Below are 57,671 nucleotides of genomic sequence, written 5' to 3' on the forward strand. Positions count from 1 at the left end.
GGCGCTGTCTTGTTTTTTGTGTCTTAACTACTGATTCACAATTAATTAAACCCAAAACTCGCGTTAATAGGCCAGCAGCTCTTGCATGGCTAAGGCTACCTTGCTGGCATTTGGCAGCACCATTCGCTCCAGCTCTACATTCAGCGGAAGCGCAGGTAAGTTAGCGGCGCCAAGTGTAAACACAGGTGCATCCAGCTGCTGGAAACAGGTTTTCGATATGCGGCCTGCCAGCGATTCTGCAAAGGAATTTAAAAGTGGCTCCTCTGTCAGCACCAGGGCTTTACCATGTCGTTTCACCGATGCCACTACAGCGTCAAAATCGATTGGATTAAGCGTTCGAAGGTCCAGAATCTCAACACAGCCTTTGAATTGTTCTGAAGCGGTTTTTGCCCAGTAAACGCCCATACCATAAGTTATTACAGTTAAGCTGTTTCCGGCCTGTAGCTGCTCCTCTTTGGCCTGCTGCACCACATGAGCTACTCCTAAAGGCAATATGTAATCTTCTGCAGGTTCTGTGGTACGGGCATCTTCGGTTCCTGGCACTTTTGACCAGTAAAGGCCTTTGTGCTCCAGCATCACCACCGGGTTAGGATCCAGAAAAGCAGCTTTCATCAGCCCCTTCATGTCTGCGGCATTAGATGGGTAAACCACCTTTATACCCCGGATGTTCAGCAACGTAGATTCGATACTGCCCGAATGGTAAGGACCACCGCCACCGTAAGCACCAATCGGCACCCGGATCAGGGACTGCACCGGAAATTTGCCGTTTGTTAAGTAGCAGCTTTTTGAGAGTTCTACTACCAGCTGGTTCATGCCAGCCCAGATATAATCGGCAAACTGAATCTCCACGATGGCTTTTACACCCACAGCCGACATGCCTGCCGTAGAACCTATAATGTAGGCTTCCTGAATAGGTGTGTTGAACACACGGGCATCGCCGTATTTTTTTGCAAGCAAAGCAGCCTCCCTGAATACGCCTCCTAACTCACCGCCTACATCCTGTCCGTAGAAAATAGCTTCGGGGTATGTTCTTAAAATATCATCTACGGCATGAAGCGCAGCATCAACCATAGTTATTTTTTCAGCTTTGGCCGGGCTTCTGTTGCCTCTTTCGTCTACAACAGGTGTTGGAGCAAAAATATGGTGGTCGAAGGTATTTGTATCGGGCTGAGATGCCTGCAGGGCTCTGCCAAAATCCTGCTGCACCAGCGCAATGGCCTGCCTCTCCAGTTCTTCTACTTCGGCTACTGTTACGTCAGCATCTAAAAGTAACTGCCGGAGCTTTGGCAGCGGATCGCGAACAGCCTCTTCCTGCAGGCTGTTGCCGCGGTACCACTCCTTCCGGACCCCGGAGGTGTGGTGGTTAAGCAACGGGCAGCGGGCATGAACCAATATCGGTTTCCGGAGCTGGCGGGCATATTCAAACGCCACGCGCATACCTTCATACGATTCGGCAAAATCAGAGCCATCTACCCGGAGGCGCTCCATTCCTTTAAAACCGGCTGCATATTCGTAGGCATCCATCGCCCGCATTTCCTTGCCTTTAGCCGAAATGCCCCACTCATTATCCTGCACCAGGTACACGATGGGCAGCTGCTTGAGCACAGCCATTTGCCAGGCTTCCGATACTTCTCCTTCTGTTACGGCGCCATCGCCAATAGAACACAGCACCACCGGCTTCTCCTCGCCTTGCAGCAGCCCCTGCGATTCGAGGTAGGCCAACCCGTGTGCCATTCCTGTGGCCGGAATGGCCTGCATGCCCGTGGCAGAACTTTGATGCGGGATGGTAGGGAAACCTTCCTGTTTCAGCGCCGGATGTCCGTAATAGGTGCGGCCACCAGCAAAAGGATCGTCGCCTTTTGCCATCAGCTGCAGCATCAACTCATAGGGTTTTATGCCAAGGCCCAGCATCAACGATTCGTCGCGGTAATAGGGTGCTACAAAGTCTATCGGTTTCAGCTGAAATGCGGTGGCAAGCTGAATGGCTTCGTGTCCGCGGGAGGTGCTATGCACATATTTACTGCAAATTGCTCTTTCTTCTTCGTAGGTCTCGCCCATTGTTTTGGCAGTAACCATCAGGCGGTACGCTTTCTTTAGTAGTGCCAGCTCTATCTTCAGGGCCTCCATCGTTTCTCGTTGCATATGCAGACTGGTCTCTTCAGTAACAAATTTTTTGGATATCAGGGAAATCAATTTATTTCTACGCGCTAAAAGGTCTTACTTAAAATTCGCTTGCGGCAAATGAATTTCAACTAAAGTTTAGTAGCAGCAGCATAAAAATCTTCCTGTTAAATTAAATCGGGTTCGGCAGTACTGGCATTAATCCTTAATTTTGCCTGTTCTATGTATAATCTCAACCATTAAACCGAAAAAAGGTTGACACCAAAGTCTACATTTAAATTCTATACCTCAGAATACCCAGCATAGTGACTTACTATTCTTGAGTATCTGTTCCAGCAGTTTAATTAAGTAATTATAACTACGGAATTTTAAGAATAGCCTTGGTTTTACCCAAAAATAATACTTTATACCTATGTTCAGAGAAGAAGTTGAAGCATTTTTCAGGCAATTTCAAAATGAGTTGTGCCAGGCTTTAGAAACCTGCGATGGCGGCGCTGCCTTTCAGGCAGATGTGTGGAAGCATGCCGAGGGTGGCGGCGGTGAATCGCGGGTAATTCAGCAGGGGCATGTGCTGGAGAAAGGCGGCGTTAACTTTTCGGCAGTGCAGGGGCAGCTGTCGCCAGCCTTCCTGAAGATGCTCGAAATGCCCGATCCTGCTTTTTTTGCCACAGGCGTTTCGGTGGTGCTGCACCCGCACAGCCCTATGGTACCTATTACACACATGAACGTGCGCTATTTCGAGGCTGGTAACGGTAAAGCCTGGTTTGGCGGAGGCATCGACCTGACTCCCATTTACCTCAACCTGCAACAGGCGCAGGACTTCCATAGAGCCATGAAAGCCGTTTGTGATAAGCACCATCCCTCCTATTACACCGACTTCAAAAAGTGGGCCGACGACTACTTTTATAATGTGCACCGGCAGGAGACGCGTGGTGTTGGCGGCATATTTTTCGACAGGTTAATGGCCACTGACGAAATAACTATTGAAGAGCGTTTTGCTTTTGTGAAAGATGTGGCACGCGCCTTTGCGCCATTCTACACCTCCATTATGAACCAGAACCGTAACCTGCCTTATAACGAGCAACAGAAACAGTGGCAGCTTATCAGAAGAGGCCGGTATGTGGAGTTTAACCTGGTGTATGACCGTGGCACAAAATTCGGGCTGGCAACCGGAGGCCGCATCGAATCGATTCTGATGAGCCTTCCGAAATACGCATCCTGGGAATATAACCACCAACCGGCAGCAGGCAGCCCGGAAGCAGCAATACAGGCTTACCTGAAAAAAGATATCGACTGGATACACGTTTTGTAGTTACATGGAGGAGTTAGAGAAGTTTGACCAGGAGCTATTTATTTCGCTCAACAGCCAGCACAACCCTTTCTGGGATGCCATCATGATATTTGTATCGAACAAGTATGTCTGGATTCCTTTTTACGTCCTGCTGGTCGCTTACATTATTTACCGGTACCGCAAACAGAGCATCCCGATGCTGGCCTTATGCGTGGTAGCTATTGGCCTGGCCGATTTCATAGCATCAGGTATTCTGAAGCCGTTTTTCGCGCGCCTGCGGCCCTGTTACGAACCGGAGCTGGAGGGGCTGGTGAACATTGTGCAAGGCTGTGGCGGACAGTTTGGGTTTATGTCGTCGCATGCCTCCACAGGTTTTGCCCTGGCCGTTTTCTTCAACCTAATCCTCTCCGACAGGTACTTTATTTTTAAGATCGTGCTGGTAGTGTGGGCTGTGGTAGTGTCGTACAGCCGTGTATACCTGGGCGTACATTACCCCGGCGACATTATTGGCGGTGCTTTGTTAGGTTCTATCCTGGCTTTTGCCTGCTCCGTCGGGTACCGCTACATTTTGTTTTATTACCCGTCGCTGCGCCAGGGGCAGCTTCAGCAGCACTAGTGTTAGCTGCTCCTGAGACTTTAGTCCGTGCAAAGCCTAGGAGCAGCCTTTGTTACTAAATTATTCTAACTAAAACAGCCTTCCAAAGGAAAATCAGGCTTTTAGGGTCAAGGGTTTAAGGTGTTACTGCCCCAGCAGCCTTTTCACGTATTTGCCAATAATATCGAATTCCAGGTTCACGGTGTCGCCTGGTTTTACGTGCTGCAGGTTGGTGTGCTCGTAAGTATAGGGAATAATAGCCACAGAAAAACGGTCGAGCTGCGAGTTCACCACTGTCAGGCTGATGCCGTTTACACAGATGGAGCCTTTCTCTACAGTTACATTGCCGGAAGCGGTGTCGTAGCGGAAGGTGAAAAGCCAGCTGCCATTTTCGTCGGTAACCGATTCGCACACGCCGGTCTGGTCTACATGCCCCTGCACCACATGCCCATCGAAGCGGCCATTTGCCTGCATGCAACGCTCCAGGTTCACGATGTCACCTTCCTGGAGCGAGTTCAGGTTTGTCTTTTTCAGTGTCTCATCGATGGCGGTAACTGTGTAATTGTGGTCTGTTATACCTACAACCGTCATGCAAATGCCGTTGTGGGCTACGCTCTGGTCTATCTGCAGCTCGGCGGTAAAGGGGCAGGAAATGGTAAAGTGCTTGTTTGTGTTTTCGGCACGAATGGCTTCTACTTTTCCTGTTGCTTCAATTATTCCTGTAAACATAATGTGTCTTTTTTGAATGACTAAAAGTAAGAAATTGAGGCGAATAAAAGGCTTCTTCGGGTTAAGCAGCAGCAACTGATTTACAATTAGTTTATTTTTATTCAAGATGGTTCTTTATTTTCGCAGAAATCGGGTAGTGGCATTGCGGTACTATAAACCCTACCAGCTATTGTTTTAACAGAAGCTTAAACCTACCCAGAATACGTATAAGTAACGGAACACAAGTAGTGTATTGTACAGGCAAGTATTTAAATAATAGGTGTTTGCGTTTATGTTAATGGCGGCGGTTTAGACCTAGACGAACTTTTGACAAACAACCTTGAAGTGGGTAAATGAACTAGTGCTTCGCCAAATTAAAAATTAGAAATTTAAAATTATGATGGCGCGAGCGTCCTCGCTCGTGACGATTATTCCGGGGCCTCTGGCCGCATTGAACATGCAACGCAGAGACCTCGATTTTCTAAGAACTAACTTGGAGGAGCACTAGTACAGAGGTAAGCTAAATCAGCAAAATAAAGAAAACTGCTGATTTAGCTTAATGAACCCAATTTTTAATTTGGCAGACCACAAGCAGGAGAACATAAGGAAAGATGGAAGTAGATTTATACAGACACAAAGGCATGCGCCGGGCACTTGTAAAGGTGCTGCGGGCAAAAGGAATCAGGAGCGAGCAGGTGCTGGCTGCCATAGAGGCTGTTCCGCGGCATTTCTTTTTCGAAAAAGCTTTTCTGGAGCAAGCCTACGAAGACAAAGCCTTTCCGATCGGCGAAGGACAAACCATTTCGCAACCTTACACAGTAGCGTTCCAGACGGAGCTGCTAAACCTCAGGCCAACCGACAAAGTACTCGAAATAGGTACCGGCTCCGGCTACCAGTGCTGGGTGCTGCTGCAGCTTACGCCCCATGTTTATACCATCGAGTTTAACCGTGTGCTCTACGAAAAAGCCCGCAGGTTTTTCAGAATGTACCAACTAAACCCGCACACGTTCCATGGCGATGGTTCTGAAGGGCTGCCACGCCACGCTCCGTATGACAAAATAATTGTAACGGCAGGTGCACCCGGTGTTCCCAGAAGCCTGGTGCGGCAATTAGCAATTGGTGGCATACTGGTTATTCCGGTAGGCGACGAGAAACTGCAGAAGATGCTCCGCATTACCCGCACCGGCGAAAACGACTTTACAAAAGAAGAATTCTCTGATTTCAAGTTCGTGCCGCTCTTAGGTAAATCTGGCTGGGAAACTACTGATTAATACTACCTGGAAATAAAAAGTAGGTCAATTTTTAAAAAAATGCTTACGTCAGGATGAGGATCTGGTGCTTGTACAGGTACAGGCCCCTTGACTCTAATTAGGTAAAATCTCTTCTGAAGGCTATTTCTATTAGAAAAATTGGTTAACCAAGTCTAACACAACACCTATCTAAAAATCAGCCTGTTTGAATATCTCATTATTCAAGTAAAAACTGATCAACAAAGTAGAAAAGTGTATTCATTCAACTTCTGGATCTACAAAATTCGAAGTGAGAACCAAATTTTCAGCAGCTACAATATCAGCTATGCCAAATGTTATGGCTAGTTTTAAGCCTTGCCATTGCTTCTTTCCCAAGTTAAAAATTTATAGAACTGAAAATCAGGATACTTGCAGGGAGCTGGCTGTTTTAAGAACTACCATTTGTACCTATTATGCTTCAGGAGTCAGAATTCTGGCTACAGGTACTTTTTAAGGTCTGGCAACAGGAGCTTCTAAGGGATATTCTTCAGAATTTAGTTAATAATGGGCACAAGACCCTGTTATTTCATACCCAGTCGTTAATTTAAGTTTTATGGTTTGCGGTTTGAAGACTATATTTGTATAAATACGAAAATAGTATGCGTAAACAGAAAAAAGTTAAAGACTCGTACGTGATCATGACGGAGTTGGTGCTTCCCAACGACACCAACACCCTGAATAACCTGATGGGCGGCCGCATGATGCATTGGATGGATATTGTGTCAGCTATCTCCGCTCAAAAATTCTCTAACAGGATTGTGGTAACAGCATCGGTAGATAATGTTTCTTTTTCCGAAACAATTCGGTTAGGAAACGTTGTGACACTGGAGGCAAAGGTAACACGTGCCTTTAACTCATCTATGGAAGTTCATATCGAGGTTTACGCAGAAGACATTCCGAGTGGCAAAAAGTTTCTGTCGAACCAGGCGTTCTTCACGTTTGTGGCTGTAGACCAACTAGGTAACCCTATTGATGTGCCGGAGGCTATTCCGGAGTCGGAAGAGGAACTGAAGCATTTTGATGGAGCTCTCCGTCGCCGACAGTTGCGCCTTGTGCTTGCCGGCCGTATGAAACCTAGCGATGCCGTTGAATTAAAATCAATTTTCGATATTAAAGAAGATTAAGTTTATGGCACTTGCCGCAGAAGATATAAATTCGGTTTTTCTGAAGCATTTCTTCTCCGAAACCATGTATGTGGTGCCGGGGGAGCAACTGTTTCGGCAAACTGAAGAACCTGCTGCAGAGCCTGTGCCACCCGTTGTTCTTACAACTGCTTCCCCTAGTAGCACAACCTCTACCCCTGCAGTAGTTTCTGCCCCTTCAGAAAAAGCCGCTGCCCCTAAAAAGTTCGATGTAATTGGAGAAAACCGTAAAGGTGTGGCTGTATTGGTTACCTTGCCAGATGCTACTTTTCAGACTTTACCGCAATTGGGCTTTTTGAACAAGATACTGGCTGCCATTGGCCTAGGCCCTCATGATGTGGCCTTTGTAAACAACATTTCAGGTACCACCGCTCTTTTCGAGGATCTGACACAGGTACTAGATGTAAATCACATCATCAGTTTTGCCAGTCGCCTCGACACTGCCTTGCCTCACGCCAAGTTTACGCTTTATAACCCGGTGGTCGTAGATCAGGTGCCGATAATTTTCTCGCAGTCGCTGGCAGTGCTCGACAAAGATCCTGAACAAAAAAAACTCCTCTGGAACGCGCTTCGGCAGGTATTCCTTTAATCCTTTTCCTCTTATTCTACCCTTGGCATAAATTTGCTTATTTTTTCTCCGGAGGCCATTTTCATTAGAATAATTCGTTCTTGCTGTAGCTTTTTAGAGGGTTTAGGAAGATAATTAGGGTTTGGTGTGAAATCTGTTCCGTCAGCTTCTGTTATGTGCTGATGCCTTTCGCCTATGAAACTATTGCAGTATGGTAGAGTGACTAGAACTGAATCAGAAATGTTGAATAAGAATTATTACTAAATGGTACAAATAGCCATTTGGTCTCTATAACCTAATCATAAAAAAAGCCCTTACCTGATTGGCAAGGGCTCCTTAATAGGTTCTCTTTCTTCTAATTTAAAAGACTAGCTAATTTCGCTTCCAGTTCCGCGCCTCTCAGGCCTTTGGCAATAATCTTTCCTTCTTTATCAATCAAGATGGTTTGCGGAATAGAGTTTACTTTGTATAATTGAGCAGCACTACTCTCCCAACCTTTCAGGTCGGAAACATGTGGCCAGGTAAGTTTATCTTTTTCGATGGCAGCTAACCATTTGTCGCGCGACTGGTCGAGCGATACACCGAAAATCTCGAAGCCTTTATCTTTGTAGGCATTGTACATGCGCACCACGTTCGGGTTTTCCTGGCGGCAAGGGCCGCACCACGATGCCCAGAAATCGATCAGCACATATTTTCCTCTTAAAGTCGACAGTGCTAAAGAACCACCTTCTGGCGTAGGTAAGGCAAAATCGGGCGCCATTGCACCAACTGCAGTACTACGGAGCCCTTCCAGCTGCTTGTTGAGCATGGCAGTGTATTTAGAATCAGGCAGTTGCTGCGAGTACAGGGTTACCATACTGTCGGCAAAGGCAAATTCCTCGATTGGGTTCACGAAGCTGAGAATACCGAAAACGGAGGCCAGCGATCCCGGATTCTGAGCTATAAAATCGCGAAGTTTTTTGCGGTAGCCCAGGTATTCTTCGCGCACTGCCGTTACGGCAGCTTCATCGCCTGCTGCCATGGCATCGTTAAAGCGCGGTGATAGCGCTTCCTCTTTCTGCTTCAGTTCCTCATTCAACTGGAACCACTGCTGCAACAGCTTCGAATCTTCAGATCCATCTACTTTCGCTGTGGTCGCCATGTTGGTAGCGTCTGCTTCAACCTCAATGTCTTTGTTCTCCAGCACCAGCATCAGGCCGTTCTGCTGATCCATTCCTACTCTGTAAAAAGTCGGTTCCGAAACGGAGCCTTCGAACCGGAAAGTACCATCCTGAGCAATGGCAGATGTATCGCGGGCAACGAACTGCGTTTCGCCAAGCTCGAACAGGTACACATTTCCTTCGGTGGCATTCTGCAGTTTACCTTTTATAACGTAGGCGTTGCCACCGTTGGATGCAGGCTTATTTCCCTGGCAGGCGCCAAACAAGGCAACTGCCGAAGCAAACACTAAAAGTTTTCTGATTCTCATTCTTTCTTAGTTAAGCATTTAAGCCGTCACGCAGCAATTTGTTTGCCACTTTCGGATCGGCTTTACCTTTGGTTTTTTTCATGATCTCCCCCATGAACATGCCCACCAACGATTGTTTTCCGGCTTTGTACTCCGCTACTTTCTTAGGGTTTTCGGCCAGCACCTCTGCCACCACTTGTTGGAGCGAACTGCTATCCGATTCCTGCAGCAGATTCTGTTCTTCCGCCACCTGGTGCGGTGTTTTACCTGGGTTCTCAAGCAGGTAAGGGTAAATCTTCTTAGAAGCAACCGAATGGCTCACTTTGTTACTGTCTATGAGGGCAATAAGGTCGGCAATAGTTTGCGGCTGCAACGGGAAATCGTTCATGTGCAGCTGCAGCTCGTTCAGGTAAGATTTTACCGGACCCATTACCCAGTTAGAAGCAGCTTTATAATTAGCAGTATGTTTGCACAGTTCCTCAAAGTAAAGCGCTACCTCTTTAGTGTCTGTTAGCACGCTGGCATCGTACTCGGGCAGGCCAAATTCATTTACGAAACGGTTATACAGCACCTGTGGCAGACTTGGCATTGTCTCCTTTATCCGGTTCAGCCATTCCTTCTCGATGATGAGCGGTGGCAGGTCCGGCTCCGGGAAGTAACGGTAGTCGTTCATGGTTTCTTTTGTACGCTGGCTGGAGGTAGTGCCGGTATTCGCATCAAAGCCGCGGGTTTCACCTACTACGGTTCCGCCAGCTTCTATTATCTCTATCTGGCGCTCCACCTCGTGCTCAATGGCACGTTGCACGTTCCGGAAGGAGTTCATATTCTTCACTTCCACCTTCATCCCGAACTTGTCAGCGCCTTTCAGCATCACCGATACGTTGGCATCGCAACGGAAGGAGCCTTCTTCCATGTTCCCGTCGCATATTTCGAGGTAACGTACCAGCCGACGCACCTCCTGCAGGTAATTGTAAGCCTCTGTAGAATCGCGCATGTCCGGTTCCGACACAATTTCGATGAGCGGCACACCGGCACGGTTATAATCCACCAGCGTTTCGACTTCGCCAGGTAAGTGCATCGATTTACCGGCATCTTCTTCCATGTGAATACGGGTAATACCAATGCGACTGTCGTTGCCTTCTGCATTCTTTACAACCAGGTGCCCACCTGTACAAATCGGAGTTTTATCCTGTGTCAGCTGGTAGCCTTTTGGGAGATCCGGGTAAAAATAGTTTTTGCGGGCGTACACATTATAGCGTGTAATTTCGCAGTTCGTGGCAAGGCCCATTTTAACGGCCATTTCTACTACCCTTTTGTTGATGCGGGGCAGTGTGCCCGGGTGCGCCAGGGTAATAACACTCAGGTTGGTGTTTGGCATCATACCAAACTCTGCCGAGTCGGAAGAATAGGCTTTACTCTCCGTCAGCAACTGTGCGTGAACTTCTAAACCGATTACTACTTGGTACTTTTCTCTTATGGTTGCATCCATCTGTTTAAGGTACAGATTAGTTGTTTAATGATTTCTTCAGTAATTCTAAGGCTTTGGCAGGTATGGCTTGTAAGCCGGAAGCGTCTTTACCGCCTGCTGTGGCATAAAACGGCTGGCCACCTCCGCCACCTTTAATCTCTTTTGCCAACTCACGCACTAACTGGCTGGCGTTAAGATTTTTATCGGCCACTAGGTTATCTGATAGCATAACGGCAATCTGTGGTTTTCCGTCTATTTCAGCGGCCAGCACCAGCACCAGATTATCTACCACCTGCCGCAGGTCGAATGCTAGCTTCTTCAGGTAATCTGCGTTGCTTACCTCTACCTGCTCGGCCACAAAGTTAACCCCGGCAAGTTCTTGTGTCTGGCTTGCCAATGTATCTTTCAGGCTGCTGAGTTGCTTCAGCTCGAACTGCTCCAGTTGCTTTTGCAGGGCTTTGTTCTCTTCCTGCAACTTCAGCACTGCTCCCGACACGTTGCTTTGGGTACTTAGCACCTCGCGTACTGCCTGCAGCTCGTTTACCTGCTGCTGCACAAATTCTTCGGCAGCAGTGGCTGTAACGGCTTCGATGCGGCGCACACCTGCCGCTACAGAACTTTCAGAAACAATTTTGAAGTAACCTATATGGCCAGTGTTCAACACATGAATACCACCGCAAAGCTCAACAGAATGTTCTCTGTCGAAGGCGATGACACGCACGAACTCGCCGTATTTTTCACCAAACAAGGCCATGGCACCCATATTCCTTGCTGCTGCAATGGGCACATTACGTTGCTCTTCCAACGGAATGCTCTGGCGTACGCGTTCGTTCACAATCTGCTCAATTTCACGCAGCTGTGCCTCTTCCACCTTGGCGAAATGCGAAAAGTCGAAACGCAGCACTTTATCGTTTACAAGCGAGCCTCGCTGCTGCACATGGTCGCCCAAAACTTTTCTTAAAGCAGCATGCAGTAAGTGTGTCGCGGAGTGGTTTTTACGGATCAGATTCCGGCGTTCTGCATTCACTTCGCTTCTGAAAGCGGCATCTACTTGCTGCGGCAGTTTAGCGGTGATGTGCAGGATCAGGTCGTTTTCTTTTTTGGTATCCAGCACCTCCACCTGTTCTGTATCTGAAATAAGATAACCGGTATCGCCTACCTGGCCACCACTCTCAGCATAGAAAGGGGTTTTATCTAAAACAAGATGATACTCTGTTTTACTTTTTGTCTTTACCTGTCGGTATCTAATAATTTGGGCGTCAGCTGATTCGCAATCGTATCCAATAAACTCGGTGCTTACGTCAGGCTGCAAAATAACCCAATCGGTTTGCTCGGAGGCGGAGGCATTGCGGGAGCGGTTTTTCTGCTGCTCCATTTCAACTTCAAAACCGGCCTCGTCTACTTTCAAGCCTTTTTCACGGGCAATCAGGGCAGTCAGGTCCAGCGGAAAGCCAAAGGTATCGTACAGTTCAAAGGCAGTTTTGCCATCTATAGTGCTGTTGCTGTTCCTGAATTTATCTTCCAGGCCATCCAGTCTTTTCAGGCCGTTCTCAAGCGTGCGCAGGAAAGCGTTTTCCTCTTCCTCGATCACGCGCTGCACGAAGCTCAACTGCTGCTTCAGCTCTGGGAACACATGCGCCAGTTGCTCAGCCAGCACTTCTGTAAGGCGAAACAGGAAAGGCTTTTTAAAGTTCAGGAAGGTGAAACCGTAACGCACCGCCCGGCGCAGAATACGCCGGATAACGTAACCGGCCTTGTTGTTAGAAGGCAACTGCCCGTCAGCAATGGCAAAGGCAATAGCCCGGATGTGGTCAGAGATTACGCGTATGGCAATGTCGGTTTTCTCTTCAGCACCATAAGTTACACCTGCCTCTTTTGCTACAAACTGGATGAGCGGCTGAAAAACATCGGTATCGTAATTAGAGCGCTTGCCCTGTATGGCCATGCACAAACGCTCGAAGCCCATGCCGGTATCTACGTGTTGTGCAGGCAGTTTCACCAGCGAGCCATCGGCCAGTCGGTTAAACTCCATGAACACGTTGTTCCAGATTTCCACCACCTGCGGATGATCGTTATTCACTAAATCACGGCCAGGTACCTGTGCTATTTCTTCTTCGGTGCGCAGGTCTATGTGTATTTCGGAGCAGGGACCGCAGGGGCCGGTATCGCCCATCTCCCAGAAGTTGTCTTTTTTAGAACCAAACAAGATACGGTCTTCGGAGATCATGGATTTCCAGATAGCGTAAGCTTCTTCGTCTTTGCCCAGGTTTTCTTTTTCGTCGCCTTCAAAAACAGAAACGTAGAGCCTGTCTTTGGGCAGCTGGTACACCTCCGTTAGTAGCTCCCAGGCCCACTCGAGTGCCTCTTTCTTAAAGTAATCGCCAAACGACCAGTTGCCCAGCATCTCGAACATGGTGTGGTGGTAGGTGTCGTAGCCTACTTCCTCCAGGTCATTGTGCTTACCGCTTACCCGCAGGCACTTCTGCGTGTCGGCTGCGCGCTTGTAGGGCGCTGGTTTGTTGCCCAGAAAGTAATCTTTAAACTGGTTCATGCCCGCGTTGGTAAACATCAACGTAGGGTCGTCTTTTACCACAATCGGGGCCGACGGCACCACCTGGTGCTGTTTGGAAACAAAGAAATCCAGGAACTTTTGTCTTATCTCAGCTGAGTTCATGTATGAGTATTAAGCCTTTAGCTACTAAATGCTATACTTGTTGTTTAAGAAAATAAATTATCTGATTTTTGCCTTACAGAAATCCTTTTTCAGGCGGACCGCTGCGGCTTAACTTACTGGCAAAAGTAATGGTTTTTACCTGTAATCTTAGCATCAGGCCGAAAATAGTGATTTTCTGTTTTTTGAAAAGAACCCGGAATATGCCTTATAAAGAAAGAGAAATAGAGAAACAGTATTACACGATAGGTGAAGTAGCCGCCATGTTCGATGTAGCCCCCTCGCTCATCCGGTTTTGGGAGACCGAGTTCGACCAGCTTAAACCAAAGAAGAGCAAAAAAGGCAACCGCCAGTTTACGCCCAAAGACATTGAAGAACTTAGAACGGTGTACCACCTGGTAAAAGAGCGCGGTTATACCATTCAGGGGGCGAAAGAAGTGCTGAAAAATAAGTCGGTTCAGACAAAAGATAAGATTGAGATCATCCAGTCGTTGGAAAAAGTACGTAGTTTTCTGGTAGGCTTAAAAGAACAGCTCAACTCGAAACCAACAGAATAAGTTGCCTATGGCTGATGCGCATCTGTATGAAGTAGCCCTGACGTTGCTCCCCGGCATTGGCGGACAGCTTACGCGCCTGCTCGTAAGTTATTGTGGTTCGCCCAAGGCAGTTTTGGAGGCCCCGCCCGGCAAACTGCAGAAAATTCCGGGTATTGGTCCTAAGTCGTTGCGTGCAGTGACAGACGGTGCCCGGCAGGCCCTGCTGGAAGCTGAAAAGATTATCAGGCAGGCGGAGGAACTGCAGGTGAAACTGCTCTTTTACACGTCAGAAGATTATCCCGACCGCTTAAAGCAGGTAGCCGATGCGCCGACCTTACTTTATTTTAAGGGCAAAGCCGACCTGAACCAGCAGCACATCGTGAGCATGGTAGGCACACGCAAACCGACCGCCTATGGTCAGGCAGTTACAGAGCGCATTGTGGAAGAGCTAAAGCAGCACCATGTGATGGTTGTAAGCGGGCTGGCCTACGGTATCGATATTGTTTCGCACCGGGCAGCGCTGCAGCACGGTTTACCCACTGTTGGCGTTATTGCCTCCGGGCAAGATATTATATACCCTTCGGCGCACAGCCGCTACGCCGATAAGATGATGGAGCGGGGCGGTATTCTGACAGAGAGCCCTTTCGGAACCAAGCCCGATGCACACCGTTTCCCAGCCCGCAACAGGATTATTGCCGGCATGTCTGACTGTACCATTGTAGTAGAGGCAGCCATGAAAAGTGGCACCCTAATTACCGCCGACATCGCCCATAGCTACGATAGAGAAGTAATGGCGGTGCCGGGCAACATTACGTCGTCTGTTTCGGAAGGCACAAATTATCTTCTGAAAACAAACAAAGCAGCGGTTTATACCTCGGTGCAGGACCTGGTAGAACTCCTGAATTGGGACCTGGCCCACAAACAGAGTCAGAAGCAGCAAAATCTGACTTTGTTTAACCAGGATGAATTTTCAGCAGACGAACTGAAGATTCTGAAGGTGCTGCAGCAAAGCCAGGAAGAGCAAATGGATAATTTAAGCTGGAAGGCGCAGGTGCCTGTAAGTCAGTTGGCTTCGTTGCTGCTGAGCCTCGAATTTAAAGGTGTAGTGAAAGCTCTCCCTGGCAAAAGGTTTTCGCTGCTGGCCTAGCATCATCAAAAATAAAGTGCCTCTGGTGGCTATCTTGTCTTACCTGCTGCCGTAGTAAGAGATATAGAGGTATTTTAGACTGATATTCAACACCCTTGACCATTTGATGCCAAATTAGCTTCTGGAGGTCATTTTTATTTAAATAATTGGTTAGAAGCAACATTAAGTTTCTGCTACCAGTGCCCCTGCAGAAATTGTTGTTTCCGGTTTTTTCGCTACATTTCTCGTCTGCCATCCATCACAAAATAAAACTGAAAATTTGTACCTACTATTTAACAACCAACTCATTCCTGAAGATGAAATGCTCTTTTACCGCCACAACAGAGCATTACAATACAATGATGGTTTTTTTGAAACCATTATGGTTATACAAGGGGCAATCAGGTTTTGGCCCTACCACCAGGATCGTATTCGGGCAGCAGCCGCTGCACTGCACCTCGATTTACCGCCGGAGCTGCTGCACAGCGATTTCCCGGAGCGGCTGCTCCACCTCGCTTCTCAAAATAATGCGTTGCATTTTGCCCGGTTAAAGTTAAAGATCTGGCGCTCCGGTGCAGGCCTTTATACCCCCGAAACAAATAAAGCCGATTGGGTAGCCACCGCCAATCCTGCTTCTGCACCGGCCTCCTCGCCTCTCTCAGTCGGCATCTGCACCCACGTAAGCACCTGTAACAGCCCCTTCTCCTTTTTTAAAGGTCCGAATGCCTTGCTGTATGTAATGGCTGGTATTGAGAAAAAAGAACAGGAAAAAGACGACATGCTTCTGCTCGATGGACAAGGATTTGTAGCAGAACTGATTTCATCTAGTATTTTCTGGAAGAATGGCACCACAGTTTTTACACCGGCTCTGGAAACTGGATGTATAAAAGGTATTATGCGTACCCATGTGCTGCACTGGGCACAGCAGCAAGGTTTACGAGTGGAGGAAGTAAAAAGGGAGCCGGAAGTACTACAGGAGGCAGAGCTTGTTTTTTCAGGTAATGTAACAGGACTAAGACTAATAGATAAAATTAATGATAAGCCACTTGAAACAAACGAACTTTGGCTGCAACAACTAAAGGAAAGCTTAACCTGAAGTTGGTTGAAAAAATGAAGGTAAAGAGGTATGTTCAACAGCTGCCCTTGGCACTTTTTTGTTTGAAATGCTTTGGAAGGCTGTTTCTATTAGAATAATTTGGGAGTACTATTATAAAGAGCTTCTGTAGAGATTAATCACAGCAACATCACCAGCAGTGCCGCACCTTCTTAAAACCACCAGGGAACCTTTGGCCGCTGCTTACGCCTGTTATAATTGCAGGTGTTTTGGTATATTAGCAACCTGTTAACGCCTGTAAGGATACCGCTGTTATGATCTCTTTCTGCTTGTCTGTTATTGCCTTGGTGTTAGGCTATCTTCTTTATTCCAGGTTTCTGGAGAAGATCGTAGGCATTGATCCTGCACGCCAAACGCCGGCACTTACCATGGCAGATGGTGTTGACTATGTGCCGTTGCCGCTATGGAAAATATTTCTGATCCAGTTTCTGAACATCGCCGGCCTTGGCCCTATATTCGGAGCAGTGGCAGGCGCTATGTGGGGACCAGCCGCCTTTCTCTGGATTGTGCTTGGCTCCGTGTTCGCCGGTGGCGTACACGACTATTTTTCGGGCATGCTCAGCCTGAAACATAAGGGCGAAAATATAACTGAGATATCTGGTCGTTACCTCGGGCAACCCATGAAACAGTTTATGCGCGGCTTTACCCTGGTGCTGATGGTGATAGTAGGTGCTGTTTTTATTATGGGCCCTGCCAAAATAATAGACGACATGACCAATGGCTTTGCCGGCATTACGCTTTGGGTCTGGGTTATCTTTATCTACTACATTCTCTCTACCATCCTTCCCATCGATAAACTTATCGGTAAAATTTATCCGTTATTTGGCGTCGCTCTGCTGTTTATGGCAGTGGGTATTATGGTAGTGATGTTTGCCGATGGCTTTGCGATACCGGAGCTGACGCTGACCAACCTCACCAACCAGCATGCCAACCCAGAGAAGTTCCCGCTTTTCCCGATGTTGTTCATTACCATTGCCTGTGGCGCTATCTCGGGTTTCCATGCATCGCAATCGCCTATGATGGCGCGCTGCATGACAAACGAAAAACAAGGCCGAACCATTTTTTACGGAGCCATGGTAACCGAAGGCGTATTGGCCCTGATATGGGCCGCCATAGGCATGAGCTTTTACGGTGGCGTTAGCGACCTGAACGAGGTCATGATGGCACAAAAAGGCAATGCAGCCTTTGTTGTAAACGAGATTTCGCATTCGCTGCTGGGTAAGGTAGGTGGCGTTCTGGCATTGTTGGGTGTGGTTGCCGCGCCTATTACCTCCGGCGATACAGCCTTCCGGAGCGCCAGACTTATAGCCGCCGATTTCCTGAAACTGAAGCAGGGCGCTATAAAAAACAGGTTACTCATTAGTGCTCCGCTTTTTGCTATCGGCTTTGCCATTACGCTTGTAGACTTCGGTGTGGTTTGGCGCTACTTCGCCTGGACAAACCAAACACTGGCCACCCTCGTTCTCTGGACCATTACCGCCTACCTGATTCAGGAAAAGAAAATGTTTTGGGTTACGTTTCTGCCAGCCGTATTTATGACTGCCGTCATAACTTCTTACATATTAGTAGCTTCAGAAGGTTTTGGACTTTCGATAGCCATTGCCAACGGTGTTGGTATAGGCGCGGCTTTATTTATGTTCATCGCTGTGCTGTTACACGTTTACTTTAACAAAGGGAAAAAGACGCTGGAAATGGTGAAGTAAAGCTCCTGAAGTGGAAGAAAAGAAGTTACTCCTATTATTGTTTGTAAAATTGAATTTAAGTGCTTTACAGTTTAATGGCTTAAATTTCACTAAAGGCCGTAATGCACTTCAAAGTTTAAAATAAAACAGGTTTGAAAATTGTACAGTTATGCATAAGCGAGAGCTTAGGAGGTTTAGAGCAGGTTTTTGAAAAATACACCCGTTTATTCCATCAGCAGTCAAAACATGAGTCGCTGGGGGTGGTGTTGCAGCATAGCGCTTTGCACCAACGTTTACAGCAGGATGGCGTTCCGTTTTATACCTTGCCTTCCCATTCTGCTCTTGAAGTTCTGCCAAATGCCCTCCGGCTGGCGCGCCTCCTGGAGGAATGCGAAGCAGACATTCTGCACATGCATCTTAAAAAGGACCTTACAACCGCCGTGCTTGCGAAGATGTTTTGCCGGAGGAAACTGAAGCTTCTTTATACGCGCCACATGCACATTGCCAATTCGAAAAAAGATCCCTGGCACCGCTTCTTCTATCAGAAAATTGATTTATACATCACTATAACGGAGCAAATGCGGCAGGAAGCGTTACGCTTTATTCCTTTGCCTGCCAATGCTATTAAACGACTTTATACCGGGGTAAAGGCACCGGAGCAGTTTCATCAAGATCTTTGCAGAGAGTTTTTTCAGCATGAACCTTCCGGAGAAAAGTTCAGAGTAGGGATATTTGCCCGTATAGATCCGCATAAAGGACAGCATTTGGTACTACAGGCTGCAGCTAAGTTAAAGAAGAAGTACCCACAACTGCATTATTATATGGTTGGCTTAGCAACCGATGAAAGCTACCACCAGTCGCTGCATAAAATAACAGAGCAGGAAGGTTTAACCGATGTAGTACATTTCCCTGGTTTCCATAAATACCCTACTGCTATTATGCCCTGTTTCGATGTGGTGTTGCTGGCGAGCGCTCACGAGACTTTTGGACTTGTGTTGCCGGAAGCAATGCGGGCAGGTGTTGCCGTTATAGGGGCCGATGCAGGAGGCGTGCAGGAAATTATCGACCATAACGATACCGGCTTGCTTTTCAGGCCCGGCGATGCCGACGATATGGCTGAGAAAATAGAGACTGTTTACCTACAGCAGGACCTGCGGCAAAAGCTGGCCAAACAAGGAAAAGAAAAAGCGGATCGGCTTTTTAGCGAAGAAGCGCATTTTGCGGAACTTGAAGAACTTTATCATCAGGTGGTGTCGTAGCAGGAACAGCGGCAGAGTTACTTTTTGTTTCCTGCTCAGTTTGGCGCTATCAGTTATTCAGCCACTGCAGCTACGCGGTACACATCAAAACTGGCGACTGTTTCCTTTGAAAAAGTCCAGGGATTTTTTTGTTCGTAGGAAGTATACAGGCTGGCATGGGGAGCATTTGAGAAAAAGGTAAGGGCGTGGCTGTTGACTGTGATGGTTCTCTGCTTAACCAGCCTGATTTGTTCTGCCACATCTTGTTGTGCAATATGCTGAGGTATAACCATGTAATCCCCTACTTTGGGCTCCGATTCTTTTTCGTTATAGGGTATCATGCCAGCCTTTCGGCTATACCACTGCCACCCCCAGTTGCCTACTGTAAACACACGAACCTGCCGGGGCAGGCTTTCTTTTATGGCGAAAGCTTGTTTGCGAAAGGCATCTGCAAATACCCAATCGGATATTCCCAGCAGCATGCTCACGGTAAATGCACAAAGCAAGGCAAGCTTTTTAGTTAAGTCGGGTAAATAATATAAGGCCTTACCAGATAGCAGCAGAATGGGTGGCAGGCAAAGCAGCACGTGGCGCGTTGCCATAAAAGGAGCAAATAAAATCAGAAATCCTGCCATGCCAAGCAGCCATAATAGCATAATAGTTGTATCAGAGGCTAGCTTGAAGTTCTGAAGGTAGCACCGGAAGGTTTCTTTGCACACGATAATAATGCCTATAATACCATTAGCAACAGCTACTAGAAGGAGCAGCCAGTTTGCCAGCTTTACCGGTAAAAGACCGAAGTAAGTGGCTAATGCAAGCAGGAAGAACCCGGCAATAGCAACAACAGTAAGGAAGTTAGGATTAAGTTTTGGTGTATTTGTAAGGAATGGCACCAGTACAACAAAATATGGAACCAGGGCACCTAAACAAATGGTAAACAACGCAGCCATCCGCAGTATTAAATAGAAACTAAGGGTATTTGCAGGTCTGTTTAAAATATGAACAGCACCAAACTCTGCTACATTTATTACTGACCAGCCCACCAGCACTCCTATCGGAATCAGTACCGGCAGGAGCATCGCATACTGCCTCCGGAGCAGTGGCACCACCAGTAGCAAAACCAACAATGGGAGTGTCGTGTATTTTATCAGGAGCGCGATACTCAGAAACACCCCGGCCAGGCTATAACTCACCCAATGCGGCCGTTGCTCTGAAGTGAGCAGCATGTACATACACAGCAACTGCAAACTTAGCAATGGTATGTCTACCATCAGGTTCTGGTTTACCAGAAAAGCAGGATTCAATACAAAAAAGCAGGTTAACAACAGAGCCTGCTTCTCATGTAGTACTACTGCTATTCTATAGAAAAAGAAAATACAGAGGAAGGTGAAGATTGATTGGAAAAGGTGCAATGGAACCTCTGAGTAACCGAATAGCTCACCTACACACGCAACTGCATAAAAATACAATGGCGGCTGGTTAAACTGCGACATCTGCTCCGACGCACCTCCCCAATTGATGTAGCCCGACATGGGTTGTAAGGGATGTTGTGCTATCCATTGAGCTGCCTCCAGATGAAAGGTGTCATCTATATGAAAGGCCTTGTTGAGATTGAGTCCGGTAGCCAGTAGCCACAGCAGGCACAAAACTGCACGGTCAGATACGGCACCTGCACCCAGGGAATTAGAACTCATGGACAAGAGCAATGGATAATTAAAATTAGCAGCATCTTGAACAGAACCTGCTTTAGTCTCAGTTTAAAAAGGGTTCATATAGGTTAGCTACACTGCCACCGGGGCTTTTATGGCGGGGTAAGGGTCATAATTCTCCAGTTTGAAATCATGGTAAGTGAAGCCGAAAATATCTGTTACTTCTGGATTCAGCTTAATAATTGGTAAGGCGTGTGGTTCGCGGGTTAGTTGCAGTTTGGCCTGCTCCAGGTGGTTGAGGTACAGGTGTGTATCGCCTCCGGTCCAGATAAACTCACCGGGCTCCAGACCTGTTACCTGCGCCATCATCAGCACCAGCAACGCATACGAGGCGATGTTGAAAGGCACACCCAGAAAAACATCGGCAGAACGCTGATACAACTGGCACGAAAGTTTGCCATTAGCCACATAAAACTGGTAAAAGGCGTGGCAAGGCGGTAGCTTCATGTTTTCAATTTCGGCAACATTCCAGGCGCTCACTATTATGCGGCGCGAGTCGGGGTTGTGCTTTAGCTGATGCACCACCTGAGATATCTGATCTATGTGTCTGCCATCGGGGGTTGGCCAGCTTCGCCATTGCGACCCATACACCGGTCCCAAGTCACCGTTTTCATCAGCCCATTCATCCCAGATGGTGACGTTATTTTCCTTCAGGTACTGTATGTTAGTATCGCCTTTCAGAAACCACAGCAGCTCGTGCACAATAGAGCGGAGATGCGCTTTTTTGGTGGTGACGAGTGGAAATCCTTCAGCCAGATCGAAGCGCATCTGGTACCCGAATACACTTAAAGTTCCGGTTCCGGTTCTGTCTTCTTTCTTCACACCTTTATCAAGGATGTGCTGCATCAGGTCCAAATACTGTTTCATGGGTCGGGTGGTTGCTTCGTTTGTTTACGGGATTAAAGATAAGGCTTCTTGAGGAATGAGGAAGCATAGGTACTCTAAATTTATAATTATTAGAAGTAAGGCGCTGTCACCCTTGGCACTTAAAGTTCCAAAATTCTTCTGAAGGCCAAAATCATTAGAAAAATTCAAGGTAATAATTAAAAAATTTTGAAGCTGTCAACCTGCCTGCACGCTCGGTTTAATCTGCCACTTTACCTTGACCTCCAGAGGCGAAGATCCATGTTCTTCCGTTTCTACCTTCAGGATTTCAATCTGCTCAAAGTTGATATCTAGGCCCAGCCCCGTGGTTGCCTCGGCGTAAAGGGTGGGCAGAATACTGATGTCCCTGGCTTTGGTGTTTTCAAACTTGTCAGGGTAATCTTCCAGCAAAATAATGGTGGTATATAACTTGCTCATCGTCGTTAAGCTTGGTCCTACTTGTTTAACTGAAGATGAGCCTGTGCAGTTTTAGGTTTTGCGAAAATAACCGCTGTAGGACTTAAAAATTAGAAGCTGGTCACTCGAATTTTTCTAATGTTTTTGCCCTTCAGAAGTTTTTTTAGCTGTTTCGATTCAAGGGTGGAGGATTGAATGATCCCTAAAGGAGCAATTAGAAGCGGGCGATAAAGCGCAAATTTACCCTTCTGCCTGGCAAATAATTGGGTACAGCGTACGTCAGGTTGTTTACATCGCTCACATAGCTATACGACACTCTGTTGCGGGCATCGATCAGGTTCAGGAATTCAAGCCCGATCCATAAACTCTCCAACGACACCTGATTTCTGGCCGTTAGTTCATCGCCCAGCATAATCAGTTTAGAAAAGCCGATATCTACCCTCTTGTAGGATCTCCCTTTGAAAAAGTTTCGGTAAGCAAGGTCACGCGGCGGGCCAAACGGAAGGCCACTGGCATAGAGCAGGTTCAGGTTCATCCGGATGGTAGGATTATCCGGCAAATGGTCCTGGAAAAAAACGCCGATGTTTACCAGCTGGTTTGTTGGTCGGGGTATATAACCTCGAGGAGTTTTACCAGTTATATTTCCGGCATTATCGAACACGAAAGTAGAGTCGCCCTGCAGGTTTTCTTTCGTGGTCATCAGCCCCAGACTCAGCCAAGACTCCGCCCCTTTTATAAACTCCCCGTTTACCCGCACATCGAAACCGGCAGCATAGGCCTTTGCATTGTTCTCGGCCAGGTAGCGCAGGCGAACATTGTCCAGGTCGTACGGAATTACGTTTGTCAGGTACTTGTAATAAACTTCGGAGGTCAGTTTAAAGTCGCGCCCCCAGGCCTTAAAAAGGTAATCGCTGCCGGCAATGGCATGTATTGATCGTTGTGCCTTCAGCTCCAGGTTCAGTTCGCCTTCGTAATTTCGGAGTTCCCGGTAAAAAGGTGGCTGGTAATACAAGCCCACTGCTCCTTTAAACGACAGGTTAGGGTTTCGGCGCGTTATAAAGGAGTACTGCACTCTTGGTGTTATAGTCAGCTCCCGGTTAAGCTCCCAGTAGGAAGCCCTGATGCCATAGGTGAGCGTTTTAAGCGAATCGATTTGGTAGGTGTGCTGCAGGTAGGCATTGTAACGGAGCGTATTCAGGTTCAGGCTGGTGTTGAGGTAGTAGGCCGGCGACACAAAATCGGCTGAGTCTGTAAAACCATACTCGGAGAGTTTATCATCTATCCGCTCCTGCCCCACTTTTACGCCTGCCACCACATTGCTCCTCCTGCCCAACTGCCATTTATTCCGGCTCTCAAAAGTTAAAACCTGCGCCAGAAGCGTGTTTCTGGCATGATCGAACTGGCTGCCAACACCGCGTTGCTGCAGGCACTCGCCATAGTTGGCACCACGGTTCGTATTTACATCGCAAAGCCTGTAGCCCGCCTCAATATCGCGAAACTCCCGCTCCTGCGAATAAACTCCCGAAACAATAAACTCCGACAAAAAGGAGGTGGTAAAGGCATGCGCCAGGTTTAAACCGATCTGGTAAGTCTGGTAATCCATTAATTCACGGCCATCGTAGCCTACAAACAGCCGGAGAGGTGCCTGCCTGGTGCCAAAGGTTGTCTCACGTGATTCTGGCTCGATGGTAAAGTTGTTCTGGGCGTAACTGGCCAACACACCTAAGGTGGTACGCTCGCGCTGCTGCCCCTCTTTTGTAAGGTCTATATGCACATAGGCCTGAGCATCGGAGAAAGTAGGTTGGTACTGCCCTTCTACCTGCAGCCCGCTAAGTATATAGCGGCCATCTTTGTGGCGCAGCCCCAGCAGGTACGACACTTTTTTGTTTTTGGAAGCCGACTCCAGGTGCAGGGCACCACCTGTTAAACTACCCGTTACAGAACCCGCGAAGGCTGTAGGGCGTTTGTATTCGATGTTCAGAACAGAAGAGAGTTTATCGCCAAATTTGGGTTGCCAGCCGCCGGAGGAGAACTCCAGGGAGCCAGCCAGGTCGGGGTTCACAAAGCTTAGTCCTTCCTGCTGGGCGTTTGTCACCAAAAAGGGCCGGTAAATTTCTATTCCGTTAACGTAAATCAGGTTTTCGTCGTAATTACCACCCCTTACAGAATACGTAGACGATAGCTCGTTACTACTGGTAACCCCCGGCAGCGTGAGCAGTATCTGGTTAAAATCTCCGAAGGCAGAGGGTAGTTCTTTTATCAGCTTAGGGTCAAGCTTTGTCATACTAACCTCTTCGCGGGAATTGGCATCCCGCCTGCCCTGTACATCTACTCCTTTTAACTGCCTGTTATCCAACTCCAGCGCCATATTTAAGGTCCGCCGTTCGCCTGGTAATAGCTGTATTGCCTGCTCCCGTTCTTTATAGCCCAAAAACCTGATAACAATGGTTACCTCCTGACCAGTTGGCACCTGCAGGCTATAATATCCCTTGGCGTCTGTTTGCCTGGCAATAGAGGTGCCTTTCAGGCCAACTGTCGCGAATTCAAGCGGTTGGTTATCAGGACCTGTAATGGTGCCAGATACTAAAGCTTGTTGAGCTGCAACACCCAACGGAAACAGTAGCACGAACCATACCGCCAGAAATCGAAGCATCAACCTTTATGTATAAGAACTAGTGAACAATTACATGCTTAAGGTCGGCAATCGTCTGAAGCGGGTCGCTGGCCGTAAACACGAAACTTCCTGCCACCAGCACATCGGCTCCGGCTGCCAGGAGCTTTGGTGCGTTCTGCTGGTTTACTCCTCCATCTATTTCTATGAGCGCCTTAGAACCTCTGGCAACAATAAGCTCTTTCAACTGCTCCACACGGCGGTAGGTATTCTCAATAAACTTTTGTCCTCCAAAACCAGGGTTGACCGACATGATGATGACTACATCCAGATCAGCGATGCTATCTTCCAGAAGCTGAACAGCAGTGTGCGGATTTAAGGCTACTCCTGCTTTGGCTCCTGTTTGTTTTATTTGCTGAATGGTACGGTGTAAATGCCTGCAGGCTTCGTAATGAACTGTTATGTTTTCGGCACCGGCTGCCCTGAACTGCTCTATGTAGTGCTCCGGCTGCTCTATCATCAGGTGCACATCTAAAGGCTTTTTAGCGTGCCGCTGAATAGCTTCCAACACCGGAAAGCCAAAAGAGATATTAGGAACGAAGCGTCCATCCATAATATCGATATGCAGCCAGTCTGCCTGGCTTTTATTAAGCATTTCTACTTCTGCCTGTAAGTTGCCAAAATCGGAGGCAAGTACTGAGGGAGCTATAAGTGGGTTCATGAAGCAAAGATAAGGATTTCAGCTAATCCTGAAAGCAGGTTCTGCTACAGTTTCAGGAAGCGAACTGTGGACCGGTTTTTTGGGGAGCTTAACCGGCAGATATAAAGGCCCTGTTTCAATTGTTGCGGTTGTAGGCCCAACACTTGTTTCTGCTGGTCCGCGAATACTTGCTGTTTATACAGGAGCTTGCCTGTAACATCATACACCTGCACCTGCACCTCCTGCTGATACCAGGCATTGCCGAAACTAAGAATAATATCGTGCTGCCCCACTGGGTTCGATACTAGTACCTGCTTATCTGTATTCTTTCCGAGCGGAGCGTTTGTGGTGCGGGAATAGCTGGGCAGGCCGTAGCCTATGTTATTATCGGGAGTACTGGCATTGCTGCCGGACTGCCGAAGCAACTGCATCAGGGCCATGTTAGTTAAGGAACTATTAGCCTGCCACAAACAAGCAGCCATGCCAGCTACGATAGGTCCTGAAAACGAAGTGCCATTACCTCTAACAATGTTGCCAGCTGTATTTAAAAAGTAGGCATTCCAGCCCAGACCTACCACATCAGGCTTTATACGACCATCGCTGGTAGGGCCAACAGAACTGAAAGGTGCCTGAACTCCTAAAGAGTCTACAGCCCCCACCGTTAAAACAGAGTCTGCGTCTGCCGGAGATGCAATGTAACGCCATTGCTTGTCACCATCGTTACCGGCACTTACCACCACCAGCATACCTGTAGCCGCTGCAAAATCAGCAGCTCTTGCTACCAGGGTGGTGTTCCCGTCCATGTCCTGATAGGTATAACTCACAGAGGGAGCATGAAAGGTGGTGTATCCCAAAGATGAATTGATAATATCGGCGCCGGCACTGTCGGCAAACTCTGCCGCAAGCAACCAGTTTATTTCTTCAATGTTATGCTCAGAGGCAGCGTCTTCGGTGCGAAGCAACAGGAAATTAGCTTTGTAAGCCGTGCCTACAAATCTGTTAGGAAGGTAAGCAGCTATTGTAGAAAGTACAAAGGTACCATGTGAACTGGCATGATACACATTTGCCTGCTTGGCCACAAAATCGAAGGTTGCTGTTATTTGATTATTTGTGTACAGATGTTCGAATGCCGCAGCCGTATTTACACCAGGAAAACCGGCATCTAACACAGCAATGGTCATGTTCTCGCCTTTGTTTCCGTCTTTGTGCAGGTTTACGGCTCCGATCATATCGGCTTGGTGAAAGCCTAAACCATAAAGTTCTTTTTCGTTTTCGTCCTGCTCCTGTTCTGCCTCCGGAGAGCCCGTAACTTTAAAAGCCGACAATTCGCCCGATTTCTTTGTGGCCTGCCCGGCTTTTTCACGATTAAGACTTTGTGAGTTTTTTACAAAAGGTAAGGCTTGGATTTTAGTTAGCTGCTCATCGGTACACGCTACGACCACACCATTAAACCATTTGGTGGAGTACCAAACAGGCACATCTAACTGCTGAACTGCTGCTATATAAGCAGGGTTAACCGGTAAATCCCGTGCAGTTACAGGTAATTGTTGGTTCGACCGGCGTTTCAGTGCTTTTTCTGAAAGGAATGCCTCCGGACGATCAATAGAAAAAGGAGAGTCTGCTTTGTCTGTAAAGTAAATGAGCCGTTTGCGAATTTCTGTTTCATCACCCGTAGGTTGTGCCAATAGCAGCAAAGGCGACTGGAGGATGAATAAAAAACAGATCAGCAGTTTCCGCATTGGCTACATTTTACCGTAAGACTGAAGTATTTTTATACGTTCGTGCCCGTTCAGTTTATAATTTTTCCCAAATGGGCAGGTATTCGATTCTGAATCATTACAATAAGTTACCTTATTGAACAGGCGGTATACCAGGCCAATACGGTTAGCATATACCTCCTTTCGGTCGTCTAGCTGCACCAGGTTATTGGCTGGAGTACCTTGTATAACAGTAACTGTTTGGTTATATGATTTCCCTCCTACTGTGGCCGGTGCACCTGCCTCCTGAAACGTGTACATTTCTTTCGATCGGTTCTGATCCAGGTTTGCATTAAAGGCATCGGCGCTCCATACTTTTCCGTTTTTAATGGGGAAAACAAATTTAATCCGCTTGGTGTTGTCTTTGGTTTCCGTTACAAATTTATCTGATTTGGTCACTACCAGCACCGAGTCGTCCTGCCACTGGCTGGCAATGTTTGCCTTAACAGAACGTACTATTTTATAATTAAGTGTGTTTGTCTGGTCAAAAAAGCTGGTGTCTACCCGCTCCCTTAACAGGAAGCGGGTGGTGTCACCAATGTTGTTCCGGAATTTGATATCCGTTACTTCATATATCCTGAAGTCACCAACTTCTACCGGGTAGTATTCCAGTCCGGCTGCTGTTGGATCAGGCTCTACAAATTTCTCGGTACAACCCGTTGCTAAAGCCACAATGGCAGAGAGCATGATAAATGCTTTTTTCATGAAGGAAGCACGTCCAGGGTATAATCCAGGTTATAATTTGTTTCGATCCAGCCACCACCTACAACATCGTTGCCTTCGTAGAAAACGGCTGCCTGCCCGGGGGCAATAGCGTGAACACCTCGCAGGAAGTGAACTTTCATTTTATCGCCATCCTGCTCAATTATAGCTTCTGTTCCGGGATCGTTGTAACGCACTTTGGTAATGGTCGGAATCGGCTGACCCTGCAGGTGCTCGTACTTCCCCATGCTGAGTTTGCCGACCGTCATGGCGTTTTTGGCGAGGTCCTCAAAATTGCCTAAAACCACCTGGTTACGGTCTTTCTCAATGCGGGTAACGTAAGCCGGAAAGCCTAGCGCAATACCAAGGCCTTTGCGTTGCCCGATGGTGTAAAACGGGTAGCCTTCATGTTTGCCTACCACAGTGCCGTCTTCGAGCACGAACTCCCCTCCGGCTACCTGCTCCTCCAGCCCATCTACACGGCGCTTCAGGAAACCACGGTAGTCGTTATCCGGAATAAAGCAGATTTCATAAGACTCCGGTTTATTCACCAGTTCGGTAAAACCGCGGTCCAGAGCCATCTGGCGAATTTCAGTTTTTCGCAGTTTGCCCAGCGGGAAAATAGTTCTGCTCAGGCTTTGCTGCGAAATTCCCCAAAGCGCATACGACTGGTCTTTGTTTTCATCCAGACCTTTAGAAATCACATACCGGCCATTTTCCTGCCGAATCTGGGCATAGTGGCCGGTGGCAATATAATCGCAGCCCAACTGATCGGCACGGCGTAAAAGCGCATCCCATTTAATGTGGGTGTTACAAAGTACACACGGATTTGGCGTTCTGCCGGCCAGATACTCATCGGTAAAATGGTTGATCACAAAATCGCCGAACTCTTCCCTAATGTCTATTATATAATGCGGGAAACCAAGTTGCACCGCTATATTACGGGCATCGTTTATGGAGTCGAGGCTGCAGCAGCCTGTCTCTTTTCTATTACCACCGCTGGAGGCATAATCCCAGGTTTTCATGGTCATGCCAACCACTTCGTACCCTTGCTCATGCAGCATAACAGCAGCCACAGAACTATCTATTCCGCCGCTCATCGCTACCAGCACTCTTCCTAACTTACTCATTTATATCTAAATGCTATAAAATCGATCTATATTTTACACAAATATACTAACATCATGGCATTAATAAAGTTTCATGATGCCAAATAATATAAAGCACCGGGCAGCCGTTTGAAGGAAGATAAATAATATGGCTGCACAAAAAATATCATAAAAAGATAGCATCAAAAGTATTTTGGAATTTACTTTGGAATTAATAAACATTAGTAAAACACATTATATACCTACTTGACAATTAAAATCATGGGACTTCGAACTTCTGTAGTAGTAAGCGGGATAAACAACCTGAGCGATGCACGTTATTGTGCCGGCATGGGTGTGGACATCATTATTTTTAACCTGAAGCTGGATAGTCCTGAGCGCGTGTCGTCTGAAGCTCTGAAAGAAATTACCGGATGGGTATCGGGTGTAAAACTTGGAGGCCAGTTTGAGCGTGCCAAGCCAGATGTCATTAACCAATATGCCGAAGAGTTCAACCTCGACTATATTCAGCTTGACACGCCTTACCTGATAGACGAAATTGAGGAAATAAGCCGCCCGGTAATTCTGAAAGTGTTTATTAACAAAGATACCGTGGAGGGCGAACTATTGGAGATGATGGAGCTGTATGCCCCTGTGGTAGATACCTTCCTGATCTATTCCAACGACTTCACCACCATTGATGAAACGAATAATAAGCTACTGAAATCTATCGCTAAAGCTTATCCTGTATTTATTGGATTTGGCTTGCAGAAAGATAATGTAGACACTATTCTTAAAAAAATAAAACCGAAGGGCTTAGGACTCTTAGGAGGCAACGAAATTAAACCGGGGCTGAAGGATTTTGATGAACTTCAGGAAATACTCGAGGAGATAGAGGAGTAACCTTACGTGTGCTTGTTTATATAGCAGGCATTAATTTGTGTTAGTTGGTTTAACGGTTACGGTATGATATTCTCTAAGAGAACCTTAAGCGCTTTGTTGCTTTTTTCTATAACCTGGTTTAATGCAGCTCCTGTGTATAGCCAGAAAAGCATGCTGGAAATTCCATTGTACGAAAGCGGTATTCCGAACGAAGTACCTGGCCCTGATGAAGAGAAGATAGAACGATCGGTAGACCAGGTAAAAAAAACGGAGGTTATACGCATTAGTAACGTAAGAAAACCGACTTTAACTGTTTTTTTGCCTCCTAAAGGCAAAGCAAACGGTACAGCAGTGGTTATTTGCCCCGGAGGTGGTTATGCCCGCTTAGCATCAGGGCACGAAGGATATGATGTGGCTAAAAAGTTTAATGAGCAAGGAATTACAGCGTTTGTGCTGAAGTACCGCTTGCCAGATGCAAAAGTTACTGCAAACCCGGAACTGGCTCCTTTGCAAGATGCACAACAGGCTATTATGCTTGTCCGGAAACGCGCCAAAGAATGGCAGGTAAACACTGAGAAGGTAGGTATACTGGGGTTTTCAGCAGGTGGACATCTAGCCTCGACTGCAGGTACGCATCTTTCCAAGACAACAGTTCCTAATCAGGCTAACATTAATCTACGACCAGATTTCATGATGCTTATATATCCCGTCATCAGCAGCGAAAAGGAAATAGCGCATCTGGGTTCTTTTGAGAATCTGCTGGGAAAAGGCGCTACAGAGGCTAAACTGAAAGAGTATTCAAATGATATACAGGTAACAGCACAAACCCCTCCTACTTTTTTAGTTCATGCCTCCGACGACAAAGCTGTTAAATCAGAAAACAGTATCCGGTTTTACCAGGCCCTGCTACGTAACAATATACCAGCCGAACTGCACATTTATCAACAAGGTGGTCACGGGTTTGGCCTCGTAAATGCCTCAACCAAAGATCTTTGGTTTGAGCGCGGCATCAACTGGTTAGGCACCAATGGTTTTTTAAAGTAGCAACAGCCTGCACGGCTAAGCTAGAAGCAGGCAGCTTACCTTTTTGTGCTGGCGAAGCAAATATTGTATTTAAATTATTTAAATGAAAAAGGCCTTCAGAAGGCCTTTTTCTATTTTAGGGTCAAGGGTTGATTAAGCGACTTTAGCTACTACCTTACCCCCTGCTCCGGAAACCGACCTTTCTTGGTTCTGTAAAAAGCAAAAATCTTCTCCATGTCAGCCTCTATGTCGCCTGATGGGTAAATGGCTGGCCCAACTCCTGCCTCTTTTCTGGAATAATCGAGGTAGCCCAACACAATAGGAACGCCCGCCCCTAATGCTACATGGTAAAAACCTCTGCGCCACCTGGGTTGGTATTTTCGGGTCCCCTCCGGTGTCACCATCACGCAAATATCTCCCGGTGTTTCATTAAATATCTTAACCATGGCGTCTACCATGCGGGTGTTCTTTGAGCGATCTATTGGTAATGCTCCCATAGACCGAAGCAGGCCTCCAAACGGGAATCCCATAAATTCTTTTTTAATAGTGAACCTGATAGGCGCATCCATTAAATAAAAAGCCGCCCTGGCATAGATGAAGTCCCAGTTACTGGTGTGTGGTGCTGCGATCATGACACATCTGCGAACTTCCGGGTCCAGATTTCCAACCAGTTTCCAGCCCGATACTTTAAAAATTGAGTTTGCTACAAATCTCCAAAACATGCTATAAAAAAATAAGCCATTCTACTACTTATAGAATGGCTCACGAAATTAGAATTTCTGAGTTTATAAAATAAATTTTTGCAAAAATTTATAGGCCTTGACGAATAGTTTTTGCTGTTTCTTTCAAGAAGTAAGCCTGAACCCCAATACCAATCATAGGGCCAAACCGTGTGTTATGGTTTACTGTGTTTGTTTCGCGCAGGTACCGGAACGATAGCAGCGGCTCTATCGCTATTTTCTCACTTATAAAATGTGAATACCCAATACCAACTGAACCGGCATAGAGGTTCGTTGATCTGTTGTTAATCAAGTTCTGCGTACCTACTCCTGCTGTAACCTCACCAAAAATGCCATTGTCGAGGTAATACCTTACAAACGGACCGGCTAACAAGGTATATCGGTCATTTGACTGACGGCCTGACTCTGTTTTAGTGGCGGTGCTGGTGTAGTTGTGATCCAGCTCAAGACCTACTACCAGATCAGGAATTATAAAATAGCCTCCTTTAATCTGGCTTAAAGCTTGTATGGTGGTTCCCTGCTGGTAAAGGCCATTGTTGCTGTTCAGGCCATTGTTGAACTTGTAGAACGACCCGCTAATGTTTCCTCCCATCATAATAGATCCTTGCTTTACTTTGGCAGGGTAAAGGGAGCTGCGGTTTTCCTGCGCCTGTGCTAAAAAAGGAAGTGCCGCGATTAAAAAAGTAAATGTATATTTTAACATATATTTCAAGTTTTATATAGATTGCTATACGTGTTATGACGGAAATTAAAATATAATTTTCTATAGATTCTGTAGCTCATTAAAACGATAATCGATTATTCGATTACAATATTTTAATTTTAAGCTTTAAAGTTCTGCAACAGATGACGTATATGTTTTTCCATATTGAGGGTATAACGGTATCCAATTTCAAATATTTCATCGGCTTTCCTGAAACTAGTGAGGCGGTAGTGTTTCAGTTCCTGAGGCTCCAGCAAAAGGTCGCATAAATGCAGACGCAATTTTACATTGTTGTTGATACCCAGCTGCACCGACCGTTCCACCATGCTCCTGATGGATTTTAAGTCAGCGTTATGGTTTATCGGGTTTACATGCACACCAATCTTAACATCGCAGTTGCAGTGTAATGGGTCGATTGGCATGTTGTTGAGGAGCCCGCCATCGCAGAGCAGCTTATTGTTATACGAAACCGGTTGATATAAGATAGGAACGGCCAACGTGGCCAGCAGAGGCTTGATTAAATTGCCACTGGAGAAGTAAGCGGTGACACCCTCGTTCATTTCTGTGGCACTAATAATAACCGGAAATTTAAGGTCTTCGAATACGGCATTTGGGCCGAGGTATTTACAAAACAGCTTCTCCACCTCGTCGAGGTGCATCAGGCCCATTTTGCCGAATATAGGCCGGGCTATTTTAAATACACTTAATTCCTTTATCAGCTTCAGGATTTCGTCGGGACTAAAACCAGCAGCGTAAAAAACTCCGGCTATGGCTCCTGAACTTACGCCTGAAACAATATCTATTTTTATGTCTAATTCTTCGAATGCTTTTAGAACACCCAAATGGGCCACACCTCTGGCAGCTCCCCCAGACAGCGCAAGGCCTATCTTCATGTTTAAATTGTGTTGAGTGAAAACGTGCTCTCTAAACGGATTCCTTTTTCGGTATGTTGCACGGTACAACACTCATTTACAGGGTCGTGCTCTAAAAACAGAACTATTTTTTCGTCAGCAGCCTTCTTTAAGAAATCAGCCTTCTCCTGGAGGGTTAGTAATGGCCGGGTATCATACCCCATTACATAAGGCAAAGGAATATGGCCTACCGATGGCAGCAGATCTGCCATAAAGGCTATTTTCTCATCCTGGTACTTTATGATTGGCACCATCATCTTATCGGTATGCCCATCCGCAAAAAAAATATCGAACTGCGGGAAAGGTGAAGCTGCTGCAGGGTCTACAAATTTTAAATGGCCGCTCTCCTGCATGGGCAAAATATTCTCTTTTAAAAAGGATGCCTTTTCACGCGCGTTTGGCTTAGTAGCCCACTCCCAATGCCCTGCATTAGACCAATAGGTAGCATTCGGAAACACCAGCTCCAGCGCACCGTTGCTGTTTTTGTATTTTACACCACCGCCACAATGGTCAAAGTGCAGGTGCGTCAGAAAAACATCGGTAATATCTGCTGCTGCAAAGCCTGCTTTTTTTAATGATCCTTTTAGCGATGCTTCTCCATGGAGGTAGTAATGGCTAAGAAATCGCGCATCCTGCTTATCGCCAATGCCATTATCGATCAGGATGAGCCGGTTCCCGTCCTCTATCAGCAGACAGCGCATGGCCCAGGTGCAGAGGTTGTTCTCATCTGCAGGGTTAGTGCGCTGCCACAATGTTTTAGGCACCACGCCAAACATGGCTCCACCATCTAATTTGAAAAAGCCTGTATCGATTACGTGTAGCTTCATCCTTACTGCAATTTAGACCTGGTTGAACGCAGGAGAGCAGGCTGCAGGTATAATTTAGAAAGATTAATTCCTTAAAATTCCTGCGGCAATTTTCCCGCTGCTTTACTAGCTGCTGTACTTGTTCAGAAAGCTCTTAGAACTCTTCTACCACAACACCCATGGAGGAAAACTTCTCGATACGCTGCATAATGCGTTCTTCCGGCTCTATCGTATCCAACTCATCGAGCAGTGTCAGTATTTTTTTCTTCAGAATGGCTTTCATTTTCTCTGGCTCTGCATGTGCACCACCAAGCGGCTCTTTTATAATGCCATCAATGAGTTTATGTTGTAGCATATCGGTTGCCGTCAGCTTCAAGGCTTCTGCGGCTTGTTCTTTGTAGTCCCAGCTGCGCCACAGAATAGAAGAACAAGATTCTGGCGAGATAACCGAATACCAGGTGTTCTCCAACATCATCACTTTATCGCCAATGGCAATGCCTAATGCCCCACCAGATGCTCCTTCACCTATAATAATACAGATTACGGGAACCTTTAGCATAAACATCTCCTTCAGATTGCGGGCAATCGCCTCTCCCTGTCCACGCTCTTCTGCTTCCAAGCCCGGAAATGCTCCTGGCGTGTCGATAAAAGTAACGATTGGCTTACCGAACTTCTCCGCCATTTTCATCAGGCGCAATGCTTTGCGGTACCCTTCCGGATTAGCCATGCCGAAGTTTCTGTTTTGGCGCTGTTTTGTGTTCCGACCTTTTTGCTGCCCGATAAACATAATGCTACGGCCATTAATTTCTCCAAAGCCCCCGATCATGGCCTTATCATCGCGTACGGTGCGGTCGCCGTGCAGTTCTATAAACTTATCGGTTATGCCTTCTATATAATCGAGGGTGTAAGGGCGGAGCGGGTGCCTCGAAAGCTGCACTCGTTGCCAGCGTGTAAGATTGGCGTAAGTCTCTTTCTTAAGAGTTTTAATTTTCTCTTCCAGTGCCTTTACCGCCTCCGAAACATCGACCTGATTTTCGCTGGCCAGTTTCTTCATTTCTTGTAGCTTGCCTTCTAGTGCGGCAATGGGTTGTTCAAAATCCAAAAGCATATCGTATCGCGCTATTTTTCATTACAAATTTAACGGTTTAAACTTATAGTGGAATGGCAGAAGTGAATTTTAACTTCAGATAAAAATTAAAATTAGTGAAACTGAATACTTTACAGATTTTTAAAGAAAATAATGCATTTAAATGCAGCATGGGGCTTGCACAATTAAAATTAACCCTCTACATTTGCATCACCTTAAACGATAAGGCTAAACGGTCTGGTAGTTCAGTTGGTTAGAATGCCGCCCTGTCACGGCGGAGGTCGCGGGTTCGAGTCCCGTCCAGACCGCAGGTAAAACTGCGGTAACATTAAAAAAGAGCAGCAGGCTCTCCGTATTAAAAGTATTGGTCTGGTAGTTCAGTTGGTTAGAATGCCGCCCTGTCACGGCGGAGGTCGCGGGTTCGAGTCCCGTCCAGACCGCATAAAAGCTCCTTAGCATATCGCTGAGGAGCTTTTTGCGTTTTAATCCTCCCCTGCTGCCATTTCTCTTCTTGTAAACCTGATATACCGGCTAAACTTATTTACCATACCTGCAATAGTCTAGCTGCCTCCGATAATGAATAGTGCAAATTAGAAATTGGGGGTATAAAGCTGAATATTAGTTAATTAAGGACCCTTGCTTATTGAGGGATAAACCTGACTAAACGTGTCTTTCAATTTCCTCGATTTTTTACAGGCCTATAAGTTGCTCTACGGCTTTTACAAGCTTCATCTATGACTGTTGCTATGACTGTTGGTCTAGTCTCCGCATGATGTTTACCCTTGACTAATTAATGCGTTTTAAGCTTCTGGAGGGTTATTTCATTAGAATAATTCATGTAACACCGCCAAATTAGTGGGGAGGCTTATCCCCTGCTTTACTTCTCTGACAAACGGCCGGTACTTCTACCTGCTGTCCATTTACTTAAATAAAGTGCCTAATTAACACAGAGAAAAGCTCGCTTAAGCTACCTTAGTGGTATACATAGATTTTTAGGTACTTTTGGTTTCTTAAAAATTCTCTAGATGCAAAAAAGCCGTTACTAAAGAGTAGCAACGGCTTTTTCATTTACTTTGAGGTACTTAAATTCTATTTTATCCCATGCATGAGTTTCTCCAGTTTCTTACCGAACAGGAATAGTATAAGTGCTGAAACGGCAGCAATACTAACAAAGATCAGGAAGAAGTTAGACATGGTCTGTGTTTGCGACATGTATTCAATCATACCAGCTAAGGCTCCGCCCAGGTAGTTGCCTATGGCAGAAGCGCCAAACCAGACACCGAACATTAAACCAACCAGGCGCAACGGCGAAAGTTTATTTACAAAAGAAAGGCCCACCGGCGACAGGCAAAGCTCACCCATGGTGTGCAGCATATAAGCAAAAACCAGCCAGAACATGCTTACACCTGCTGTTTCAGCTCCTTTCGGAATAGAAGAGGCACCAACTACCAGTACCACAAAGCCAAGCGCTAAAAGCACCAGTGCGATAGCAAACTTATAAGGACCTGCCGGATTCAGCTTCTTTTTAGAAAGGAATACCCAGAGCATAGAGAAGAAAGGCGCCAGGGTGAAGATAAAGAACGAGTTTACCGATTGGAACCAGGTGGCAGGTACTTCAAAATCAAGGAAATCGATGTACCTGTCGGTGTACTTGTAGGCGAAAATGTTCATGGAAGAACCCGCCTGCTCGAAGGCCAGCCAGAACAGAATTGAGAAAAACGAGAGCGCCAGAATAACGATGAGCCTGTCTCTCTCAACTTTGGTGAGCGGCTCTTTAGGCATTACAGCTTTTGTTTTATCTACGGGAGCGGGTTTAAGTCCGATTGAGCCTAACTGGTTCTGCCCGATATAAAATTGCACCAGGCCAAGCAGCATACCGATACCAGCAGCACCAAAACCCCAATGCCAGCCTACTTTCTCGCCAAGATAGCCACAAATAAGAGCTCCGAAAAATGCACCCAGGTTAATACCCATGTAGAATATGGTATAAGCAGAATCTTTCAGTTTGCTACCTTCCGGGTAAAGCTGGCCAACCATAGAACTGATATTCGGTTTAAAAAAGCCAGTACCGATAATGAGTAAACCTAATCCGGTGTAAAATGAGGGCATCGCCTCAATTGCCAGGGCACCATGCCCTAGTGCTATAATTATACCACCAATAAAGACAGCCGATCTAAAGCCAAGATACTTATCGGCCAGGTAACCGCCTATAACAGGTGTTACATAAACCAAACCGGTATAAATACCATAAAGCTGCGTTGCATCTGCAGCACTCCAGCCCAGACCTCCCGCAGAAACTTCTGTAATTAAATAAAGCGTAAGTAAGGCGCGCATACCGTAGTAACTGAACCGTTCCCACATTTCCGTAAAAAACAGCATGTAAAGCGATCGCGGGTGCTTTGAGTCTACATCCGTAGGTCTAGCGCCATACGGAATGTTGTGCTTGCTAACCTGATCATTGATCGGGTATTCTTCTGAAGACATAGATGTAGTTAAAGTGAAAGTAAGATGTGTAGTGTTTGTTCCTAAACAGGTAAATATATCAGTTTAAACAATTATTGACAAATCCTTTTAGCTTACCTAATTTACTTTAAATCCGTAAGAACCTGCATACAAGCCTCATGGCTTGCCTATTCTACTCACACGCTACAATACCACTACAGGAAAAACTATTGCTTTTGTAAAAACACATTTTTAACAAACTACAATCTACATGAAAAAATTTGGAAAAAAAGTACATCCCGAAGGTCTGGAAAGACTTGGTATTTTAAATGCTGCAGAAGAACATTGGAATCTGAGCCCGGCCGAACTAATTGAAGAAGCCTTAAAAAATGGAGAAGGTTTGCTCGCAGATACGGGCGCACTCATGTGCGACACCGGTGAATTTACAGGTCGGTCACCAGAAGATCGTTTTATTGTTAAAGACGACAAAACAGCAGAGGCAGTCTGGTGGAACAAAATTAACATTCCTTTTGACCCACAAAAGTTCGATAAGCTGTTTGCAAAAATGATTAGCTTCCTGGAAGGCAAAACCCTCTACGTGAGAGACGCCTATGCCTGCGACCACCCGGAATACCGGCTTCCTGTTCGGGTTGTTAATACTCAGGCATGGCACAACTTGTTCAGCCATAACATGTTCCTGCGGTTTTCAGAGCAGGAACTAGCCGAGCACACCCTGGAGTTCACCGTTATTTGTATCCCGGAGTTCGAGGCTGATCCGGTTGCAGACGGCACTCGCAGCAAAAATTTCTCAATTATAAACTTCTCAAAAAAAATTATACTGATTGGTGGTACTGGTTACACAGGAGAAATAAAAAAGGGAATATTCTCTGTGTTGAACTTTACATTGCCGCACGAGCGACAGGTATTGTCGATGCATTGCTCGGCCAATATTGGCACAGAAGGCGATACAGCTATATTTTTTGGCTTATCTGGCACCGGTAAAACAACTTTGTCAGCAGACCCAGACAGGAACCTGATCGGTGATGATGAACATGGGTGGACAGACGACAGCATTTTCAACTTTGAAGGCGGATGCTATGCCAAAGTTGTAGACCTTACCCGCCAAAAAGAGCCGGAGATCTGGGATGCTATCCAGTTCGGAGCCATCCTGGAAAATACCCGCTTCTACGAAGGTACCCGAACGGTAGATTTTGAGAATAAAACGGTTACTGAAAATACCCGCACAGCCTACCCTATCCATTTTATACCCAATGCCTTGGAGCCATCAAGAGCCGGAATTCCTAAAAACATATTTTTCCTTACTGCCGATGCCTTTGGTGTAATACCGCCTATTTCGAAGCTGAACAAGAGCCAGGCGATGTACCATTTCATATCGGGTTATACTGCAAAAGTAGCGGGCACCGAGGTAGGCGTTAAAGAACCCAGAAAAACATTTTCAGCTTGTTTCGGGGAAGTTTTTTTGCCGCTGCACCCAACTCAGTATGCCGAACTTCTTGGTGAGAAAATGAATAAGCACAACGCACGGGTATGGTTGGTAAACACAGGCTGGACCGGCGGCCCGTACGGAATTGGTAGTCGTATTAAGTTAACCTATACGCGTGCCATGCTGAAGGCAGCTCTTACTGGTGCTTTAGACCAAGTAACTTACAAGAAGCATCCGGTATTTGGAATAGATGTTCCACAAACCTGCCCAGAGGTACCTGCCGAGATATTAAATCCACGCAGTACCTGGACTGACCCGGAAGCCTACGATGCAAAAGCCAATGAATTAGCTAATTCGTTTGTGCAGAACTTCTCTAAATATGCTGACTTTGCCAACGAAGAAATATTGGCAGGCGCGCCGCATGCTGAAGTAACGGTTTAATTTACTAAGCCCATTTAAGGTTCTTTGCTGGGCGCAGAAGCTTTGAATAGGCTTACTTTATAAATAACTGCTTCCGGAAAAACCTGTAGAACATGACAAGCTAAAGAAGGAGCTTGTTTAGATAATTTACTCTCGAAATTTTCTTTCTCACCAAACCAAATAACAAATTTAGTATGAGGATCAGCAAAAAATTTTTCTGAAAGCACATGCATATGTTTTCTGTTTAGTGGTTCTACTGATGCTACATTATATAGATAAAATACTGCTGGTATATTGCTATAAACTTTTCCAATAGTGGCTAATTCCGGATAAAAATTATGGTAGGCTATCAAAAGCTCAGATTCTATCCATTTTTTATTTCTCAGGCTGTCTACTCCATTAGTTGCTGCAGTTGCCATTAAAATAGAGGTGTCGTAAATATTTCTGCCTATCAAAAAAGTTAAAACTCCATAAGCCGCTACTCTTGTAAATACATGCTTTTTTGCAAATAGTATCTGTACATCATGTACAAGTAAAGGAATAAAAGTTAAAAGTGCTGGACTCATTAACCTAATGTCTGGTGCAACGATAGAATTAACTACGGCACTGTAAGTAATTAAAGCGCTGTACAAAATGGTGTGCCATAGGCAAAAAGATAGAACAAATGATTTTGTAGAGCCGGCATTATTTGCTGTTTCCCTCTTTTTAGGCATTAAATATTTAATATGAAAAGCTACATAAACAGTTAGTAAGAAGCTCGTTATATAAACTACTCCCTCAACTCTGGGAAAGGGAAAAACCCATTCACCAAAAATCTGTATGGTAGAGACAATATTGTATTTAATGTTCAAAAGGGCAACAGGGGGCCTGCCAGCACCTGTCAGTGTGCCAGTCAAGAAGAAGTTTCTTCCAAGCCAAACAGCTAAGGGAGCAAATGAAAGAGTAGCAAATAGGAAAGAACTTTTAATTCGGTAAATAGGCCCCTCCTTTAATTTACTTGTTCCATAAAGAAGGAAGCTTGTGCCTAATACAATATTCACTACACCTGAATACCGCACTAAAGCTGCCATGGAAGCAAAAATTGAAGCCCCGACTAATAAATAAAGTGTGCGTCTTTGGTTTAATTGGATTAGATAAAATATAAAGGCTGTTGTAAAAACCATGTACACAGGTTCTGTCCAGGCATAAGCATATACAGCTTGATTAGTATAGGCGGTTATCCAAAATAAAGCGCCAGCTAAAGCAAGTCCTGGTTCACACACTTTAGTTAAAATTTTAGCGATCAAAAAAGCAGTAACAACAAGGCAAATACTGTTAAGTCCTAGCACTGCTGTGTAAAAGTTATCCTTAAATAATATTTGAAGAAAAGCTAATATCAGTGGGTAGAGCGGCGGCCAATCAGAATAGAGCGCATTATCGTAACTTATAAAGGATCCCTGTTGAATTAAATTTCTAGCAGTACCTATATAATCAACGGAGTCGTTTGTGATGCCTGGGCCAAACGTGAAATGAGAGAAAAAGAAAAAAATTCCTATACTAACAAGTAGAACGGGAAGCAGCACAGAGTACCACCTTGCAAAAAAATCTTTAACCATTAAAAATTGCCTATTTTATAGCTTGTTTTCCTAAATTTAGGATTTAACAGAAACACGAAAGTAATGCATCTCTTCTACACCCCCCATATCGAAGGAGAACTATTTACCTTGCCAGAGGAAGAATCGAAACATTGTACGCGTGTGCTGAGACTGCAACAGGGTGATACCGTACACCTGGTAGATGGTAAAGGCGGACTATTTACTGCCATTATTCAGGAGGCGCATCCAAAACGCTGTCAGCTACAAATAATAGATAAACAGGTAGATTATGGCAAACTGCCTTATGTGGCCCAAATAGCCGTGGCACCCACAAAAAACTTAGACCGGATGGAGTGGTTCGTTGAGAAGGCCGTAGAAATCGGAATCAGCAAAATATTTTTTCTGGAGTGTGAACACTCGGAGCGCAGAAATTTGCGGCTAGACAGAATGGAGAAAATTGCCGTCAGTGCCATGAAACAATCGCAGAAAGGATTTTTGCCCCTACTGCACGACATGATGCCTTACCAGAAATTTATAATGCAATGCGATGCCCAACACACGTTTATAGCGCATTTAGAAGATGATGCAACCAAGAGCATCCGGCAAATGTATAAACCGGGGCAGCCTCACTGCATTTTAATTGGTCCTGAAGGCGATTTTTCAAAACAGGAAATTCAGGCAGCGTACGAGGCAGGCATAAAACCTGTAACCTTAGGCAGCAGCAGGCTTCGCACCGAAACTGCAGCTTTAGTTGCCTGCCATACCCTGCACATACTGCACGACATATGTGACCCGTTGTAATACGGGCAACCCTAATTCTGAGAATATTTTTTTTATGATACGAACCCTTTGTCTGACCCTGACGCTGGTGCTGGCCTGGAGCCTTTCAGGAGCACAGGCACCAAATTTTAAAATCGCGAAGCTAAAGTACAATGGTGGCGGCGACTGGTATGCTAACAAAACTTCGTTGCCTAATCTTATCCGGTTTTGCAACCAGAACCTGAGCATGAATATAGCCCGGGAGGAAAGTGTGGTTGAAGTAGGAAGTCCGGAACTGTTCCTGTACCCCTTTGTGCACATGACAGGCCACGGTAATGTAGTGTTCTCTGATGCGGAAGCCCTGAACCTGCGGAGCTACCTGCTGAGTGGAGGCTTCCTGCACATCGACGATAACTATGGTCTCGACCAGTACATCAGAAAAGAAATGAAGAAGGTTTTTCCGGAATACGAGTTTGTAGAGCTCCCTTTCTCACACCCCATCTATCATCAGAAATACCCGTTTCCAAATGGGTTGCCTAAAATACATGAGCACGACAACAAACCGCCCCAAGGCTTTGGCATTGTGCACGAAGGCCGCCTGGTTTGCTTTTACACCTACGAAACAGATTTAGGCAACGGTTGGGAAGACCCAGAAGTACACAATGATCCGGAGAACAAGCGCCAGGAAGCCCTTCGCATGGGTGCCAACATCATTACCTTCGCCCTCACCCAATATCTATAAGCTAATAAGGTTGCCTCAGAATGAAGCTGCAGAAACAGCTTTTGTAGTAGGTAAATCAACCAAACTTAAATAAAGCGCTGTACCCTTGAACTAAAAACGCTCCTATTTCTTTGGAAGGGCAATTCCATTAGAATAATTGATTTTACGGTAGCCAATTTTTTAAAATTATTCGGCGGGTAACAACGGAGCGAACACGTCTGCCAGGTGCACAAATGGAGCCGGCATCTTTTCTTGATGGGTTCTTCTCCTTTTTTTGTTGCAAAACTAAACCCTGCAACGCTGCTGAAAAAGATGCTCTTGGTCGGGCAGATACGGTTATACTTACTCAGACTAAACCGCCAGTAGCAGTTGGTAATAGATCTCTACTATAAAAACTCAAGAACTGATAGAACAATACATCAACCCCCTTCTTCCACCCTCACAAAACTTTAAGCTTTTGAAAAAGTTAGCACGGCTCACTTTACTGGTAGCACTTGTAGGCATAAGCAGCTGCCAGCCAGCTGTTACCGATGAAACAACAACAGCAGAAACAGAAACTACAAATAATATTGCATTTGAAGCCTACGGATTGGAGAAAGTTTCTGAAAGTTGTAAAACAGAACCGGATAACTGCGCCACTGTGTCAATAAACTACTTTAAAGCAACAGGAACACCCGACTCGCTCCGGAACAGCTGGAACAGCTACCTCGAGGACCGCCTGACAAAGCTCCAGCTAGACTTTAATCCTGATGCAGACATCTCCGCTCCTACCGATAATGCTGCTAACGATCTGGCTACCAACTTTATTAAAAACTACGACGCTTATGCCTCAGAATCTGGTAAATCAGGGTTTCCGGTGCGGCCATGGGAGCTACAGGTGTCATCGCAAGCCATTTACAAAGCTGGCAACATACTTAGCATCAGCCTGCAGCAATACAGTTACACAGGCGGAGCACACCCCAACACGCACACTAGCCTGCAGAGTTTTACCGTGTCTGGCAAACAACTGCTATTGCCCGACATGGTGCCCGACACCATACAACTGATGCAGCTTGCCGAAAAAGCATTACGAAAAAAAATCCCGGATTTTAAGGATAAACCTTTGGCTGAGGCAGGGCTCTTCGTTGATGGCGACAGGCTCCCGCTGCCACAGAACAGCGCCCTGACCGAAAAAGGGCTGCTCCTGCACTACAATCCGTACGAGATTGCTCCTTACGTTTTCGGGCACATAGAACTACTGCTCACCTACAAGGAGCTACATGAATTACTTCCAAAAGCCTATAAACCAGTTAAGTAAGCTCAGAAGGTAAAAGCTCTAAAACTGTTTGCGCTGTAAAACCTCAGAAAGAATAACAGCATCGCGTACCGTTTTGGGGTTGCGGAGCATGGCTGCAATACGATGTTTACTTGCCGGCTCCTGTGGTACGGGTGCAACCGGTATGGCCGAGGCTGCTGCTCTGGCGGCTAAACGATCGGCTGTACGACGGGCTTCTTCGGCTTTTCTTCGGGCTTCTATTAACTCTAAAGGCGCTTCTAAAGAACGTTCTGCCGGTTTGGTTGCTTCATAACTGCGAGCAGGAGCAGATGGAAATACAACTGGCTTCGCCTTCTCTTTTGCGGTATCTATGGAGGTGCGCCCCTGCTCCTTTGCCTTGTCAAGCTTCGGTTGCAGTTCCCTTAAAATGTCCTCAAACGACGTTGGTGGCCCATGGGGCTGCTGTGGCTGCGGCCTACTGGCAACAGGTCTTCTGTTCTGCTCCGGCAGCTCATCCGGCGGTTTTACTTCCGGGTTATCTTTAAATGCTTTGCGCCAGAAAGAGTACACAAAATACGCCACTGCAGCCAGTACATAAAGAATCGGTTTTAAATCTTCCATAGGTTCGCCTTTCTACTCAAATATAGCAAATCTCTATCGCTTCTGGCTACTTCACCGGCAGGTATTTCTGAACTACATCGACAGATGCTGGCTGTAAATGAGCAAAGCACTCATAGCATAGCAGTTAAACTATTCATTCATCTTCTCCATCTTTGCTAAATAAATCAATAATAAAAAGCGACACAACTTATCCGAATTTGTTACACCCTCAATACAAATGATAAAAAATCGTGTGTCGTGATTTGTGTGTCGTATTTTTCAAACATATGCAATTACTGAATCTGATAAGTGAAGTCGCATTCTATATCTCCTACCAATCAACAACTAACAACCATCAACCAAATTATTTAAATGAAAAAGGCCTTCAAAAGCAAAACTGGTAAAAAAGTGCCAAGGGTAAGTTTATTCAGAATAGCCTACTGAAGCTTAAATTTAAATTTCTACCTTCTATTCCGCTTCAACATAACAATTTTAGTCTTAATTTTGGGTTTGGTTTGAAGAGTACCAGCTCACGTGCATGCAAGTATCAAGATTAGAGATTAAAGGATTTAAGAGTTTTGGGGATCGGGTTGTCATCAATTTTGATGAAGGCATAACCGGAATTGTAGGGCCGAACGGCTGTGGCAAATCAAACATTGTTGATGCCATCCGGTGGGTGCTTGGGGAGCAGCGTACCCGTAATCTGCGGTCCGACAAAATGGAGAACGTGATCTTTAACGGCTCCAAAACCCGCAAGCCTGTACAAATGGCCGAGGTTTCCATTACCTTCGACAATAACAAAAACATTCTGCCAACCGAGTACTCGCAGGTAACCGTTACCCGCAAATACTACCGCACCGGCGACAGCGAATACATGCTCAACGGCGTCACCTGCCGCCTCAAAGACATAAACGAACTCTTTCTCGATACGGGCATCGGCTCCGACAGCTACGCCATTATTGAGCTGAAGATGGTAGATGAGCTCCTCAACGACAAAGAAAACTCCCGCAGGTTGCTTTTTGAGGAAGCTGCAGGTATTTCGAAGTTCAGGGTGCGCAAAAAGCAGACGCTCAAAAAGCTCGAAGAAACCGATGCAGACCTTGAACGTGTGGAGGATGTGCTCTTTGAGATAGGCAAAAACATGAAGACCCTGGAGCGGCAGGCAAAGCAGGCGATTAGGTATTTCCAGCTACGCGACGACTACAAGAAGCACAGCATCGAGTTTGCACGCCGCAACATCTCGCAGCACCAGGACACCCTGCAGCGCCTCGAAGATGATTTACAACGGGAAACATCGCTGAAGGAGAACTACATAGAGACCGTAACAGAAGCTGAAAATGCTATTGCCGACCAGAAAGAGGAGCTGAACCAGACGCAGGAGGCACTGAGCGAGAGCCAGAAAACCATGCAGGTACAGACAGCTAAGCTGCGGCAACTGGAGAACGACATCAAACTGAAATCGGAGCGCAACTACTTTTTAAAGGAGCGTATGCAGCAGCTCCGCCAGCAGATAAGCCAGGACACCGCCACCCTCGACCACACCCAGGACAGCATTGTGCAGTTGCGGGAGGAACTGGAGGCCGTGCAGGACAATTTTGCTGAAGCCGAGGAGCAGGTACAGGCCCTGAAAGAACAACTGCAGGAGGCCAACGAGCAAAAGCAGACCTTGCTCGAGAATGTGCAGGACCTGACACAGCAGCAACGCCAGAAGCAGAACCAGGTGTATCAGATAAACAAATCGCTGGAAATTAGCGAGGTACAGATCCAGAACATCAACTCCGACATGGAGCGGCTGCAGCAGCAGCAACTTACAGCCGACGAAGATGCCCGGGTACTCCAGGAGCAACTGCAGGAGGCGCAGGAAATTCTGGAAGAAAAAACATCGGTGCTGGTGCGGCTTCAGGCAAAAGAAGAGACGCTACTGCAGGATATAGAGAAAACAGAAGGCAACCTCGACAACCTGAAGGAGCAGCTAGTGGAGCTCAACCGCGCCCTAGATGCGAAACAAAACCAATACAGCCTCACAAAATCGCTTGTAGAAAACCTCGAAGGCTTTCCGGAGGCTATCAAATTTTTGTACCAGTCAGAAGAGTGGTCGAAGCCTGCCCCGCTCCTATCAGATATAATTGTGTGCGAACCGGAATACAAAAACCTGATCGAGAGTTACCTGGAGCCTTACATGAACTTTTTCGTAGTGGAGTCGCTGGAAGATGCGGTAGAGGCTACGGAGCTGCTGAAACAGGAAAACAAAGGTCGGGCAAATTTCATTATCCTTGCGGAGGTGGAAGAACTGGAGCCGACCGGAACGTTTTCGGAAGGAAAGATGAAAGCTGCTTACGAAGTGGTAACAGCCGATAAGAAATACAGCAGTCTACTCAAATATATCCTGAACAACGTCTACATCAGCGACACCACACCCGACAATTTTTACGACAACGACTACCGCACCATTATCCTGAAAGACGGTTCGGCCATAAAAAAACCGCTTAGCCTATCAGGAGGCTCAGTAGGTATGTTCGACGGCAACCGCCTGGGCCGCAAACAGAACCTGGAAAAGCTGGAGCAGGAAGTACAGGAGCTGACACAGCAGGCCGACCTGATGCAGAGCCGCATCAACACCCAGAACCAGATTCTGTTAAACTACAAAGGCGAGTCGCAGAAAGATATCATCAAGCAACTCGAAAAAGAAGTTGCCCGGCAGCAACAGGAGTTACTGGCCGTGCGCATTAAGCACGAGCAGCACCAGCAGAACATCCAGAACTTTAACCTGAAACAGGCCGAACTGCAGCAACGCCTCGAAGAACTGCAACTACAGTCGGAGGAGGTATCGCCACAGGCGGAGGCAGACCAGCAGGAGTTAAAAAGGCTGGAGGAGGAACTGGCTGTGCACACCTCCCATGTTGACAGGCAGCAGGAGCAAATTGCTGTTATCTCGGGTAGGTATAACCAGGAGAACATCCAGTTTCACCAGCTCAAAAACCGGTTCGCCAGCTTACAGCAGGAAATCAGCTACAAACAGAAATCTGTTGAAACGAACCAGGAACGTATAGAAGGACTTCGTCAGGAAATGGTGCGTGCGGAAGAAGAAACAGTACAAGCCAGCGCTTTTATTGAGGAAAACGAAGCAGTAGTAGAAGCCATGACCGAAGCACGGCGCGAGTTTGGGTACGAGTTGGAGCAAATAGAGAAGAAATACTTTACCTTACGCGGCGACCTCGAAGAGAAAGAAAAAGTGATCCGTGATCTGCAGCGCAAACGCCAGAACGCTGATGAATTGCTCATGCAGATGCAAAAAACGATTTCTGACACCCAGATTAAACTGGTTTCGGTGCAGGAGCGTCTGGTAGCTGAATTTAACCTAACGCCGGAAGACCTGCAGCAGGAACCTGAAACACCAACTGAGCTATTCGCCTTAACAAACGAGGAACTAAAGGTGCAGATCGCCTCTGTAAAAGCCAGCCTCGACCGAATGGGTCCGGTAAATGCCATGGCGGCCGAGGCTTATACCGAGATTGAGGAACGCAACCGCTTCATTACCGAGCAACGCGATGACCTGGTAAACGCCAAAAACACCCTTATCGATACTATAAATGAGATAGATACCGTTGCCCGCGAAAAATTCTTGGATGCCTTCACCCAGATCAAGAACAATTTCATGCTGGTGTTCCGCAGCCTTTTTACCGACGAAGATAATTGCGACCTGGTGCTGACAGATCCGAAAAACCCGCTGGAGTCCAAGATCGAGATTATGGCTCAACCAAAAGGCAAGCGGCCTCTCACCATCAACCAGCTTTCCGGAGGCGAGAAAACGTTAACGGCAATCTCTCTACTGTTCGCCATTTACCTGCTTAAGCCAGCACCGTTCTGTATTTTCGATGAAGTAGATGCCCCACTTGACGATGCCAACATCGACAAATTCAACAACATTATCCGCAAATTCTCTGACGAATCGCAGTTTATTGTGGTAACGCATAACAAACGCACCATGGCTTCTACCGATGTTATGTATGGCATCACCATGATCGAAGCAGGCATATCCAGAGTTATTCCGGTAGATTTACGCCAGATAGCTTAATGTTTGTATTTTGAATGAGTGAAAGAATGAATTTTACTCGGTAAACATTCATAAAAAAAGCCTCTGGTCCATAAGCTTCACTAAGGTGAAGCTTATGGACCAGAGGCTTTTTACTAGGTCTCCATGAATGCGATACGAACTACTAAACTATATTGCTGCCGTGAGCTATAAGCTCGTGGTATTACATGAAGCGAGTTTTCAACTCGCATGAACCTGAAATTCAGACTCAGGAAGGCAAGCAACAAAAATACCCTTGTTAGCTTGAATTCATAATCAGGCCGTAAGCGCATAAGGCCTTCTACTTACGCGAGTTGAAAACTCGCCGCTGGGAACAACCACGAGCTGAAAGCTTGCAGCGGCAATTAGATTAATATAATTTCAGATGCCCTTCGTGCTGTATGCCACCAATTATTCCAATAAAAACAGCCTTCAGAAGGAAATGCATCTAAAAACCTCCAAGGGTCTGCCAGACTTTAGCAGCTGGCAAAGATAGATTTTAACTAAACTGGAACTGCAGGTATTTTATAGGTATGCCTTCCTGCAGATATTGTGTTTCGTATTTGGTATAAATCCCCATCGTATATTCCTGCAGATCAGACTGATAAAGATCTGTTGTCGACATTAAGTTTTTGATAGGCGTTTCCTGCAGCACCTCCAGTGTATATTCAAATAGTTCCAGATTATCGGTCTTAAGGTGTACAATACCTTCTGGCTTCAGCAAATGCTTGTAAAGCGCCAAAAAACGTGGTGAGGTAAGGCGGCGTTTAATATCTCGGTCCTTTGGTCGCGGGTCCGGGAAGGTAATCCAGATTTCAGACACCTCTCCTGGAGCAAATTGATCTGCAATCTGCTCCACATAGGTTCGCAAAAAAGACACATTATCGAGTCCTTCTTCCATGGCAATCGTGCTGCCTTTCCAGAGCCGTGCTCCTTTAATGTCAACCCCAATAAAATTTTTCACTGGTAATAAGCGAGCCATACCCAAAGTATATTCCCCTCTTCCGCAGCCAATCTCCAGCACAATCGGGTTTGAGTTTTCAAAATGCAACTCATCCCATCTGCCGCCCAGTTGGCCATACAGTTCATTACCTTCTTCCAGAACATTCTCCCGTTCTGCTATTTCACTAAATTTTTTAAGTTTCGATCTCGACATTTTAAAGTTCTTCTATCTCTGCAACTACAAATGTACTACCTCCAATAAAAATTACCTCATCGGGGGCCGCATTTGCTTTGGCTGCTTTTATAGCATCAGCTACTGTGTTATAGGCATTTCCTTTGACCCCAAGTACCTGCGCCTGCTGCTGCAGTTCACCTACTGCTAATGCTCTTGGAATCTGAGCCTGGCAAAAATAATAGGTATAGGTTTTGGGAAGCAATTGTAGTACTGTGGTAATATCTTTATCGTTTACGGCACCAAAAACCAGGTGTACCTGCTTAGGGTTTAGCGACTGCAGCTGCTGTACAATTTGTTTAATCCCATCCTCATTATGACCTGTATCACAAACAGTTAAAGGGTTATGGCTTAAAATCTGCCAGCGACCTTTAAGACCTGTTAAGCTTTTGGTTTGTGCCAGCCCCTGCCGAAGTGCCTGCTCTGAAATAGTTATGCCGCGTTCGCGGAGCACCTCTACGGCCTGCAACACTCCAGGCAAATTCAGGTGCTGATACTGCCCCGTCAGGTCAAGTTCTAAATCAGATAAAATCTCCGTTCCTTTAGAATTCTCCACCAGAACCACCTGTTTCTCGAGGCTCGCATACTGAAGTTCTATTTTAAACTGATCGGAGGCAAAAACTAAAGGAGCATCTTGCTGGATGGCCTTCGAGATGAAGACGTGTGCAATTTCAGGCTGCCTGGTGCTAACCACTGCTGGTGTGGCAGGTTTTATGATACCAGCTTTCTCGGCGGCAATTTCCTCCAGCGTATCACCTAAAATAGATTGATGGTCATAGCCTATATTAGTAAGCAGCGCTACCTCCGGCTGAATTATATTCGTAGAGTCGAGCCTGCCGCCTAAGCCAACCTCTATTACGGCAATGTCTACCTGCTGGTGCGCAAAATACTCAAACGCCAGCGCAACAGTCATTTCAAAAAAAGAAGGCTTGATTTTCTCAAACAGTTCCTTGTGTAAGCTAACAAAGTTTACTAAATAGTCCTGTTCCAGTTCTGCCCCGTTTACCCGAACACGCTCTGTAAACGATTTTAAGTGTGGCGATGTGTAAAGCCCGGTTTTGTAGCCGGCGCTTTGCAGCACGGCTGCCAGCATGTGGGAACTGCTGCCTTTGCCGTTTGTACCAGCCACATGCACGGTTTTAAACTTATGCTGAGGCTGACCAAGGGCATCACAAAGAAAGATTATATTGTCGAGGCTCTTCCTAAAAGCAGCATTGCCGATGCGTTGGTACATCGGCAATTGCTCATAGAGATACGCAAGGCACTCCTGGTATGTCATGAAAAACTAGTTCGATTTAATTACAAAAGTTACAGTTCCAGTCGCACCAGCATTAGTATTTCCACCGCCTGTTCGGATAAAAGAAGTTTTCCGCAATTGGTCCTCATACCATTTTCTTACCTGAGGCGATACATTACTCTCAATCAGGGAAATATTTATTACTTCGCCATTTCCATTAATACTGATCCTGAATTTTACAATCCCGGACTCATTAGGATAAGGGTCACGTTTGGGTTCGATTTCGTAGCGCCAGCCAGCCATGTCCAGGCCACCGGCACCACCACCTGCTTTGCCATAAAGTGCTTTTGCATCTAATTTTCCGTCTGGAGAGCCTTTATCGCCTACTTTATTTATATCGTCGCCGTTGTTGTTGCCGGTTGCTTCGTTAGAGGTTCCGGCTTTACCAGTTCCTGTACTTTCGGTAGGCTTGCCCGGGTACAGCGACTTAGGCTTTTCCGGCTCTTTCTTCGGTTCCTCTACTGGTTTCTCAGGCTCCTTTTTAGGCTCTACTTTAGGCTCCGGTTTTGGAGTAGGTTTGGCAACTTCTTTTACCTCTTTCACAGCTACCGGGGCATCAGCTGTAGTCGTTACCACTTTAGGCGTTTCTACAGGTCTGGTAGGTGCAGGTGGATTTGCCGCTACCGGCTTTGGTTCTGGCTGAGGGTCAGGCTGTGTAGGCGCTGGCTTGCTATCCTGTACATTCTTAGATTCATTGGGAGTGGCAGTAGTCTGCACATTCCCGCTACCCACAGCGCTTAATCCAAAGTTAATTTCTATGCCATTATCTTTGGCCGGAGGATCCTGCGGGCGCCAGGCCATCAAGTAAAACAGAAGCAGAATAATAAGCGCGTGCAGTATCACACTGACAACTGCCGCTATCTTTTTATTCTTTTCTTCCTCATGTATGATCGCTATATCCATCTTCTTTCATTTTACTCAGGCTCGGTAGCCAGCGTAATTTTAGCATTCAGGTTAGAGGCAATGCTTGCTACCTTCACCAGGTGCTCAACAGGCACCGCCTTATCTACGTGTAACACAACAACCCCATCTTCTGTTCCCTGCAAAAGGGCTGCCAGTTGTGGCTGAAGGTCTGAGAAGGCCACCTCTTTTCCATTCAAAGCGAACCTTAAGTCTTCTGTAACGGTTACATTAACTTTCTGCATAGTTATGTTAGACACAGAACTTTTTGGTAAACTTACAGGCAAGCCTGTTGGGGTCACGAAGTTTGAGGTAAGCATGAAAAAAATGAGCAACAGGAAAATAATGTCTGTCATGGACGACATGCTGAAATCAGCACTGATCCTGTTTTTTGAGCGAAGATTCATTCTTAATGTTGGGGTTCTTGTAATAGATCAATAAACTCGATGGAGGTATACTCCATGTCATGCACGATGCTGTCGATCTTAGACACCAGGTAGTTGTACCCTACATAGGCTGGCAGACCTATAATCAGGCCAGTAGCAGTCGTTACCATCGCTTCGTAGATTCCACCAGATAGCAGCTGCGGGCTTACAGATCCTTCTGCCTGCGCAATCGCGATAAATGCCTGGATCATACCGGTTACAGTACCCAGGAATCCGAGCATGGGCGCAGCACCAGCAATGGTAGCCAACCCGGCCAGATTTTTCTCCAGGCGAGCCATTTCAATTTTACCGGTGTTCTCTATAGAAGTCTCAATATTTTTTAAAGGGTTACCAATTCGGGAAATACCTTTTTCCAGCATTTTAGATACAGGTGTGCCGGTTTGGGCACAAAGCATTTTAGCGCCGTTTATATCGCCGGCCAGTACCATGTGCTTAATCCGGTCCCGGAAGCCTTCCGGGTTTTTGGCTGCCCTTTTCAAGGTCAGGTAGCGCTCCACGAAAATGTAAACGCCTGCTAACGACAACATGGCAAGCGGAATCATGGCCCAGCCTCCTGCCATGGCAAGATCTATAAGTCCGACAGAAGCATCAGCCGATTCAACACCAGGCGTAAGCATAGAAGCTGTGTCCGCATGGACAGCAGGCGTAATTTGTAAAAGAAATGATGTCATGTTAATTATTAAGTACCCAAATTGTTTCTCCGAAAGTTTTTCTATATGTTCCTATGGCTGCTGCCGCCTCTTCTGGGGTAGCAAAATCGGCTACTGATACCCGCAGTAATTTATGGCCTGGCGCAGGAAGCAATATTTTAGCTTCTATTTGTTTCTTTTTGATTTCGGCACGGCTTACTTCTGCGTTTTTAAGGCTGGAGTAACCTCCAGTAATAATGTAAAAACGGCCTGTTTTGCCTGCTAATATATGCGCGGGTGTTTCTTCTTTTGCCGGCACTACTTTAACATCTTCCGATTTAACTATTTCATTTACAGCCTTGTCCGATTCACCAGGTAAAGTAGTAGTTCCAAAAACCAAAGCCGTGTTTTCATCCTGAATTTCTGCTTCAGAAGAGACAAATGGTCCTAAGGGAGCCGCTTCTTCTGTCGGAGTTGGCACTGGGGCTAAAGGCAAGTACCACCCTAACCGTTCTTCTTCGGTTAGCGGCACAAAATCTGGTGCATACTTCGAGAATATTTTCCCTTGTGAAGTTCCTCCGCCTATACCTACCAACGATAATGGGTTTAAGCTGCTGAGGTTGTAATCTGTTTGTAACGATAGCAAATACAGCGCCGAAACTGTGAGACTTCCAATTAATAATCCGGCTGTAATGGTGTAGGCCTTTTTAAGCCGGCTCCGGAAGGTTGGTTTAGCAGCCAGCGCTACAGGCTGACGTTCTTTTACAAGCGTTCTTAGAACAGCAGGCTCACTGGCTCTAAGTGGTCTGGCTACTAAGTCTGGCAAGCCAAAGCTCGCATCCAGCAGGTTATCGCCTTCTGCAAATACAAACTCAAGTTTTCGCTCCACATTATAGCGGAACGAGCCAATATTCTGGAGCATAAACCGGTTCTCTTCCTGAAGCTTCTGCTTTGCTTTGGCCACAAAGTCTGCCACCAGCTGCCCGGCATCTTCCTGGCTTACATTTTTATGGCGGGCTACAGCGCTAATAAGCAGCCCATCGCTCAGGACAAGCTTTTCATTAAAAGCTATTTTTTTGGAAGGAGGCAACAGCGCATGCTTCACGGGCTGTATCCGGGCAGAGACATAGCGGGCGATCAATCCACCGAAGTCCGGTATAATCACACAATCGTGCTCTCGGAGTAGCTGTTCTATTTGCTTATCAACCATAGGCTTTAAAATGAATAAGTAACACCTCCAATTAAGTTAACGCTTTTGTTTTGGTAATTTACAAATCGCTCATATTTCTGACCTAATATATTATTCGCCATAACAAAGGCGGTAAAGCGGCTGGAGAATTTATAGTCAGCCTTCAGGTTCAGATCTACAATATTATCTGTTTCGCGAATCACCGTAGTGCCGTCCGGACGCAGTATACGGCCAAACGAGCTACCAATATAATAAAGTTCTGAATTAAAGAGAATCTTATCGTAGAAGTTATAGGTGGCAAACACACTAGCCATCAGTTCAGGACGGTGGAACGGTTGCTCTAAGGTTTCGGTCCTATAACTGTTATAATCAGCTTTTAATCCCACACGCACCTCATCGGAATAGTTAAAGACAGCCTCCGCATATAAATTTAAAACATTTGTGACGCCATTGTCATACACCAGTTCAAACTTAGTTGAATCGGTTCTGGAGTTGTTATAGAAATACAGGTTCCTGAAATTCTGGTAGGCTACCCGACCTGTTATGTGCACATAATTGGCAATGTTAGCCGATAAACCACCATATAGCTCCAGTGTCTTGTTCACATCTGCCACATTTACGTTCTGTGCCAGAAATGGGTTCTCCTGCGTCAGCTGATACAAAGTAGTGCGGTCGAGGTCGCCCTGGAAGCCACCATAGATCTTTAATTTACCCTCTATTGGCTCAACCCCCAGCCTAACTACCGGATAAATGTTCGTGCTGCGGGCATTGTTCACCGTATCGGCAGTAAAAGCTAACCTGGCACCCAGGCTAACATTTAATACACCCAGCTGGCGCTCGTAGGTAGGCGTTAACTTAAAAAACGATCGGCTAACATTGGCAGAGTCTTTATGCGACAGCGTTCCAACAACAGCCGCCACCTTAAAGCCGGATACGTCATCTATAGCATAAGAGCCTGTAATATTGCCCATTATGCCCGTTTCGCTCATGTCGTACCTATCGTTTAAATGATTAAACTTGAGGTCGGCTCTATAAATAAATGGTGAACCGGATGTTTCGTTATGAAAGAAGGCATCAGCATGAAAACGGTTAAATACCTGTTTTATAGAGTCTCTGTCTATAACAGTTTCAAGAGATGGTTCATAGCCATAAAAATAATACTGGTCGCGGCCATAGCCGGCACGACCGCCAATGGTAAAGCCTTTCAGATATTTTTCGCCATGAGCACTCACGCTGGAGTTGGCAACACCGGAGTTGGCTCTGTCGACTGGTCCTCGGGAAGAGGCCACATGGCTGACCTCTGCACCATACGCGCCCTCAGTGCTACGTTTGTTATGGAAATACCCCTTCAGGTACAGCGTGCCGTAATTGCCAATACCGGCTTTCAGGTAATTGCCATACAACTTGGTGAGTTCATCCTGCTTTATTGTCAGCACTTTCATCTGCAGGTTAATGTCCTGCGACGACAAACGGTAATCGTTGAACCGGTAACGGACATTTCGCTCCTGCGGCTCCGGCGGGTCAATTCTGAACTTTTCGAAGTTACGGGCAGCCCTGGGCAATTCTATCACACGGTTTTTCTCCACTACTACCTGCGCGTCTTCCAATTTTGCTCCTTCGCCCCAGCCAGTGCCGCCTTGCGCCTGCACCGTATTCATGAAACTGTAACCAACACTAAATACAATGGCAAGTGAGGCTAACTTAAATTTATTTTTCATGTTGCTATTTCTCTGTTCTGCTACTTCTTTACACTTAAACTACTTAGGCTGAATCTGGATCATGTCACCGGTACCTCCACCTGCACCTCCCATTTTAGCCAGCTTTACCTTGGCCTCTGCCACCACTTCTTCTACCGGAGAGCCTTCAATTATAGACTCTAAAGTAGCTTTTGCCTGGAACGTCTCGTTCTGCGCCATGTAGTTATCGGCTATAATGAGGAAAGATCTGCCCAGCCAGTAGTCGTAGTTGGAGTATTTATTATTGAATTCGTAAGCAGCATCTATCGACTCTTTGTATTTCTTCTGCTTGTACAGAATTTCGGCCACCAGGTACTGCGCCTCTGCTCCGTTTACATCGGAGGCTGCCTTTACTGCCTCCCGGAACTCTGTCAGCGCCTGGTCCATGTTACCTTGCGCGTAAGTAGATTTGCCACGATAAAGCAAAGCGGTGTTTCGGGCATTAAGGGCTGCGTTGCCCTGGCTGATCAGGTCGTTGGCAATACGTTTAGAGCCTGCATAGTCATTAGTGAGGTAGTAACTCATCATCAGGCCGGTGAGTGCATTGGCTTGCTCGTTCCGGTTAGAGGCTACATCACGTAAGCGGCCATAATATTTAATAGCCTCTGTGTAGTTTTTAGCTTCAAACTCTATTTCTGCTACTTTCAGGATGGCGCGGTTCACGTACTCCGATTTGTTCTCGGCAATTACTTGCTTCATGCGTCTCATGCCTTCTTCCCTGTTATTCTGCCGCAGGTAAGAATCTGCCAGAAAATAACGTGAATCGCTTACAAACGGGCTTTTAGGGTAAGAAGAAACATAAGCTTCAAACTTAGGTATGGCCTGCGCATATTTTTCACTGAAGTACAGAGATTTAGCAGCTTCATATTCAATGCTTTCTAGAGCACCGCTTTCGGGGTTAGATGTCTTGTAACGCGCCAGGTAACCGTCAAATTCTTCGCTGCGGTCCTGGTTTGCAAGTGCATCCTGAAGGCTGTATAAAGCACTGCTAGCCACCGGAGAAGACGGGTACTCATCCATCACACGTTTAAAGTCCACAATGGCGTCATTGTAGCGCTGCACATTGGTATAAGCAATACCGCGCTTCTGCAAAGCGTTCGGCACCAGCTTGCTTTCTGCCTTAGTTTGAATAAGTGCGGTAAAACCGGTTATTGCCGGCTGGTAATTACCTGCTTCAAAATCGATGAGCGCGCGTTGGTACTGGGCAGCATCCGCATAGCGTGAATTTGGGAACTGCGTCTGCACCGTCTGCAGGTTTTGCAATGCCTGGTCGCGTTTGCCGGTAATGCTTAGCACCACCCCCTTCTGAAAGTAGGCATAATCACGGTCAGGTGAGTTAGAGGCTATTACCCGCTCATACAGCCCTAAAGCCTCGCTATATTTTTTGTCCACATAATAGCAGTCGGCAAGGCGCAACGTAGCGTCGTGGTAGTTCACGTTGCTAGGCTGAATCACATCTAAATAGGCTTTAAAATGAGTGAGAGCCCGTTCGTACTGCTTTGTGTTGTAATAAGCGTAGCCGGCACCGTACCTCGCTTTAATATAATATTCAGAGTTAGTGGCCGGCGCATTTCTGAAAACGGCTCCGTAACTGTTTATGGCATCTTCGTAGCGTTGCCCGATAGAGTAAGCCTCTCCTTTAAGGAAATGGCTGCCTGCTGTCACCTCTTTATCGTAAGGGTACTCCAGCGATTTGTCGAGCATGGTAACAGACTGGGCGAACTTGGCATCGTTAAACAAATTAACAGCATGGAAGTAGGTTACCCGTTGGTAGGTTTGCAGAATACGCCAGCTTTTTTTCGGGAGGCTCTCAATGTGGCGAATGGCATCCGGATAGTTGTTCGAGTTAAAATAAGCCTCGCTTAGCAGGTTGTCGGCATCAGCGCCTTGCTCCGAATCCGGGTAGTCGTTGGTAAAGCTGGCAAGCGAGTTAATTACCTCCCGGAAGTTACCCAGTTCGTAGTTAACCTGGGCATATTTTACCGTTGCTGCTTCGGTTACGCTTTTGTCGATGTTG

46 protein-coding genes and 2 tRNA genes (1 of these 48 running past the window's edge) are annotated in these 57,671 nt (G+C 46.3%); 19 read left to right on the top strand and 29 right to left on the bottom strand.

Features of this window, described 5'->3' with window-relative positions:
• Positions 1–63: 63 nt before the first annotated feature.
• A complete protein-coding gene (locus FVR03_RS08825) occupies positions 64–2,142 on the bottom strand; it encodes an alpha-ketoacid dehydrogenase subunit alpha/beta (protein WP_147921383.1) in 2,079 nt (692 codons plus the stop codon).
• Positions 2,143–2,533: 391 nt separating this feature from the next.
• Between FVR03_RS08825 and hemF the strand changes: the two genes are divergently transcribed.
• Positions 2,534–3,433, top strand: coding sequence for an oxygen-dependent coproporphyrinogen oxidase (gene hemF, locus FVR03_RS08830; protein ID WP_147921384.1), 900 nt, complete (start codon positions 2,534–2,536; stop codon positions 3,431–3,433).
• A gap of 4 nt (positions 3,434–3,437) precedes the next feature.
• Positions 3,438–4,028 (top strand): phosphatase PAP2 family protein, encoded by a 591-nt coding sequence (locus tag FVR03_RS08835; protein ID WP_147921385.1) that lies wholly within the window; start codon positions 3,438–3,440, stop codon positions 4,026–4,028.
• Positions 4,029–4,151: 123 nt separating this feature from the next.
• On the opposite strand, the gene FVR03_RS08840 is transcribed toward FVR03_RS08835, so the two are convergent.
• A complete protein-coding gene (locus FVR03_RS08840) occupies positions 4,152–4,736 on the bottom strand; it encodes a riboflavin synthase (RefSeq protein ID WP_147921386.1) in 585 nt (194 codons plus the stop codon).
• Between the two features lie 590 nt (positions 4,737–5,326).
• Here FVR03_RS08840 and FVR03_RS08845 point away from each other — a divergent pair.
• The 3 genes from FVR03_RS08845 (at position 5,327) to FVR03_RS08855 (ending at position 7,735) form a co-directional block, all read left to right on the top strand.
• A complete protein-coding gene (locus FVR03_RS08845; protein ID WP_147921387.1) occupies positions 5,327–5,986 on the top strand; it encodes a protein-L-isoaspartate(D-aspartate) O-methyltransferase in 660 nt (219 codons plus the stop codon).
• Positions 5,987–6,603: 617 nt separating this feature from the next.
• Positions 6,604–7,128 carry an acyl-CoA thioesterase gene (locus tag FVR03_RS08850; protein ID WP_147921388.1) on the top strand — a complete coding sequence of 175 codons (525 nt, stop codon included), beginning with the start codon at positions 6,604–6,606 and terminating at the stop codon, positions 7,126–7,128.
• Positions 7,129–7,132: 4 nt separating this feature from the next.
• Positions 7,133–7,735, top strand: a complete 603-nt coding sequence (locus tag FVR03_RS08855; protein WP_147921389.1) for a hypothetical protein — start codon at positions 7,133–7,135, stop codon at positions 7,733–7,735.
• A 334-nt stretch (positions 7,736–8,069) separates the two neighbouring features.
• On the opposite strand, the gene FVR03_RS08860 is transcribed toward FVR03_RS08855, so the two are convergent.
• The 3 genes from FVR03_RS08860 to alaS are packed head-to-tail and all read right to left on the bottom strand — an operon-like array spanning position 8,070 to position 13,303.
• Positions 8,070–9,182: a TlpA disulfide reductase family protein gene (locus FVR03_RS08860; RefSeq protein ID WP_147921390.1), complete on the bottom strand. Its 1,113-nt coding sequence runs from the start codon at positions 9,180–9,182 to the stop codon at positions 8,070–8,072.
• A 10-nt stretch (positions 9,183–9,192) separates the two neighbouring features.
• On the bottom strand, positions 9,193–10,650 hold the full coding sequence (gatB, locus tag FVR03_RS08865; RefSeq protein WP_147921391.1) for an Asp-tRNA(Asn)/Glu-tRNA(Gln) amidotransferase subunit GatB: 1,458 nt from the start codon (positions 10,648–10,650) through the stop codon (positions 9,193–9,195).
• 16 nt (positions 10,651–10,666) lie between these two features.
• On the bottom strand, positions 10,667–13,303 hold the full coding sequence (gene alaS / locus FVR03_RS08870; protein ID WP_147921392.1) for an alanine--tRNA ligase: 2,637 nt from the start codon (positions 13,301–13,303) through the stop codon (positions 10,667–10,669).
• A 200-nt stretch (positions 13,304–13,503) separates the two neighbouring features.
• Here alaS and FVR03_RS08875 point away from each other — a divergent pair, with 200 nt between their 5' ends.
• The 5 genes from FVR03_RS08875 to FVR03_RS08895 all read left to right on the top strand — a co-directional run bounded on the left by FVR03_RS08875 (position 13,504) and on the right by FVR03_RS08895 (position 19,017).
• Positions 13,504–13,857, top strand: a complete 354-nt coding sequence (locus FVR03_RS08875) for a MerR family transcriptional regulator (RefSeq protein WP_147921393.1) — start codon at positions 13,504–13,506, stop codon at positions 13,855–13,857.
• A 7-nt stretch (positions 13,858–13,864) separates the two neighbouring features.
• A complete protein-coding gene (gene dprA / locus FVR03_RS08880) occupies positions 13,865–14,983 on the top strand; it encodes a DNA-processing protein DprA (RefSeq protein ID WP_147921394.1) in 1,119 nt (372 codons plus the stop codon).
• A gap of 259 nt (positions 14,984–15,242) precedes the next feature.
• Positions 15,243–16,058 (top strand): aminotransferase class IV, encoded by an 816-nt coding sequence (locus tag FVR03_RS08885; RefSeq protein ID WP_147921395.1) that lies wholly within the window; start codon positions 15,243–15,245, stop codon positions 16,056–16,058.
• A 272-nt stretch (positions 16,059–16,330) separates the two neighbouring features.
• Positions 16,331–17,779: a carbon starvation CstA family protein gene (locus FVR03_RS08890; protein WP_147921396.1), complete on the top strand. Its 1,449-nt coding sequence runs from the start codon at positions 16,331–16,333 to the stop codon at positions 17,777–17,779.
• A 131-nt stretch (positions 17,780–17,910) separates the two neighbouring features.
• Positions 17,911–19,017, top strand: a complete 1,107-nt coding sequence (locus FVR03_RS08895; RefSeq protein WP_147921397.1) for a glycosyltransferase family 4 protein — start codon at positions 17,911–17,913, stop codon at positions 19,015–19,017.
• A 53-nt stretch (positions 19,018–19,070) separates the two neighbouring features.
• Here the strand turns inward: FVR03_RS08895 and FVR03_RS08900 are convergent, their stop codons facing one another.
• From FVR03_RS08900 to mnmA, 8 genes are all read right to left on the bottom strand, one after another.
• Positions 19,071–20,690, bottom strand: coding sequence for an ArnT family glycosyltransferase (locus tag FVR03_RS08900; protein ID WP_147921398.1), 1,620 nt, complete (start codon positions 20,688–20,690; stop codon positions 19,071–19,073).
• Between the two features lie 87 nt (positions 20,691–20,777).
• Entirely contained in the window at positions 20,778–21,572 is a 795-nt protein-coding gene (locus tag FVR03_RS08905; RefSeq protein WP_147921399.1) for a thymidylate synthase, read from the bottom strand.
• Positions 21,573–21,767: 195 nt separating this feature from the next.
• Positions 21,768–22,007, bottom strand: a complete 240-nt coding sequence (locus FVR03_RS08910; protein WP_147921400.1) for a hypothetical protein — start codon at positions 22,005–22,007, stop codon at positions 21,768–21,770.
• Positions 22,008–22,200: 193 nt separating this feature from the next.
• The gene (locus FVR03_RS08915) at positions 22,201–24,639 is read right to left on the bottom strand and encodes a TonB-dependent receptor (protein WP_147921401.1); all 2,439 of its coding nucleotides are present in this window, start codon (positions 24,637–24,639) and stop codon (positions 22,201–22,203) included.
• Between the two features lie 19 nt (positions 24,640–24,658).
• Positions 24,659–25,318: a ribulose-phosphate 3-epimerase gene (gene rpe, locus FVR03_RS08920; protein ID WP_147921402.1), complete on the bottom strand. Its 660-nt coding sequence runs from the start codon at positions 25,316–25,318 to the stop codon at positions 24,659–24,661.
• Between the two features lie 44 nt (positions 25,319–25,362).
• The gene (locus tag FVR03_RS08925; protein ID WP_147921403.1) at positions 25,363–27,036 is read right to left on the bottom strand and encodes a S8 family serine peptidase; all 1,674 of its coding nucleotides are present in this window, start codon (positions 27,034–27,036) and stop codon (positions 25,363–25,365) included.
• Between the two features lie 3 nt (positions 27,037–27,039).
• The gene (locus tag FVR03_RS08930) at positions 27,040–27,759 is read right to left on the bottom strand and encodes a hypothetical protein (protein ID WP_147921404.1); all 720 of its coding nucleotides are present in this window, start codon (positions 27,757–27,759) and stop codon (positions 27,040–27,042) included.
• On the bottom strand, positions 27,756–28,886 hold the full coding sequence (gene mnmA, locus FVR03_RS08935; protein WP_147921405.1) for a tRNA 2-thiouridine(34) synthase MnmA: 1,131 nt from the start codon (positions 28,884–28,886) through the stop codon (positions 27,756–27,758). The genes FVR03_RS08930 and mnmA overlap by 4 nt, the downstream gene beginning before the upstream one ends.
• Positions 28,887–29,126: 240 nt before the next feature.
• Between mnmA and trpF the strand changes: the two genes are divergently transcribed.
• Both trpF and FVR03_RS08945 read left to right on the top strand, forming a co-directional pair.
• Positions 29,127–29,747 (top strand): phosphoribosylanthranilate isomerase, encoded by a 621-nt coding sequence (gene trpF / locus FVR03_RS08940; RefSeq protein WP_147921406.1) that lies wholly within the window; start codon positions 29,127–29,129, stop codon positions 29,745–29,747.
• Between the two features lie 150 nt (positions 29,748–29,897).
• Positions 29,898–30,770 (top strand): alpha/beta hydrolase, encoded by an 873-nt coding sequence (locus FVR03_RS08945; protein ID WP_255474138.1) that lies wholly within the window; start codon positions 29,898–29,900, stop codon positions 30,768–30,770.
• A 149-nt stretch (positions 30,771–30,919) separates the two neighbouring features.
• On the opposite strand, the gene FVR03_RS08950 is transcribed toward FVR03_RS08945, so the two are convergent.
• The 5 genes from FVR03_RS08950 to FVR03_RS08970 form a co-directional block, all read right to left on the bottom strand.
• Entirely contained in the window at positions 30,920–31,471 is a 552-nt protein-coding gene (locus tag FVR03_RS08950) for a 1-acyl-sn-glycerol-3-phosphate acyltransferase (protein WP_147921408.1), read from the bottom strand.
• Between the two features lie 88 nt (positions 31,472–31,559).
• Complete coding sequence (locus FVR03_RS08955; protein ID WP_147921409.1) at positions 31,560–32,192, bottom strand: autotransporter outer membrane beta-barrel domain-containing protein; 633 nt, start codon at positions 32,190–32,192, stop codon at positions 31,560–31,562.
• A 119-nt stretch (positions 32,193–32,311) separates the two neighbouring features.
• Positions 32,312–33,085, bottom strand: coding sequence for a patatin-like phospholipase family protein (locus tag FVR03_RS08960; protein ID WP_147921410.1), 774 nt, complete (start codon positions 33,083–33,085; stop codon positions 32,312–32,314).
• Positions 33,086–33,087: 2 nt separating this feature from the next.
• Complete coding sequence (locus FVR03_RS08965; protein ID WP_147921411.1) at positions 33,088–33,930, bottom strand: MBL fold metallo-hydrolase; 843 nt, start codon at positions 33,928–33,930, stop codon at positions 33,088–33,090.
• 133 nt (positions 33,931–34,063) lie between these two features.
• Positions 34,064–35,017 carry an acetyl-CoA carboxylase carboxyltransferase subunit alpha gene (locus FVR03_RS08970; protein WP_147921412.1) on the bottom strand — a complete coding sequence of 318 codons (954 nt, stop codon included), beginning with the start codon at positions 35,015–35,017 and terminating at the stop codon, positions 34,064–34,066.
• Positions 35,018–35,230: 213 nt separating this feature from the next.
• Between FVR03_RS08970 and FVR03_RS08975 the strand changes: the two genes are divergently transcribed.
• Positions 35,231–35,304, top strand: a tRNA-Asp gene (locus FVR03_RS08975).
• A gap of 58 nt (positions 35,305–35,362) precedes the next feature.
• Positions 35,363–35,436: transfer RNA gene (locus FVR03_RS08980), tRNA-Asp, on the top strand.
• 649 nt (positions 35,437–36,085) lie between these two features.
• On the opposite strand, the gene FVR03_RS08985 is transcribed toward FVR03_RS08980, so the two are convergent.
• Positions 36,086–37,480, bottom strand: a complete 1,395-nt coding sequence (locus FVR03_RS08985) for a peptide MFS transporter (RefSeq protein WP_147921413.1) — start codon at positions 37,478–37,480, stop codon at positions 36,086–36,088.
• 229 nt (positions 37,481–37,709) lie between these two features.
• Here FVR03_RS08985 and pckA point away from each other — a divergent pair, with 229 nt between their 5' ends.
• A complete protein-coding gene (pckA, locus tag FVR03_RS08990; protein ID WP_147921414.1) occupies positions 37,710–39,323 on the top strand; it encodes a phosphoenolpyruvate carboxykinase (ATP) in 1,614 nt (537 codons plus the stop codon).
• Positions 39,324–39,337: 14 nt separating this feature from the next.
• Here the strand turns inward: pckA and FVR03_RS08995 are convergent, their stop codons facing one another.
• Entirely contained in the window at positions 39,338–40,897 is a 1,560-nt protein-coding gene (locus FVR03_RS08995) for a putative hexosyltransferase (RefSeq protein WP_147921415.1), read from the bottom strand.
• Between the two features lie 63 nt (positions 40,898–40,960).
• On the opposite strand from FVR03_RS08995, the gene FVR03_RS09000 reads away from it, so the two are divergent.
• The 3 genes from FVR03_RS09000 to FVR03_RS09010 all read left to right on the top strand — a co-directional run bounded on the left by FVR03_RS09000 (position 40,961) and on the right by FVR03_RS09010 (position 43,653).
• On the top strand, positions 40,961–41,677 hold the full coding sequence (locus FVR03_RS09000; protein WP_147921416.1) for a 16S rRNA (uracil(1498)-N(3))-methyltransferase: 717 nt from the start codon (positions 40,961–40,963) through the stop codon (positions 41,675–41,677).
• A 34-nt stretch (positions 41,678–41,711) separates the two neighbouring features.
• Entirely contained in the window at positions 41,712–42,377 is a 666-nt protein-coding gene (locus FVR03_RS09005) for a DUF4159 domain-containing protein (protein WP_147921417.1), read from the top strand.
• 436 nt (positions 42,378–42,813) lie between these two features.
• Positions 42,814–43,653 carry a DUF3298 and DUF4163 domain-containing protein gene (locus tag FVR03_RS09010; RefSeq protein WP_147921418.1) on the top strand — a complete coding sequence of 280 codons (840 nt, stop codon included), beginning with the start codon at positions 42,814–42,816 and terminating at the stop codon, positions 43,651–43,653.
• Positions 43,654–43,671: 18 nt separating this feature from the next.
• Here FVR03_RS09010 and FVR03_RS09015 read toward each other — a convergent pair whose 3' ends face one another.
• Entirely contained in the window at positions 43,672–44,232 is a 561-nt protein-coding gene (locus FVR03_RS09015) for a hypothetical protein (protein ID WP_147921419.1), read from the bottom strand.
• 517 nt (positions 44,233–44,749) lie between these two features.
• Here FVR03_RS09015 and smc point away from each other — a divergent pair.
• Positions 44,750–48,286, top strand: coding sequence for a chromosome segregation protein SMC (smc, locus tag FVR03_RS09020; RefSeq protein WP_147921420.1), 3,537 nt, complete (start codon positions 44,750–44,752; stop codon positions 48,284–48,286).
• Between the two features lie 496 nt (positions 48,287–48,782).
• Here smc and trmB read toward each other — a convergent pair whose 3' ends face one another.
• The 8 genes in view from trmB to FVR03_RS09060 are tightly spaced (at most 55 nt apart) and all read right to left on the bottom strand, a layout consistent with a single transcriptional unit that may run on beyond the window.
• The gene (gene trmB / locus FVR03_RS09025; RefSeq protein WP_147921421.1) at positions 48,783–49,439 is read right to left on the bottom strand and encodes a tRNA (guanosine(46)-N7)-methyltransferase TrmB; all 657 of its coding nucleotides are present in this window, start codon (positions 49,437–49,439) and stop codon (positions 48,783–48,785) included.
• A gap of 1 nt (position 49,440) precedes the next feature.
• Positions 49,441–50,736, bottom strand: a complete 1,296-nt coding sequence (locus FVR03_RS09030; RefSeq protein WP_147921422.1) for a bifunctional folylpolyglutamate synthase/dihydrofolate synthase — start codon at positions 50,734–50,736, stop codon at positions 49,441–49,443.
• A gap of 6 nt (positions 50,737–50,742) precedes the next feature.
• On the bottom strand, positions 50,743–51,657 hold the full coding sequence (locus FVR03_RS09035; protein ID WP_147921423.1) for a hypothetical protein: 915 nt from the start codon (positions 51,655–51,657) through the stop codon (positions 50,743–50,745).
• 11 nt (positions 51,658–51,668) lie between these two features.
• Positions 51,669–52,061 (bottom strand): ExbD/TolR family protein, encoded by a 393-nt coding sequence (locus FVR03_RS09040; RefSeq protein ID WP_147921424.1) that lies wholly within the window; start codon positions 52,059–52,061, stop codon positions 51,669–51,671.
• Between the two features lie 2 nt (positions 52,062–52,063).
• Positions 52,064–52,717, bottom strand: coding sequence for a MotA/TolQ/ExbB proton channel family protein (locus FVR03_RS09045; RefSeq protein WP_147921431.1), 654 nt, complete (start codon positions 52,715–52,717; stop codon positions 52,064–52,066).
• A gap of 55 nt (positions 52,718–52,772) precedes the next feature.
• The gene (locus tag FVR03_RS09050) at positions 52,773–53,939 is read right to left on the bottom strand and encodes an HU domain-containing protein (protein ID WP_147921425.1); all 1,167 of its coding nucleotides are present in this window, start codon (positions 53,937–53,939) and stop codon (positions 52,773–52,775) included.
• Between the two features lie 5 nt (positions 53,940–53,944).
• The gene (locus FVR03_RS09055; RefSeq protein ID WP_147921426.1) at positions 53,945–55,636 is read right to left on the bottom strand and encodes a TonB-dependent receptor; all 1,692 of its coding nucleotides are present in this window, start codon (positions 55,634–55,636) and stop codon (positions 53,945–53,947) included.
• A 39-nt stretch (positions 55,637–55,675) separates the two neighbouring features.
• Positions 55,676–57,671: the 3' portion of a tetratricopeptide repeat protein gene (locus tag FVR03_RS09060; protein ID WP_147921427.1), read on the bottom strand. It continues 1,052 nt past the right edge of the window; only the last 1,996 of its 3,048 coding nucleotides appear in the window; its start codon lies off the right edge, out of view; it ends in the stop codon at positions 55,676–55,678.

It is taken from the genome of Pontibacter qinzhouensis (assembly GCF_008017455.1).
GTDB lineage: Bacteria > Bacteroidota > Bacteroidia > Cytophagales > Hymenobacteraceae > Pontibacter > Pontibacter qinzhouensis.

Coding starts and splice junctions, on each gene's coding strand:
- FVR03_RS08825 (WP_147921383.1), bottom strand. CDS start 2,142: ATGCAACGAGAAACGATGGAGGCCCTGAAGATAGAGCTGGCACTACTA.
- hemF (WP_147921384.1), top strand. CDS start 2,534: ATGTTCAGAGAAGAAGTTGAAGCATTTTTCAGGCAATTTCAAAATGAG.
- FVR03_RS08835 (WP_147921385.1), top strand. CDS start 3,438: ATGGAGGAGTTAGAGAAGTTTGACCAGGAGCTATTTATTTCGCTCAAC.
- FVR03_RS08840 (WP_147921386.1), bottom strand. CDS start 4,736: ATGTTTACAGGAATAATTGAAGCAACAGGAAAAGTAGAAGCCATTCGT.
- FVR03_RS08845 (WP_147921387.1), top strand. CDS start 5,327: ATGGAAGTAGATTTATACAGACACAAAGGCATGCGCCGGGCACTTGTA.
- FVR03_RS08850 (WP_147921388.1), top strand. CDS start 6,604: ATGCGTAAACAGAAAAAAGTTAAAGACTCGTACGTGATCATGACGGAG.
- FVR03_RS08855 (WP_147921389.1), top strand. CDS start 7,133: ATGGCACTTGCCGCAGAAGATATAAATTCGGTTTTTCTGAAGCATTTC.
- FVR03_RS08860 (WP_147921390.1), bottom strand. CDS start 9,182: ATGAGAATCAGAAAACTTTTAGTGTTTGCTTCGGCAGTTGCCTTGTTT.
- gatB (WP_147921391.1), bottom strand. CDS start 10,650: ATGGATGCAACCATAAGAGAAAAGTACCAAGTAGTAATCGGTTTAGAA.
- alaS (WP_147921392.1), bottom strand. CDS start 13,303: ATGAACTCAGCTGAGATAAGACAAAAGTTCCTGGATTTCTTTGTTTCC.
- FVR03_RS08875 (WP_147921393.1), top strand. CDS start 13,504: ATGCCTTATAAAGAAAGAGAAATAGAGAAACAGTATTACACGATAGGT.
- dprA (WP_147921394.1), top strand. CDS start 13,865: ATGGCTGATGCGCATCTGTATGAAGTAGCCCTGACGTTGCTCCCCGGC.
- FVR03_RS08890 (WP_147921396.1), top strand. CDS start 16,331: ATGATCTCTTTCTGCTTGTCTGTTATTGCCTTGGTGTTAGGCTATCTT.
- FVR03_RS08900 (WP_147921398.1), bottom strand. CDS start 20,690: ATGAGTTCTAATTCCCTGGGTGCAGGTGCCGTATCTGACCGTGCAGTT.
- FVR03_RS08905 (WP_147921399.1), bottom strand. CDS start 21,572: ATGAAACAGTATTTGGACCTGATGCAGCACATCCTTGATAAAGGTGTG.
- FVR03_RS08910 (WP_147921400.1), bottom strand. CDS start 22,007: ATGAGCAAGTTATATACCACCATTATTTTGCTGGAAGATTACCCTGAC.
- FVR03_RS08915 (WP_147921401.1), bottom strand. CDS start 24,639: ATGCTTCGATTTCTGGCGGTATGGTTCGTGCTACTGTTTCCGTTGGGT.
- rpe (WP_147921402.1), bottom strand. CDS start 25,318: ATGAACCCACTTATAGCTCCCTCAGTACTTGCCTCCGATTTTGGCAAC.
- FVR03_RS08925 (WP_147921403.1), bottom strand. CDS start 27,036: ATGCGGAAACTGCTGATCTGTTTTTTATTCATCCTCCAGTCGCCTTTG.
- FVR03_RS08930 (WP_147921404.1), bottom strand. CDS start 27,759: ATGAAAAAAGCATTTATCATGCTCTCTGCCATTGTGGCTTTAGCAACG.
- mnmA (WP_147921405.1), bottom strand. CDS start 28,886: ATGAGTAAGTTAGGAAGAGTGCTGGTAGCGATGAGCGGCGGAATAGAT.
- trpF (WP_147921406.1), top strand. CDS start 29,127: ATGGGACTTCGAACTTCTGTAGTAGTAAGCGGGATAAACAACCTGAGC.
- FVR03_RS08945 (WP_255474138.1), top strand. CDS start 29,898: ATGCTGGAAATTCCATTGTACGAAAGCGGTATTCCGAACGAAGTACCT.
- FVR03_RS08950 (WP_147921408.1), bottom strand. CDS start 31,471: ATGTTTTGGAGATTTGTAGCAAACTCAATTTTTAAAGTATCGGGCTGG.
- FVR03_RS08955 (WP_147921409.1), bottom strand. CDS start 32,192: ATGTTAAAATATACATTTACTTTTTTAATCGCGGCACTTCCTTTTTTA.
- FVR03_RS08960 (WP_147921410.1), bottom strand. CDS start 33,085: ATGAAGATAGGCCTTGCGCTGTCTGGGGGAGCTGCCAGAGGTGTGGCC.
- FVR03_RS08965 (WP_147921411.1), bottom strand. CDS start 33,930: ATGAAGCTACACGTAATCGATACAGGCTTTTTCAAATTAGATGGTGGA.
- FVR03_RS08970 (WP_147921412.1), bottom strand. CDS start 35,017: ATGCTTTTGGATTTTGAACAACCCATTGCCGCACTAGAAGGCAAGCTA.
- FVR03_RS08985 (WP_147921413.1), bottom strand. CDS start 37,480: ATGTCTTCAGAAGAATACCCGATCAATGATCAGGTTAGCAAGCACAAC.
- pckA (WP_147921414.1), top strand. CDS start 37,710: ATGAAAAAATTTGGAAAAAAAGTACATCCCGAAGGTCTGGAAAGACTT.
- FVR03_RS08995 (WP_147921415.1), bottom strand. CDS start 40,897: ATGGTTAAAGATTTTTTTGCAAGGTGGTACTCTGTGCTGCTTCCCGTT.
- FVR03_RS09000 (WP_147921416.1), top strand. CDS start 40,961: ATGCATCTCTTCTACACCCCCCATATCGAAGGAGAACTATTTACCTTG.
- FVR03_RS09005 (WP_147921417.1), top strand. CDS start 41,712: ATGATACGAACCCTTTGTCTGACCCTGACGCTGGTGCTGGCCTGGAGC.
- FVR03_RS09015 (WP_147921419.1), bottom strand. CDS start 44,232: ATGGAAGATTTAAAACCGATTCTTTATGTACTGGCTGCAGTGGCGTAT.
- smc (WP_147921420.1), top strand. CDS start 44,750: ATGCAAGTATCAAGATTAGAGATTAAAGGATTTAAGAGTTTTGGGGAT.
- trmB (WP_147921421.1), bottom strand. CDS start 49,439: ATGTCGAGATCGAAACTTAAAAAATTTAGTGAAATAGCAGAACGGGAG.
- FVR03_RS09030 (WP_147921422.1), bottom strand. CDS start 50,736: ATGACATACCAGGAGTGCCTTGCGTATCTCTATGAGCAATTGCCGATG.
- FVR03_RS09035 (WP_147921423.1), bottom strand. CDS start 51,657: ATGGATATAGCGATCATACATGAGGAAGAAAAGAATAAAAAGATAGCG.
- FVR03_RS09040 (WP_147921424.1), bottom strand. CDS start 52,061: ATGAATCTTCGCTCAAAAAACAGGATCAGTGCTGATTTCAGCATGTCG.
- FVR03_RS09045 (WP_147921431.1), bottom strand. CDS start 52,717: ATGCTTACGCCTGGTGTTGAATCGGCTGATGCTTCTGTCGGACTTATA.
- FVR03_RS09050 (WP_147921425.1), bottom strand. CDS start 53,939: ATGGTTGATAAGCAAATAGAACAGCTACTCCGAGAGCACGATTGTGTG.
- FVR03_RS09055 (WP_147921426.1), bottom strand. CDS start 55,636: ATGAAAAATAAATTTAAGTTAGCCTCACTTGCCATTGTATTTAGTGTT.